General features: G+C 66.9%; 56 protein-coding genes (1 of these 56 cut by a window edge). 23 read left to right on the plus strand and 33 right to left on the minus strand.

Going from position 1 to position 54,910, the window contains the following annotated elements; genetic code table 11:
* The 6 genes from ACWMMN_RS35940 to ACWMMN_RS35965 form a co-directional block, all read right to left on the minus strand.
* Positions 1–645 carry the beginning of an aminotransferase-like domain-containing protein gene (locus ACWMMN_RS35940; protein WP_486424199.1) on the minus strand. 780 nt of this gene lie to the left of the window's left edge, so only the first 645 of its 1,425 coding nucleotides appear in the window; the start codon lies at positions 643–645; its stop codon lies beyond the left edge, outside the window.
* Positions 646–1,034: 389 nt separating this feature from the next.
* On the minus strand, positions 1,035–1,289 hold the full coding sequence (locus tag ACWMMN_RS35945) for a hypothetical protein (protein ID WP_059242499.1): 255 nt from the start codon (positions 1,287–1,289) through the stop codon (positions 1,035–1,037).
* Positions 1,290–1,324: 35 nt separating this feature from the next.
* Positions 1,325–1,780: a DUF1269 domain-containing protein gene (locus ACWMMN_RS35950; protein WP_059241982.1), complete on the minus strand. Its 456-nt coding sequence runs from the start codon at positions 1,778–1,780 to the stop codon at positions 1,325–1,327.
* Positions 1,781–1,849: 69 nt separating this feature from the next.
* Positions 1,850–2,047 carry a hypothetical protein gene (locus ACWMMN_RS35955; protein WP_256087480.1) on the minus strand — a complete coding sequence of 66 codons (198 nt, stop codon included), beginning with the start codon at positions 2,045–2,047 and terminating at the stop codon, positions 1,850–1,852.
* A 54-nt stretch (positions 2,048–2,101) separates the two neighbouring features.
* Positions 2,102–2,551 (minus strand): phosphate-starvation-inducible protein PsiE, encoded by a 450-nt coding sequence (locus ACWMMN_RS35960; RefSeq protein ID WP_486424200.1) that lies wholly within the window; start codon positions 2,549–2,551, stop codon positions 2,102–2,104.
* Positions 2,548–2,907, minus strand: a complete 360-nt coding sequence (locus tag ACWMMN_RS35965; RefSeq protein ID WP_081052126.1) for a helix-turn-helix domain-containing protein — start codon at positions 2,905–2,907, stop codon at positions 2,548–2,550. Before ACWMMN_RS35965 ends, ACWMMN_RS35960 begins: the two co-directional genes overlap by 4 nt.
* A gap of 376 nt (positions 2,908–3,283) precedes the next feature.
* Between ACWMMN_RS35965 and ACWMMN_RS35970 the strand changes: the two genes are divergently transcribed.
* The 5 genes from ACWMMN_RS35970 to ACWMMN_RS35990 all read left to right on the plus strand — a co-directional run bounded on the left by ACWMMN_RS35970 (position 3,284) and on the right by ACWMMN_RS35990 (position 11,396).
* Complete coding sequence (locus ACWMMN_RS35970; protein WP_059241987.1) at positions 3,284–4,351, plus strand: Dyp-type peroxidase; 1,068 nt, start codon at positions 3,284–3,286, stop codon at positions 4,349–4,351.
* On the plus strand, positions 4,344–5,159 hold the full coding sequence (locus tag ACWMMN_RS35975) for a family 1 encapsulin nanocompartment shell protein (RefSeq protein ID WP_059241989.1): 816 nt from the start codon (positions 4,344–4,346) through the stop codon (positions 5,157–5,159). Before ACWMMN_RS35970 ends, ACWMMN_RS35975 begins: the two co-directional genes overlap by 8 nt.
* Before the next feature lie 105 nt (positions 5,160–5,264).
* Complete coding sequence (locus ACWMMN_RS35980) at positions 5,265–5,534, plus strand: hypothetical protein (protein ID WP_486424201.1); 270 nt, start codon at positions 5,265–5,267, stop codon at positions 5,532–5,534.
* Between the two features lie 619 nt (positions 5,535–6,153).
* Positions 6,154–8,991 (plus strand): ATP-dependent Clp protease ATP-binding subunit, encoded by a 2,838-nt coding sequence (locus tag ACWMMN_RS35985; protein WP_486424202.1) that lies wholly within the window; start codon positions 6,154–6,156, stop codon positions 8,989–8,991.
* Between the two features lie 125 nt (positions 8,992–9,116).
* Positions 9,117–11,396, plus strand: a complete 2,280-nt coding sequence (locus tag ACWMMN_RS35990) for an FdhF/YdeP family oxidoreductase (protein ID WP_486424203.1) — start codon at positions 9,117–9,119, stop codon at positions 11,394–11,396.
* 99 nt (positions 11,397–11,495) lie between these two features.
* On the opposite strand, the gene ACWMMN_RS35995 is transcribed toward ACWMMN_RS35990, so the two are convergent.
* Complete coding sequence (locus tag ACWMMN_RS35995; RefSeq protein ID WP_174994559.1) at positions 11,496–12,917, minus strand: purine-cytosine permease family protein; 1,422 nt, start codon at positions 12,915–12,917, stop codon at positions 11,496–11,498.
* A 397-nt stretch (positions 12,918–13,314) separates the two neighbouring features.
* Between ACWMMN_RS35995 and ACWMMN_RS36000 the strand changes: the two genes are divergently transcribed.
* Positions 13,315–14,238 carry a LysR substrate-binding domain-containing protein gene (locus ACWMMN_RS36000; protein WP_059241999.1) on the plus strand — a complete coding sequence of 308 codons (924 nt, stop codon included), beginning with the start codon at positions 13,315–13,317 and terminating at the stop codon, positions 14,236–14,238.
* A gap of 54 nt (positions 14,239–14,292) precedes the next feature.
* Here the strand turns inward: ACWMMN_RS36000 and argE are convergent, their stop codons facing one another.
* The 4 genes from argE to ACWMMN_RS36020 all read right to left on the minus strand — a co-directional run bounded on the left by argE (position 14,293) and on the right by ACWMMN_RS36020 (position 17,970).
* Entirely contained in the window at positions 14,293–15,456 is a 1,164-nt protein-coding gene (gene argE, locus ACWMMN_RS36005) for an acetylornithine deacetylase (RefSeq protein WP_256087486.1), read from the minus strand.
* Entirely contained in the window at positions 15,449–16,126 is a 678-nt protein-coding gene (locus ACWMMN_RS36010) for a DUF1028 domain-containing protein (protein ID WP_486424204.1), read from the minus strand. The genes argE and ACWMMN_RS36010 overlap by 8 nt, the downstream gene beginning before the upstream one ends.
* Positions 16,123–16,572, minus strand: a complete 450-nt coding sequence (locus ACWMMN_RS36015; RefSeq protein ID WP_059242004.1) for a RidA family protein — start codon at positions 16,570–16,572, stop codon at positions 16,123–16,125. The genes ACWMMN_RS36010 and ACWMMN_RS36015 overlap by 4 nt, the downstream gene beginning before the upstream one ends.
* A gap of 75 nt (positions 16,573–16,647) precedes the next feature.
* Positions 16,648–17,970, minus strand: a complete 1,323-nt coding sequence (locus ACWMMN_RS36020; RefSeq protein ID WP_486424205.1) for a flavin-containing monooxygenase — start codon at positions 17,968–17,970, stop codon at positions 16,648–16,650.
* Between the two features lie 318 nt (positions 17,971–18,288).
* Here ACWMMN_RS36020 and ACWMMN_RS36025 point away from each other — a divergent pair, with 318 nt between their 5' ends.
* Together ACWMMN_RS36025 and ACWMMN_RS36030 are read left to right on the plus strand one after the other, a co-directional pair.
* Entirely contained in the window at positions 18,289–19,167 is an 879-nt protein-coding gene (locus ACWMMN_RS36025; protein WP_059242009.1) for an AraC family transcriptional regulator, read from the plus strand.
* 78 nt (positions 19,168–19,245) lie between these two features.
* Positions 19,246–20,988, plus strand: coding sequence for a thiamine pyrophosphate-binding protein (locus ACWMMN_RS36030; protein WP_486424206.1), 1,743 nt, complete (start codon positions 19,246–19,248; stop codon positions 20,986–20,988).
* A 285-nt stretch (positions 20,989–21,273) separates the two neighbouring features.
* Here ACWMMN_RS36030 and ACWMMN_RS36035 read toward each other — a convergent pair whose 3' ends face one another.
* The 4 genes from ACWMMN_RS36035 to ACWMMN_RS36050 form a co-directional block, all read right to left on the minus strand.
* The gene (locus tag ACWMMN_RS36035) at positions 21,274–21,720 is read right to left on the minus strand and encodes a hypothetical protein (protein WP_059242011.1); all 447 of its coding nucleotides are present in this window, start codon (positions 21,718–21,720) and stop codon (positions 21,274–21,276) included.
* Between the two features lie 286 nt (positions 21,721–22,006).
* The gene (locus ACWMMN_RS36040; protein ID WP_486424207.1) at positions 22,007–22,612 is read right to left on the minus strand and encodes a hypothetical protein; all 606 of its coding nucleotides are present in this window, start codon (positions 22,610–22,612) and stop codon (positions 22,007–22,009) included.
* A gap of 35 nt (positions 22,613–22,647) precedes the next feature.
* Positions 22,648–22,941: a RebB family R body protein gene (locus ACWMMN_RS36045; protein ID WP_059242014.1), complete on the minus strand. Its 294-nt coding sequence runs from the start codon at positions 22,939–22,941 to the stop codon at positions 22,648–22,650.
* A gap of 114 nt (positions 22,942–23,055) precedes the next feature.
* Positions 23,056–23,613, minus strand: coding sequence for an RNA polymerase sigma factor (locus ACWMMN_RS36050; protein WP_059242016.1), 558 nt, complete (start codon positions 23,611–23,613; stop codon positions 23,056–23,058).
* Between the two features lie 407 nt (positions 23,614–24,020).
* On the opposite strand from ACWMMN_RS36050, the gene ACWMMN_RS36055 reads away from it, so the two are divergent.
* Entirely contained in the window at positions 24,021–24,695 is a 675-nt protein-coding gene (locus ACWMMN_RS36055) for a Crp/Fnr family transcriptional regulator (RefSeq protein WP_059242017.1), read from the plus strand.
* Between the two features lie 74 nt (positions 24,696–24,769).
* On the opposite strand, the gene ACWMMN_RS36060 is transcribed toward ACWMMN_RS36055, so the two are convergent.
* The 4 genes from ACWMMN_RS36060 to ACWMMN_RS36075 all read right to left on the minus strand — a co-directional run bounded on the left by ACWMMN_RS36060 (position 24,770) and on the right by ACWMMN_RS36075 (position 26,887).
* On the minus strand, positions 24,770–25,093 hold the full coding sequence (locus ACWMMN_RS36060; RefSeq protein WP_059242019.1) for a RebB family R body protein: 324 nt from the start codon (positions 25,091–25,093) through the stop codon (positions 24,770–24,772).
* Positions 25,094–25,282: 189 nt separating this feature from the next.
* On the minus strand, positions 25,283–25,642 hold the full coding sequence (locus ACWMMN_RS36065) for a RebB family R body protein (protein ID WP_486424208.1): 360 nt from the start codon (positions 25,640–25,642) through the stop codon (positions 25,283–25,285).
* A gap of 190 nt (positions 25,643–25,832) precedes the next feature.
* The gene (locus ACWMMN_RS36070; RefSeq protein ID WP_059242024.1) at positions 25,833–26,165 is read right to left on the minus strand and encodes a RebB family R body protein; all 333 of its coding nucleotides are present in this window, start codon (positions 26,163–26,165) and stop codon (positions 25,833–25,835) included.
* Between the two features lie 80 nt (positions 26,166–26,245).
* Positions 26,246–26,887: a hypothetical protein gene (locus ACWMMN_RS36075; protein WP_174994554.1), complete on the minus strand. Its 642-nt coding sequence runs from the start codon at positions 26,885–26,887 to the stop codon at positions 26,246–26,248.
* 585 nt (positions 26,888–27,472) lie between these two features.
* On the opposite strand from ACWMMN_RS36075, the gene ACWMMN_RS36080 reads away from it, so the two are divergent.
* Together ACWMMN_RS36080 and trpS are read left to right on the plus strand one after the other, a co-directional pair.
* A complete protein-coding gene (locus ACWMMN_RS36080; RefSeq protein WP_174994553.1) occupies positions 27,473–27,628 on the plus strand; it encodes a hypothetical protein in 156 nt (51 codons plus the stop codon).
* A 209-nt stretch (positions 27,629–27,837) separates the two neighbouring features.
* Entirely contained in the window at positions 27,838–28,851 is a 1,014-nt protein-coding gene (gene trpS / locus ACWMMN_RS36085) for a tryptophan--tRNA ligase (RefSeq protein ID WP_059242035.1), read from the plus strand.
* Positions 28,852–28,860: 9 nt separating this feature from the next.
* Here trpS and ACWMMN_RS36090 read toward each other — a convergent pair whose 3' ends face one another.
* The 4 genes from ACWMMN_RS36090 to ACWMMN_RS36105 all read right to left on the minus strand — a co-directional run bounded on the left by ACWMMN_RS36090 (position 28,861) and on the right by ACWMMN_RS36105 (position 30,649).
* Positions 28,861–29,274, minus strand: coding sequence for a VOC family protein (locus ACWMMN_RS36090; RefSeq protein ID WP_486424209.1), 414 nt, complete (start codon positions 29,272–29,274; stop codon positions 28,861–28,863).
* Positions 29,275–29,506: 232 nt separating this feature from the next.
* Positions 29,507–29,821, minus strand: coding sequence for an antibiotic biosynthesis monooxygenase family protein (locus tag ACWMMN_RS36095; RefSeq protein WP_059242039.1), 315 nt, complete (start codon positions 29,819–29,821; stop codon positions 29,507–29,509).
* Between the two features lie 161 nt (positions 29,822–29,982).
* A complete protein-coding gene (locus ACWMMN_RS36100) occupies positions 29,983–30,135 on the minus strand; it encodes a hypothetical protein (RefSeq protein WP_486424210.1) in 153 nt (50 codons plus the stop codon).
* A 142-nt stretch (positions 30,136–30,277) separates the two neighbouring features.
* The gene (locus tag ACWMMN_RS36105) at positions 30,278–30,649 is read right to left on the minus strand and encodes a winged helix-turn-helix transcriptional regulator (protein WP_059242041.1); all 372 of its coding nucleotides are present in this window, start codon (positions 30,647–30,649) and stop codon (positions 30,278–30,280) included.
* A gap of 163 nt (positions 30,650–30,812) precedes the next feature.
* Between ACWMMN_RS36105 and ACWMMN_RS36110 the strand changes: the two genes are divergently transcribed.
* The 3 genes from ACWMMN_RS36110 to ACWMMN_RS36120 all read left to right on the plus strand — a co-directional run bounded on the left by ACWMMN_RS36110 (position 30,813) and on the right by ACWMMN_RS36120 (position 33,549).
* Entirely contained in the window at positions 30,813–31,655 is an 843-nt protein-coding gene (locus ACWMMN_RS36110) for an alpha/beta fold hydrolase (RefSeq protein ID WP_486424211.1), read from the plus strand.
* Positions 31,656–31,685: 30 nt separating this feature from the next.
* Positions 31,686–32,798: an oxidoreductase gene (locus ACWMMN_RS36115; RefSeq protein ID WP_486424212.1), complete on the plus strand. Its 1,113-nt coding sequence runs from the start codon at positions 31,686–31,688 to the stop codon at positions 32,796–32,798.
* 214 nt (positions 32,799–33,012) lie between these two features.
* Positions 33,013–33,549 (plus strand): nuclear transport factor 2 family protein, encoded by a 537-nt coding sequence (locus ACWMMN_RS36120; RefSeq protein ID WP_486424213.1) that lies wholly within the window; start codon positions 33,013–33,015, stop codon positions 33,547–33,549.
* A 17-nt stretch (positions 33,550–33,566) separates the two neighbouring features.
* Here ACWMMN_RS36120 and ACWMMN_RS36125 read toward each other — a convergent pair whose 3' ends face one another.
* From ACWMMN_RS36125 to ACWMMN_RS36145, 5 genes are all read right to left on the minus strand, one after another.
* Positions 33,567–33,953, minus strand: a complete 387-nt coding sequence (locus ACWMMN_RS36125) for a VOC family protein (RefSeq protein ID WP_059242045.1) — start codon at positions 33,951–33,953, stop codon at positions 33,567–33,569.
* 36 nt (positions 33,954–33,989) lie between these two features.
* On the minus strand, positions 33,990–34,583 hold the full coding sequence (locus ACWMMN_RS36130) for an SMI1/KNR4 family protein (protein ID WP_256087493.1): 594 nt from the start codon (positions 34,581–34,583) through the stop codon (positions 33,990–33,992).
* Between the two features lie 86 nt (positions 34,584–34,669).
* Positions 34,670–35,590 (minus strand): bestrophin family protein, encoded by a 921-nt coding sequence (locus ACWMMN_RS36135; protein WP_174994550.1) that lies wholly within the window; start codon positions 35,588–35,590, stop codon positions 34,670–34,672.
* Positions 35,591–35,753: 163 nt separating this feature from the next.
* Positions 35,754–36,761 carry a cytochrome d ubiquinol oxidase subunit II gene (gene cydB / locus ACWMMN_RS36140; RefSeq protein ID WP_059242052.1) on the minus strand — a complete coding sequence of 336 codons (1,008 nt, stop codon included), beginning with the start codon at positions 36,759–36,761 and terminating at the stop codon, positions 35,754–35,756.
* A gap of 3 nt (positions 36,762–36,764) precedes the next feature.
* A complete protein-coding gene (locus tag ACWMMN_RS36145; protein WP_059242054.1) occupies positions 36,765–38,165 on the minus strand; it encodes a cytochrome ubiquinol oxidase subunit I in 1,401 nt (466 codons plus the stop codon).
* A gap of 422 nt (positions 38,166–38,587) precedes the next feature.
* On the opposite strand from ACWMMN_RS36145, the gene fdhD reads away from it, so the two are divergent.
* The 5 genes from fdhD to moaD all read left to right on the plus strand — a co-directional run bounded on the left by fdhD (position 38,588) and on the right by moaD (position 42,932).
* A complete protein-coding gene (fdhD, locus tag ACWMMN_RS36150; protein WP_486424214.1) occupies positions 38,588–39,460 on the plus strand; it encodes a formate dehydrogenase accessory sulfurtransferase FdhD in 873 nt (290 codons plus the stop codon).
* Positions 39,457–40,671 carry a molybdopterin molybdotransferase MoeA gene (locus ACWMMN_RS36155; protein ID WP_486424215.1) on the plus strand — a complete coding sequence of 405 codons (1,215 nt, stop codon included), beginning with the start codon at positions 39,457–39,459 and terminating at the stop codon, positions 40,669–40,671. The genes fdhD and ACWMMN_RS36155 overlap by 4 nt, the downstream gene beginning before the upstream one ends.
* 208 nt (positions 40,672–40,879) lie before the next feature.
* Entirely contained in the window at positions 40,880–42,004 is a 1,125-nt protein-coding gene (gene moaA / locus ACWMMN_RS36160) for a GTP 3',8-cyclase MoaA (protein ID WP_059242060.1), read from the plus strand.
* Positions 42,005–42,052: 48 nt separating this feature from the next.
* Positions 42,053–42,622, plus strand: a complete 570-nt coding sequence (locus tag ACWMMN_RS36165; RefSeq protein ID WP_174994547.1) for a molybdenum cofactor biosynthesis protein MoaE — start codon at positions 42,053–42,055, stop codon at positions 42,620–42,622.
* 52 nt (positions 42,623–42,674) lie between these two features.
* On the plus strand, positions 42,675–42,932 hold the full coding sequence (gene moaD, locus ACWMMN_RS36170) for a molybdopterin converting factor subunit 1 (protein ID WP_059242064.1): 258 nt from the start codon (positions 42,675–42,677) through the stop codon (positions 42,930–42,932).
* A 27-nt stretch (positions 42,933–42,959) separates the two neighbouring features.
* Here moaD and ACWMMN_RS36175 read toward each other — a convergent pair whose 3' ends face one another.
* Entirely contained in the window at positions 42,960–43,571 is a 612-nt protein-coding gene (locus ACWMMN_RS36175; protein WP_256087497.1) for a TetR/AcrR family transcriptional regulator C-terminal domain-containing protein, read from the minus strand.
* A 66-nt stretch (positions 43,572–43,637) separates the two neighbouring features.
* On the opposite strand from ACWMMN_RS36175, the gene ACWMMN_RS36180 reads away from it, so the two are divergent.
* Positions 43,638–45,176 (plus strand): FAD-dependent monooxygenase, encoded by a 1,539-nt coding sequence (locus ACWMMN_RS36180; protein WP_486424216.1) that lies wholly within the window; start codon positions 43,638–43,640, stop codon positions 45,174–45,176.
* 94 nt (positions 45,177–45,270) lie between these two features.
* Here ACWMMN_RS36180 and ACWMMN_RS36185 read toward each other — a convergent pair whose 3' ends face one another.
* Positions 45,271–46,695 (minus strand): aminotransferase-like domain-containing protein, encoded by a 1,425-nt coding sequence (locus ACWMMN_RS36185; protein ID WP_059242069.1) that lies wholly within the window; start codon positions 46,693–46,695, stop codon positions 45,271–45,273.
* Positions 46,696–47,270: 575 nt separating this feature from the next.
* Here ACWMMN_RS36185 and ACWMMN_RS36190 point away from each other — a divergent pair.
* Positions 47,271–49,445 (plus strand): DUF4132 domain-containing protein, encoded by a 2,175-nt coding sequence (locus ACWMMN_RS36190; protein ID WP_342706454.1) that lies wholly within the window; start codon positions 47,271–47,273, stop codon positions 49,443–49,445.
* Between the two features lie 10 nt (positions 49,446–49,455).
* Here the strand turns inward: ACWMMN_RS36190 and ACWMMN_RS36195 are convergent, their stop codons facing one another.
* Complete coding sequence (locus ACWMMN_RS36195; protein ID WP_486424217.1) at positions 49,456–50,868, minus strand: aminotransferase-like domain-containing protein; 1,413 nt, start codon at positions 50,866–50,868, stop codon at positions 49,456–49,458.
* A 231-nt stretch (positions 50,869–51,099) separates the two neighbouring features.
* Between ACWMMN_RS36195 and ACWMMN_RS36200 the strand changes: the two genes are divergently transcribed.
* Positions 51,100–52,329 carry an NAD(P)/FAD-dependent oxidoreductase gene (locus tag ACWMMN_RS36200; RefSeq protein WP_059242076.1) on the plus strand — a complete coding sequence of 410 codons (1,230 nt, stop codon included), beginning with the start codon at positions 51,100–51,102 and terminating at the stop codon, positions 52,327–52,329.
* A 38-nt stretch (positions 52,330–52,367) separates the two neighbouring features.
* Positions 52,368–53,519 (plus strand): branched-chain amino acid ABC transporter substrate-binding protein, encoded by a 1,152-nt coding sequence (locus ACWMMN_RS36205; RefSeq protein ID WP_059242078.1) that lies wholly within the window; start codon positions 52,368–52,370, stop codon positions 53,517–53,519.
* 30 nt (positions 53,520–53,549) lie between these two features.
* Here the strand turns inward: ACWMMN_RS36205 and ACWMMN_RS36210 are convergent, their stop codons facing one another.
* Both ACWMMN_RS36210 and ACWMMN_RS36215 read right to left on the minus strand, forming a co-directional pair.
* The gene (locus tag ACWMMN_RS36210) at positions 53,550–54,467 is read right to left on the minus strand and encodes a hypothetical protein (protein ID WP_059242079.1); all 918 of its coding nucleotides are present in this window, start codon (positions 54,465–54,467) and stop codon (positions 53,550–53,552) included.
* Between the two features lie 71 nt (positions 54,468–54,538).
* Positions 54,539–54,862 carry a TfoX/Sxy family protein gene (locus tag ACWMMN_RS36215; RefSeq protein WP_256087503.1) on the minus strand — a complete coding sequence of 108 codons (324 nt, stop codon included), beginning with the start codon at positions 54,860–54,862 and terminating at the stop codon, positions 54,539–54,541.
* Between the last annotated feature and the right edge of the window lie 48 nt (positions 54,863–54,910).

Below are 54,910 nucleotides of genomic sequence, written 5' to 3' on the forward strand. Positions count from 1 at the left end.
CCGTTCGATCGCGTGCAGCATCGCGTAGAACGTCGGCGATTCCACCGCGATCGTGTCCCCCGGCTTCGCCACCGCCTGCAGGCACAGGTTGATCGCCTCCGTCGCGCCGACCGTCACGATGATCTCGTTCGGATCCACCGACATCCCGTTTTCCAGGTAGCGGCGCGCGATCTGCCGGATCAGCCGCGGATGGCCGGGCGGCAAGCCGTCCGTCACGCCCCACAGCGACTTGTCGCGGCCGGCTGCGTACGCATAGCGGTTCAGCTTCTCGAACGGGAACAGGCTCGGGTCCGGGTACGGCGAGCCGAGCGGCACCGCATCGTCGGTGCCGATCGAGCGCAGCGTCGACAGCACGAGCCGGCTCACATCGACCGACGACGAGATCGCGATCGGCTTCGACGGCCGCAGCTCGCGCACCGGCGCGTGGCTGTCGTCGCGCCGCAGGTTCACGAAATAGCCCGACTGCGGCCGGCTTTCGAGCAGCCCGCGGCTTTCCAGCAGCAGATACGCATGCAGCACGGTCGTAATGCTGATCCGGTGCTGCTGGCTCGCCTGCCGCACCGAAGGCACACGGTCACCGTGTCGATAAACGCCTTGCCGGATGAGTCTCTCTATGTCGTTTGCAAATTTCTCGTAGAGCTTCATCCGCCTCGCCCCGCCAGCGGTGAACCGGCCTGCGATGCGTGGGCGGCACGGCCGCGCCGGCGCCCGAAGCCGGATAGCCGTGTCCGGGCGCGGGTGTCCCGGTGCGAACCTCGTCCGTTATCGAAATTGAAGGCGGATAGCAATGCGAATCTCATCAAGACAAGGTTCGGCATCCTACTGCGTCATTTCGACGAATGTAAGTGACAGTTTGGCGAGGAAACGTCAAATCCGGCCGGCATGGTGAACAGATTCGAATGCGACGGCGCGGCCCGGCGCGAGCGCGCGGCAGCCGTTCGCCCAGCGCTGCGCAGGCGCACGTGATCGCGCATTGCCGTCGGCGGTCGGCCTGCGATCGCGCGGGATCCGGTCATGCGCGGGCCGGTGTGCGCTCAAGCGTCGTCGACGTTGTCCGCGTAATGGTCGATCGCGACCTTGCACTCGTCGAATACCACCGTCAGCAGCGCGACGTCGTTCGACTCGACCCATTTGCGGATCTGCAGGAACTGCCCGGTGCCGAGATCGGCGAGGCGGGCCGGATCGTCGGTCGTCACGTCGACCGTCGCGATCGCGCGATTGCCGTTGCCGGGCAGCGGCGACAGCGTCGCCGCGATGTCGAAGCGACGGTACGATTGATCGATGCGCATGCGGTTCTCCCGAATCGGTTCGAAGAATGACGCGCTCAACCGAGCGCCTGGCGGAAGACCTTGCCGCCGAATCCTGTCACGACGTTGTCGACCGAGAACGGCGTATCCTCCTTCGCCTCGACGATGACTGCGACGCTGCCGGGCGCGAGCCGCGCGGCCACGGCTTCGACGAAGGTGCCGTCGAGCAGCGCATTGCCGGCCGCATCCGCGAGTATGCCGGCGCCCGCGCCGGCCGCCATGCCGGTGACCACGCCGAGCGGCCCGGCGAGCAGGCCGAGCAGGCCGCCCGCGATCGCACCGATCACGCCGCCCCTGAACGGCCGCGATTCGGCCGCGAGCACCGCGAGCTTGCCGGCCGCGTCCTTCTCGACGACGACGCCGTTCTCGATGTGGAATCCTTCATTCTTCTCCGACAGCGCCTCGAAATCGTTCACGGCCCGATGGGCCGTGTCGACGCTGCCGAACACGGCGACGATCAGTTGCTTGGTCATTCGATACCTCGCTCGGTTGGATGGTCCAGTTCAGCCGACGCACCGCATGCGGGCGCGTCGGGATTCGATTCAGACGCCGGTGGCCGCGACGCGTGCGCGAGCGGCATCGGCATAGGCGTGTGCAGCCGCCTGCTGCAGCCCGGCCACCGACGGCGCGCGTGCATGCACCGGGTCGGCATCGCGCGCGTCGCGCGCCAGCCGGTAGGCGTCCGACGCCGCCTGCTGCAACGCGATCGCCTGTTTCGTTTCGACGGAATGCGTGTTCATCGGGCACCTTCCTTGCAGCGCCATCGCACATGCATGCGACATGCCGCGCGCCCGTCACCGGCGCGCATGCACATCGTCCTCGACATCGTCGACATCCGCCGGAAAGCGATGCTGGCCGAAACTCAGGATCAGCACGCCAACCGCGAGCAGCACGATCCCGAAGGTGGTCATCAGCATCCGCTCGGGGCTGTCGGTCGCGCCGCGCAGGATCAGGTCGCGCGCGAGCGACGTCATCGCAATGAACAGCGGAAACCGCACGGGCAGCCGGCCGAGCCGCAGGTAGCGCACGTCCATCGCGAGCACTTCCAGATACAGGAACATCAGCAGCAGGTCGGTCAGCGACACCTCGCCCGCGAGCACGACCTTCCACGCTTCCTGCGCCATCGCGAACGCGGTCGCCAGGCCGATCACGATCAGCCCGGCCAGCTCGGCCGCGTGCAGGAAATGACCGAAACGGCGACGGATGCGCTCGGCCGGCGAGCCGGAAACGGTAGACGTATTCAAGGCGACAGTCGGTGTGCAGGTGCGTGAGCGGCGCCGGGCGGCGGGAAATCGGGGCAATGCGCCGGGCGATGCGCGGCGCCGCGCGCCTCCGGCGCGGGCGGGCGAGCGGGACCGGTCGCCTGCTCGACCGCGGACAGCGTGCGGCGGCAGCACACATGGAACGCATCGCCCGCGTCGGTGCAGGCGACGTCGTCGTGCTCGCGGCACAGCAGCAGGCGGCAGCCGAGATACCGTTCGAGCGCGTCGATCCGGTCGCTCACCTGCGCCTCGCCGAGCTTCAGTTCGGCCGCGGCGGCGGACAGGCCTCCCTGCTCGACCACCGCGACAAATACTCGCATCGCTTCCAGCAGGTTCATGGTGACGCTCCTCGTCGGCGGCGCAGCGGGACCTAATCTACTGCACGCGGCACGCACGCTCAAGAGCACAGCACCGCAGCCGCCTGGAGTACAGCTGGGCGGGCGCCGCGCAAAATCCGGCCCTGTTTGACGCAATCGAATGACAGATTGACGATACGTGTTCCAAAGACCCGCCGAAGCTGCTAGATTGCATGCTCGACGACGTTACGCGGTGCGGGCAGGTCACGCGCCGGGCGGCCGGCCGCCGCTGCTGCGGCCCGTTGCGCGATGCCCGCGCAACGTCCTTCATCCGCATGTCACAAAGAGAACAGTCGCATGACACAGTTCAACCGAACGCCCTCGCGCGCTGCGGCAACCGCGGCCCGTCCGTCCCGACATGACTGACCGGCAGGCCGCGATGCAGACTCCTCCCCCGCTCTCCCAGGCCGTTCACAGCACGATCACGCGCAGCGCGATCTTCCTCGTGGCGACGATCAATCCCGGCGCCGATCACGCTGACACGATCCGCTCATGGTGCGGCGACATCGCCGCGCTCGTGCGCTCGGTCGGCAAGCGCGTGCCGGGCGGCAACCTCACGTGCGTGTGCGGCTTCGGCGCCGACGCGTGGGATGCGCTGTTCGGCGATCCGCGCCCCGCGTCGCTGCATCCGTTCCGCGAATTCGGCGCCGGCCAGCGCGTCGCGGTCGCGACGCCCGGCGACATCCTGCTGCACATCCGCGCTGAAGCGATGGACCTGTGCTTCGAACTCGCGACGCAACTGCTCGGCGCGCTCGGCGATGCGGTGACCGTCGTCGACGAAGTGCACGGCTTCCGCAATTTCGACCAGCGCGCGATGATCGGCTTCGTCGACGGCACCGAGAACCCGGAAGGCCGCGAGGCGGTCGACTTCACGGTGATCGGCGACGAGGACGCGGAGTTCACGGGCGGCAGCTACGTGATCGTGCAGAAGTACCTGCACGACATGGCCGGCTGGAACGCGCTCGCGGTCGAGACCCAGGAGCGCATCATCGGCCGCACCAAACTGTCCGACATCGAGCTCGCGCCGGACGTGAAGCCGTCGTGCTCGCACAGCTCGCTGACCACGCTCGACGAAGACGGCCAGGAAGTGAAGATCCTGCGCGACAACATGCCGTTCGGGCGCCCGGGCGCCGGCGAATTCGGCACCTATTTCATCGGCTATGCGCGCTCGCCGGCGCCGATCGAGCAGATGCTCGAGAACATGTTCGTCGGCCGCCCGCCCGGCAACTACGACCGCCTGCTCGACTACAGCCGCGCGGTCACCGGCTCGCTGTTCTTCGTGCCGTCGGCCGACCTGCTCGAAGCGCTCGCCGACCGCGCGGCCCCGGCCGCCGACGCCGCGCCACCGGAATCCACGTCGTCCGCGCCGCGGCGCGACGGCTCGCTGAAAATCGGCTCGCTGAAAGGAACCCCGACTTATGAATAACCTGCACCGCGAACTCGCCCCGATCTCGTCGTCCGCCTGGGAACAAATCGAGGAGGAAGTGGCGCGCACCTTCAAACGCTCGGTGGCCGGCCGCCGCGTCGTCGACGTCGATGGCCCCGAAGGCCCCGAACTGTCGGCCGTCGGCACGGGGCACCTGCTGGAGGTCGCCGCGCCGCGCGAGCACGTGAATGCGCGGCTGCGCGAAGTGCGCACGATCGTCGAGCTGACGGTGCCGTTCGAACTGAGCCGCGCGGCGATCGACAGCGTCGAGCGCGGCGCGCGCGACGCCGACTGGCAACCGGCGAAAGAAGCCGCGCAGCGGCTCGCGTTCGCCGAAGACAACGCGATTTTCGACGGCTACCACGCAGCCGGCATCGTCGGCATCCGCGAAGGCACGTCGAACCGCAAACTCACGCTGCCGGCGGACGTCAGCGCCTATCCGGACGCGATCAGCGATGCGCTCGAGGCGCTGCGCCTCGCCGGCGTCGACGGTCCGTACTCGGTCGTACTCGGTTCGGACGCCTACACCGCGCTCAGCGAAGCGCGCGACCAGGGCTATCCGGTCCTCGGCCATATCAAACGCATCGTCAGCGGCGAGATCATCTGGGCGCCGGCGATCAGCGGCGGCTGCGTGCTGTCCATGCGCGGCGGCGATTACGAGCTGCACCTCGGGGAAGACGTCTCGATCGGCTACACGAGCCATAGCGACAAGGCCGTCCGCCTGTACCTGCGCGAAACGTTCACGTTCCTGATGCTGACGAGCGAAGCATCGGTGGCCGTGGCGCCGCAGGGCAATACGGCGGCCTGAACCCGGTTGCCCGCGCGCGGCGCCCGCCCGGGCTTCGCGCGCAACCGGCCACGCCGCCGACTGCAGGTTCGTCGCCGATCCAACCCATCTTGCATGGAGTGTGTCATGAGCGAATCGAATGAGGCATTGCAGGCGCTGCAGGCGTCGGTCGACACCCTGAAGCGGACGGTCGACGCCCACGCGGGCAGCCAGGCTGGCGACACCGCCGTGTTGTTTACCGTCGTCTCGCTGATGCTGGCCGAGTTGCCGCCCGACACGCGCAACCTGATCGAGGATTCGTTCTCCGTCTGGGCCAATGATCTGCCGAATGCGGCACTCTCGACCGACGTGAAACAGATTGCGCGACAGCGGCTCGCGATGACACTCTCCGACTGATTGCGGTTCTCCACGGTTGCGCCGTTCCGGCTCAACCCGTGCCACCCGTCCTCGCCTTCGGCCACCCCGTACGCCCCGGTTGCGGCGCGCGCGTGGCCAGTCGTGACCCGTTTGCGCACGCGCCTCTCGCGGCATCCGCGCCGCGCCCCGCCTCCCGTATCGCCAACCGTCTGCCGGCTGCCGGCGCCCTGCGCGCCGATGTCGCACCGCGCGCCGTGCGCGCGCCACCCCTCCCCGCGTCCAGCCATCGCATGCTGCACTCGCCGCGCAGGCCCGCGCCGCCGCGCATGCGCCCGTCTGTACTCCTTGCCACCGATACACGCGGCCATGTGAGGGTGCAATTCACGGCCAGCCCGGCAGGGAACTGTGTCTTGGATGGCCTCCGCCGATTCGTTATTTTGAATGCAGTCGAAGCGATGCCGTGGGCTCCTCGCAGCACTCGCGCTTTCCGCCCCGATTGCGACCGTGTGCCACGCCGGCGCGCGCTGCGCCGCTGCACGGGTGCGGCACGCGCGCCACCGCGCCGCGCGTCGTGTGTGCGCGGTCGGGACGCGCGAGCGCCGCACCGCATCGGGACTTCACCCTTCGACCCACCTTCACCGACAGGAGCCAGACCACCATGCCCGCACTTTGCGATATCTGCCACGCCCGGCCGGCCGTCGCGCGCGCAACCGTGATGCAGGACGGCGAGCGCAAGACGATCTCGATCTGCGATTACCACTTCCGTCAGCTGATGCGGCATCAGAGCATGCTGAACCCGTTCGACTCGCTGCTGGGTGGCGGCTCGTCGTCGCTGTTCGGCGAATCCGGCGACGAATCGCCGCTTGCCGCGGAGATTCCGCGCGAATCGGTCGACCCGACCGACGCGTTCAGCGAACAGACGCTCGAACTGCTGCAGCGCGCGGCCGAGAAGGCGCACGAGCTGCGCCGCAGCGAGCTCGATTCCGAACACCTGCTCTACGCGCTCGCGGACACCGACGTGTGTGCCGCGCTGCTGAAGGAACTGAAGCTGTCGCCGCAGGACATCAAGTCGTACATCGACGCGCATGCGCACACCGGCACGGCCGACCCCGATGCGCCGCTCGACAAGCTGTCGATCTCGCCGCGCGTGAAGAAGGCCGTGCAGTACGCGTTCCAGGCGTCGCGCGATCTCGGCCACTCGTACATCGGCCCCGAGCACCTGCTGATCGGGCTCGCGTCGGTGCCGGACAGCATCGCCGGCACGCTGCTCAAGAAATACGGCGTGACGCCCGAGGCGCTGCGCCAGAAAGTCGTGAAAGTGGTCGGCAAGGGCGCCGAGGACGGCCGCGTCGATGCGCCGACCGGCACGCCGAACCTCGACAAGTTCGGCCGCGACCTCACCGCGATCGCACGCCAGGGCAAGCTCGATCCGGTGCTCGGCCGCGCGCAGGAAATCGAGAGCACGATCGAGGTGCTCGCGCGCCGAAAGAAGAACAACCCGGTGCTGATCGGCGAGCCGGGCGTCGGCAAGACGGCGATCGTCGAAGGGCTCGCGCAGCGGATCGTCAACGGCGACGTGCCCGAGGTGCTGCGCGACAAGCGGCTCGTCGAAGTCAACATCAACTCGATGGTGGCCGGCGCGAAATATCGCGGCGAATTCGAGGAGCGCGCGAAGCAGCTGATCGACGAAGTGACTGCGAAGCAGGACGAACTGATCCTGTTCATCGACGAGCTGCATACGATCGTCGGCGCGGGCCAGGGCGGCGGCGAAGGCGGCCTCGACATCGCGAACGTCCTGAAGCCCGCGCTCGCGCGCGGCGAGCTGAGCCTGATCGGCGCGACGACGCTCAACGAATACCAGAAGTACATCGAGAAGGACGCCGCGCTCGAACGGCGCTTCCAGCCCGTGTTCGTGCCGGAGCCGAGCGTCGAGCAGACGATCGTGATCCTGCGCGGGCTGCGCGACAGCCTCGAGGCGCACCACCAGGTGACGTTCGCCGACGACGCATTCGTCGCCGCCGCCGAGTTCGCCGACCGCTACATCACGTCGCGCTTCCTGCCCGACAAGGCGATCGACCTGATCGACCAGGCTGCCGCACGCGTGCGGATCGGCGCGACGTCGCGCCCGGTCGACATCCAGGAAGGCGAGGCGCAGATCGCGCAGTTGAAGCGCGAGCAGGACTACGCCACGTCGCGCAAGCGCTTCGACCAGGCGAAGCAGTTCGAGGAGCAGATCAACGAGAAGCAGAAAGCCGTCGACGAGATGATGGAGGCGTGGCAGCGCAAGACCGGCTCGGAAACGCTGGAAGTCACCGTCGAATCGGTGGCCGAGGTCGTGTCGCGGCTGACCGGCATCCCGGTCTCCGAACTCACGCAGGAAGAACGCCAGAAGCTGCTGCAAATGGAAGAGCAGCTGCGCGAGCGCATGGTCGGCCAGAGCGATGCGGTGGTCGCCGTCAGCGATGCCGTGCGGCTGTCGCGCGCGGGGCTCGGCCAGACGCACCGGCCGATCGCGACGTTCCTGTTCCTCGGGCCGACGGGCGTCGGCAAGACCGAGCTCGCGAAGGCGCTCGCGGAGACCGTGTTCGGCGACGAGCAGGCGATCATCCGCATCGACATGTCCGAGTACATGGAGCGGCACGCGGTCGCGCGGCTGATCGGTGCGCCGCCCGGCTACGTCGGCTACGACGAAGGCGGCCAGCTCACCGAGCGCGTGCGGCGGCGTCCGTACAGCGTGATCCTGCTCGACGAGATCGAGAAGGCCCATCCGGACGTCTACAACGTGCTGCTGCAGGTGTTCGACGACGGCCGGCTGACCGACGGCAAGGGTCGCGTGGTCGACTTCAGCAACACGATCATCATCGCGACGAGCAACCTCGGCGCGGCGATCATCATGGACAACCTCACGCAACCCGAAGCCGCGCGCAAGACCGACAAGGCGGTCCGCGAGGAGTTGATGCAGGTGCTGAAGGGGCATTTCCGCCCCGAGTTCCTGAACCGGATCGACGAGGTGATCGTCTTCCACGCGCTGTCGAAGGACAACATCCGCTCGATCGTGCAGATCCAGCTCGACCGCGTGGTGCGTACGGCCGCCGCGCAGGACATCACGCTCGTGATGGGTAGCGCGCTCGTCGATCACCTGACCGAAGTCGGCTACCAGCCGGAGTTCGGTGCGCGCGAGCTGAAGCGCCAGATCCGCCAGACCATCGAAACGAAGCTCGCGAAGGAAATCCTCGCCGACCGGCTGAAATCGGGCGACCGGTGCGAAGTCGATTTCGACAAGGACAGCGACGAAGTGAAGTTCACCACACTCGCCGCGCCGGAAGCGAAAGACACGAAGGACGCGAAGAAGGACGCTGACGGCAAGGCGAAGCCGAACGGCAAGGCCGCCAAGGCATCCGGCGACGCGAAAGCGGACGACACGCCCGCCGACACGCCGCCGCCCGCGGCGAAGTCCGGCAAGAAGTCGTCCGGCGCGAAGAAGGACGCGCACTGAGAAAAACACGTGCCCTGCAGCCCGGGGGCACGCATGACCGGCTCCGTCCACCGGACGGAGCCGCCCCACGCCGCGACATGGCGCAACCGAGCCGCCCGCACCGGGCCCGGCTCTTGGAGATTCACATGACAAATCGACGCGAAGTGCCAGGCATCAGGAAGTACGATGGGCCCGCCGGCGGTTGGGGCGCGCTTCGCGCGACAGCCGATGCGGTGCGTACGCAGATGGAAACCATCGAGGCGCCGATCGTGCTGATGCGGACCAACCAGCCCGACGGCTTCGACTGCCCCGGCTGCGCATGGCCCGACAAGGAACACAAGTCGACGTTCCAGTTCTGCGAAAACGGCGCGAAGGCCGTCACGTGGGAAGCGACGACCAAGCGCGTGACGCCCGAATTCTTCGCGGCGAACACCGTGTCATCGCTGCTGCGCATGTCGGACTACGAACTGGAGAACATGGGCCGGCTCACGCATCCGCTCGTCTACGACCGCGCGAGCGACACGTTTCGCGCGATCGAATGGGACGACGCGTTCGCGCGCATCGGCGAAGTGCTGCGCGCGCTGCCGCCCGAGCAGGTCGAGTTCTACACGTCGGGCCGCGCGTCGAACGAAGCCGCATACCTGTACCAGCTGTTCGCACGCGAACTCGGCACCAACAACTTCCCCGACTGCTCGAACATGTGCCACGAGCCGACCAGCGTCGGCCTGCCGCAGTCGATCGGTATCGGCAAGGGTACCGTCTCGCTGGAGGATTTCGACCACTGCGAGCTGATCATCTCGATCGGCCACAATCCCGGCACGAACCACCCGCGGATGATGGGCACGCTGCACGAGTGCTCCCGCCGCAACGTGCCGATCATCGTGTTCAATCCGCTGCGCGAGCGTGCGCTCGAGCGCTTCGCCGATCCGCAGGACATGATCGAGATGGCGTCGTTCGGCTCGACGCGAATCGCATCGACGTACTACCAGGTCGACGCGGGCGGCGACGCGGCCGCACTGAAGGGCATCATGAAGGCGCTGCTGCAGCTCGAAGCCGAGCGCGGCGACGTGCTCGACCGTGACTTCATTGCGCAGCACACCAACGGCTTCGATGCGTTCTCGGCCGACCTCGAAGCCACGTCGTGGGACGACATCGAACGCGCGAGCGGCCTCAGCCAGGCGCAGCTCGAACAGGTCGCGCTCGCGTACGCGAAGTCGAACGCGACCATCATCACGTACGGGATGGGCGTCACGCAGCACAACAAGGGCACCGCGACCGTGCGCCTGATCGCCGACCTGCTGCTGATGCGCGGCAACATCGGCAAGCCCGGCGCCGGCGTATGCCCGCTGCGCGGCCATTCGAACGTGCAGGGCAACCGCACGGTCGGCATCACCGAGAAGCCGTCGGCCGAGTTCCTGAAGAAGATCGAGGACGTATGCGGCTTCACGCCGCCCGCGCATCACGGGCACGACGCCGTGCAGGCGATGCAGGCCATGATCGACGGTACCGCGAAGGCACTGCTGTGCCTCGGCGGCAACTTCGCGGTCGCGCTGCCCGATCCGGAACTGTCGTTCCCGGCAATGGCGAAGCTCGACCTGAGCGTGCATCTCGGCACGAAGCTGAACCGTTCGCACCTGCTGGTCGGCAAGGAAACCTTCATCCTGCCGGTGCTCGGCCGCACCGAGCTCGACATGCAGGCAACCGGCCGCCAGTCGATCACGGTCGAGGATTCGATGTCGATGGTCCATGCGTCGGCCGGCAAGCTCAAGCCTGCGTCCGACCAGTTGCGCTCGGAGCCCGCGATCGTCGCGGGGATCGCGCATGCGACGCTGCCGAACAGCAAGGTCGCATGGTTCGACCTGATCGCCGACTACGACCGCATCCGCGACCTGATCGACCGCACGGTGTCCGGCTTCGAGGCGTTCAACGAGCGCATCCGCACGCCGGGCGGCTTCCGGCTGCCGCTGCCGCCTACCGAGCGCGTGTGGCCGACGGCGACCGGCAAGGCGATGTTCTCGGTCTACAAGGGCGTGAAGGAAGACGCGGACGTGCTCGGTGCCGAGCAGGTGCTGCGGCTGATCACGCTGCGCAGCCACGATCAGTACAACACGACGATCTACGGGCTCGATGATCGTTATCGCGGCGTGTTCGGACGGCGTGACGTGCTGTTCATGAACACGGCCGATCTCGCGAAGTACGGGCTCGAACACGGCGACCTCGTCGACATCGAGACAATCACTGCATCGGGCCGCACGCTGCGCCTCGAGAAGATCACCGCGATCGAGTACGACATCGCGCCGGGATCGGTCGGTGCCTACTATCCGGAGGCGAACGTGCTCGTCCCGCTGGACTACATCGACAAGGAAAGCGGCACGCCGTCGTACAAGTCGGTGCCGGTGCGCGTCGCGCGCTCGGCGGTCGTCTGATGGACCGGCAGGCGCGCGGTATCGGGTCCGCCGCGCGCCTGCCCGCGCCTGCCATTGGCCGCCGCTGCGCCACAACCCAAGCGGCGGCCCTCCTTTCCTTCAACGCACTGCCGTCGGCGGCAGATGCGCACCGCCTTGCCGGCGCCGATACGCACTGTCGCGCGTCGCGAGCCAGTAGTACAGCGGTGACGTCAGCAGCAAGCCCACGACCCACGACAGGTCCGCGCCGCCCAGATGCGCGGGAATCGGGCCCGCGTACATCGGCGTGTTCATGAACGGAATCTGCACGAGGATGCCGATCGCATACGCGAGCAGCGCCTGCGGATTGAAGCGGCCGTAGATCCCGCCGTCCGCCATGAAGATCGACTGGATGTCGTACTTGCCCTTGTGGATCACGTAGAAGTCGATCAGGTTGATCGCCGTCCACGGCACCAGCACGACGAGCAGCGCCAGCACGAGATCCACGAGGTTGCCGATGAAGTTGGTCGATGCGCCGATCGCCGCGTAGCAGCACGCGACGAAGATCACGACCGACACCACCGCGCGCGCCTTCGCGGTCGGAATCCACTTGTACGCGAACGTCTGCACCGACGTGATCACCGCGAGCACCGCGCCGTACAGGTTCAGCGCGTTGTGGCTGATCACGCTCAGCAGGAACAGCACGAGCATCAGCGGCCCGAGCGGGCCCGTTGCCTGCTTGACCGCGTCCATCGTGTCCGCGCCGGCCGGCACCGCGAGCACCGCGACCGCGCCGAAGATGAACGCGAGCGTCGAGCCGATCGTGCAGCCGAGATAGGTCGCCCAGAACGTCGACGCGACGCCGACATTCTCCGGCAGATAGCGCGAATAGTCCGACACGTACGGCGCGAACGCGATCTGCCACAACGCCGACAGCGACACCGTCGCGAGCCAGCCCGCGAAGTCGAAGCCGCCGCGCGTCAGGAAATCGTCGGTCGCCACGTGCGTGAGGATCATCCAGAAGCCGATCACGATGCCGATGCCGAGCACCCACGTGCCGATGCGGTTCAGGATGTGGATGAAGCGGTAGCCGACGATGCCGATCAACCCGGAACCCACCGCGCCGATCACGATGCCGACGGGCACCGGCACCGACGAGGCGATGCCGTGCACCGACTTGCCGGCCAGCACGATGTTCGACGCGAAGAAGCCGACGTACATCACGGCCGCGATCACCGTGACGAGCAGCGCCCCCCACGAGCCGAACTGCGCGCGGCTCTGGATCATCTGCGGGATGCCCATCTGCGGCCCCTGCGCCGAATGCAATGCCATCAGCACGCCGCCAACCGCCTGGCCGACGACGATCGCGACGATGCCCCACATCAGGTTCAGGTGGAAGATCTGCACGCCGAGCGCGCCGGTCACGATCGGCAGCGGCGCGATGTTGCCGCCGAACCAGAGCGTGAACAGGTCGCGCACCTTGCCGTGGCGCTCCGCGGGCGGCACGTAGCCGATCGTGTGTTTCTCTATCATCGGGGACGCATTGCGTTCCGCGTTCGTCATGGTGATGTCTCCTGTCCTGCGCGGCGATGCGCGCTTGCCGTTTCCGCCGGCGCGCGTCGGGGTGCGCGCCGGCAATCGGGTCCGGATACGCGAGCGACGACGCGCCGCGTGTGCGCGCGGCGGTGTCGACCGAAGCGGCGCATCTGCGGCATGCGGGGACGGATGACATGCCCCGCCAGCGCGTGCGCGGCCGCGTCGTGATCTTCGTGATCCAGGTTGGAGACGATGGTGCGCCACGTGCGGGGGGGCCGGAAAATACTAAAAATATTTCCGCGACATACGAAAAAGCTCTGCAGCGGAAACTCCGGCACCGCGGCTCTTCAGGTAAGGTGCTACGCAAAACCATGGACAGATTGCGCGCAGCGGCGGCAGGCCGGCGTGCGTATCAGAGGTGCTTGTGGCTCACTACACTTTGCGGCAACTGAAATACTTCATCACGACGGTCGAATCCGGCAGCGTCGCCGAGGCCTCGCGTCAGCTCTTCATCGCGCAGCCATCGATCTCGAGCGCGATCAAGGGACTGGAGGAAAGCTTCGGCGTGAAGCTGTTCATCCGCCATCATGCGCAGGGCGTGTCACTCACGCCGAGCGGCACGCGCTTCTACCGGAAAGCGCAGGAGCTGCTGCGCATCGCGCACGAATTCGAACAGAACGCACTCGCCGACAACGACGTGATCACCGGGCAGATCGACATCGGCTGCTTCGAGACGGTCGCGCCGCTCTATCTGCCGCAACTGATCGCGGGCTTTCGCGAGCGCTACCCGGGCGTGAACATCCGGCTGCGCGACGGCGACCAGCAGGAGCTGGTGCAGGGCCTGACGTCAGGCACGTTCGATCTCGCGCTGATGTACGACCACGATCTCGACGGCACGATCGAGACCGAGCCGCTGATGCCGCCGCAGCAGCCGTACGTGCTGCTGCCGGAAAACCACCGGTTCGCAGGCCAGTCGCACGTTTCGTTGCGCGACCTCTGTGTGGAGCCGATGATCCTGCTGGACGTGCAGCCGAGCCGCACCTACTTCGTCAGCCTGTTTCATGAACTCGGGCTCACGCCGAACATCGTGTTCGGCTCGCCTTCGATCGAGATGGTGCGCGGAATGGTCGGCCAGGGATTCGGCTTTTCGCTGCTCGTCACGCGCCCGCATTCCGAATACACGTACGACGGCCAGCGTGTCGTGACGATCGGCCTCAGTGAAACGGTGAGCCCGTCCGGGCTCGTGAGCGCACGGCTGAAGCGCGGCCAGCTCACGAAGCAGGCGCAGTCGTTCGTCGATTTCTGCCGCGAGCGGCTCGCGCAGATCGTCGCGGAATCGGCGCGATAGGAAGAAGTAACACGCACGCGCCGCAGGAAGCGGTGCGTGCGTGTCGGCAACAGGTCAGGCCGCCGCTGAAAGATGCGCGGCCAGGCGACCCAGCATCGCGTCGCATCCGTGCAGTTGCTCGAGCGTGACGAACTCGTCGGGCTTGTGGCCCTGGTCCATGCTGCCGGGCCCGCACACCACGGCCGGAATGCCGGCCTGCCCGAACAGCCCGCCCTCGGTGCCGAACGCCACCGTGCCGAACGCACTGGAACCGCTCAGCATCGCGAGCAGGCGCGCGGCTTCGCTGTCCGGCGCAGTGGCCAGCCCCGGATACGCGCCCAGCGGCTGCAATCGAATGTCGGTATTGCTCTGCACCGCACGCATTCTCGGCAACAGTTCGGATTCCGCATAGTCCTGCAGCTTCCTCGGCACCTCGTGCGCATCGAAATCCGGCAGCGCACGCACCTCGAAATCGAACTCGCATTCGGCCGGTACGATGTTCAGCGCACGGCCGCCCTTGATCAGCCCCGTCTGCACGGTCGAGAACGGCGGATCGAAACGGCCGTCGTGCCGCTCGGGTCGCGCGAGCGCCGCACCGATCTCGCCGAGCCGGCCGATCAGCTTCGCCGCATAGTCGATCGCGTTGACACCCGACGGCGCGTACGCCGAGTGGCACGCGGCGCCCTTCACGTGGCAACGCATCGCAAGCTTGCCCTTGTGACCGAGCACCGGCTTCAGTTCGGTCGGTTCGCCGATCAGGCACAGCCGCGGCCGATGCTCGCGCGCGGCCAGGTGTTCGAGCATCGGCCGCACGCCGAGGCAACCGACCTCCTCGTCGTACGAGAACGCCAGATGCACGGGCACATTCAGCGGCCGGGCAACGAACGCCGGAACCGCCGCGAGCACCGACGCGATGAAACCCTTCATGTCGGCCGTGCCGCGGCCGTACAGGCGGCCGTCGCGCTCGGTCAGCCGGAACGGCTCGACCGTCCACGCCTGCCCGTCAACCGGCACCACGTCCGTATGGCCCGACAGCGCGATGCCGCCGCGATCGCGCGGCCCGATCGTCGCGTACAGGCTCGCCTTCGTGCGTTCCGCGTTGTAGAACAGTTCGCTTTCCACGCCGAAGCCCGCCAGATAGTCGCGGATGAAGCCGATCATCTCGAGGTTCGACTCGCGGCTGACCGTCGCGAAACCGATCAGCCGCTCGAGCAGCGCGCGGCTCGACATATCACTCATCGCCCGGCACCCCGTAGCTCGGCGCGGCGGTCGGGTTCAGCGCGCGCGTCTGGTAATCCTGCATCTGCGGCCGATACGCACGCCACAGCGCATCGAGCTGCCCGAGCGGATCGGTATCGGCCCAGTCGACGCGCAAATCGACGATCGGCCAGGTCACGTCACCGGCCACCTTGAGCGCGGCCGAATGCACCGGCCCGGCCTCGCCGCCGGCCGCCATCGCCGCGTGCATCGCCGCCAGCAGCCGGTCGGCGAGCAGGCCGGGCGCCTGTTCGAACGCCTGCACCATCGCGTCGATCACGGCCGGCGCGGCCAGCAGGTTGCCGGCCGCCACGCATTGCTCGCCCTGCACCGCCTGATGCGTGCCGAGCGCTTCCTTGCCGGTGAAGCACGCCGTGTGCCCCTGCCCGTCGATCACCGTGACCTGCCGGTACTGGCTCCAGCCGTTCGCGCTCAACGCGCGGTCGAGCGCCGCGGCGGGCGCAAGCTGGTCGTGTTCGATCAGGTCGAGGATCTGCGGGCCGAGCGCCGGCAGCGTGATGTTCTGCGTCGCGACGGCGCCGACGCCCGCGCGCACCCAAGGGCAGCGCGCGCCGACCGCGATGCTCGACGAGCTGATCGCGATCCCGAGCTGGCCGGTCTCCGGGCAACGCCCGACGATGGAGAAAGTCATGTCGCCTCCTGGGCACGGTGCGGCTGCCAGTTGTCCGGGATCACCGCGATCACATCGATCTCCATCAGCCACTGCGGCTGACCGAGCGCGGACACGACGAGCCCCGTCGAGATCGGATACACGCCCTTCAGCCACTTGCCGACTTCCTGGTACACGGGCTCGCGATAACGCGGATCGATCAGGTAGGTCGTCGTCTTCACGATGTGCGTGATGTCGCTGCCGGCTTCCTCGAGCAACTGCCTGACGTTCTTCATCGCCTGCTCGGCCTGCGCGCGCGGATCGCCGAGGCCGATCAGGTTGCCGTCGAAATCGGTGCCGACCTGGCCGCGCACGTAGACGGTGTTACCGGCCCGCACGGCCTGGCACAGGTCGTTGTCGAGCGTCTGGTTCGGGTAGGTATCCTTGGTGTTGAACATGCGGATACGCGTATGGGTAGGCTGGCTCATCGAAGTCCTTCGAGTGTCGGGGTGTTCGCCCGCCACGCCGACAGCGGTCGCGGCGCGGCGGGTCGTATCAGGGGGTCAGTTCGCCGCTTCGGCGAGCGGACGCGCGTCGGCCGGTGCCGGCTGCGCGGCCGCGCGGTGCTGCGACGCGTCGTGGTACGCGAGATATTTGCGCTGCGTGACGATGTGATCGGCGATGTGCTTCGCGTCGTGCCACACGCCCCAGATGAAGCTGGAGCCGCGCCGCGACAGCCACGGCAGCCCGAGGAAATAGATGCCGGGCTCCTTCGACACGCCGCGCTGGTGCTGCGGCTTGCCGGTCGGCGCGAACGCGTCGACGTCCAGCCAGCCGTAGTCGACCGCGTAGCCCGTCGCCCAGACGATCGACGTGACGCCGGCACCGGCGAGGTCGAGCGCGAGGATCGGATGTGCGACGCATTCGGGGTTCGGCAGGATGCGGCGTGCCTCCGGCTCCTCCGGCAGGTCGAGGCCGTTGCGTGCCGCGTAGGCGTCGGCCGCGTCGAGCAGCGACAGGTAGTTCTCGTCGCCGCGGGCGAGATTGACCGCGAGATCGCGTTCGAACACGGCCACGCCGACGTCGAACGACTTCGTCAGCCCGACGAGCGTCACGCCCTGGTTCGCGAGCGCGCGAAAATCGACCGTGTGGCCGCCGCGCGCGCCGCTCACCGCAATCGTCACGTGTTCGCGGCCGGGCGTCGCGATTTCCTTGTCCCATTCGCCGAGCACGCCGAGCCACCAGCAGAAGTCGCGGCCGCGATACGCGCGCGGCGGGCGATCGTGCGGCCCGACCGACAGATAGACCTGGCGGCCCGCGCGCTGCAGCTCGTCGGCGATCTGCACGCCCGACGAACCGGCGCCGACCACCAGCACCGCGCCTTCCGGAAGCTGGCCCGGATTGCGATAGTCGGCGGAATGGAGCTGCACGAGGCGCGCGTCGGCCGGTGCGATCGGCGGAATGACCGGGCGCTGGAACGGCCCTGTCGCGACGACCACGCGATTCGCCTCGATCGTGCCGTCGGAGGTTTCCACGACGAAGCCCGGCTTGCCCGTGTTGCGCACGACGCGCTTCACTTCGACCCCCGTGCGGATCGGCGCGTTGAATTTGCGCGCATACGCTTCGAAGTAGTCCGCGACCTGGTCTTTCGACGCGAACGCATCGGGATCGAGGCCGTCGAATTCGAGCCCCGGGAAACGGTCGTGCCATGCCGGGCCGTTCGCGACCAGCGAATCCCAGCGCCCGGTGCGCCAGCGTTCGGCGATGCGGCTGCGCTCCAGCACGAGATGAGGCACGCCCAGCTTGCCCAGGTGTTCGCTCATGGCCACGCCGGCCTGCCCGGCGCCAACGACGAGCGTATCGATTGAGGTTGTTTCGACTGCCACGGCTGTCTCCTTCTGAAGTGCGGCTCATGCGACGCTTGAGCAGTCGCGTGAGTTGGAATGGAGACATTCTGCTGACAGGCCGCCCGGCGCGAAATGATGTTTTTTGTTGGTGTTGACGAGAAAAAAGCTGGGGCGAGCCGTGGTCGTGCGGGCAGCGCTGCGGCCCCGGTCCCGGGATACCGGGCGCCTCGTCGGCACAATCGTCGGCGCACCCATGCCGACAAGGCCGAGACGGATTGCCGGCGAAACGCGTCGGCGAAGATTTCGTTTTGACGCTATTCTGCGGTTCGAACAGGGATGACCGTGCCCGAGTGACCTATGTCTGCAATCGACTCCGACGATATCGAGCAACACGCGCGTCAGGCGAACGGCCCGGCGACGCGCCGGAATGACGCGCGCGTCTGGCGCTCGACGCTGATCCCAGGCGGAGAGATGGTCACGGCCCGGTTCACCGACCATGTCTATGCGCCTCACTGGCACGATGCGTACACCATCTCGGTCATCGAGCGGGGCGCTGAGCGTTACGACTACCGCGGTACGCGGTTCGTCGCCGACGCCGGGTCCCTGCCGATCATCAATCCCGGCGAAATCCATACGGGCTCGAGCGCGGCCGACGCGGGCTGGCAGTGCCGCACGTTCTATTTGCCGGTCGATTTCGTGCAGGGCGTGGCCGAAGAGGCCGGGTCGTCCCGTCACGATACGCCCTGGTTCGACTCGGACATCATCAAGGATGCCGACCTGGTCGGCCGCGCGCTGCGCGCGCACCGCGTGCTCGAGACCGGCACCGACATGCTTGCCGTGGAGTACGCGCTGCTCGATGCCGTTTCCACGCTGCTGAAGCGCTACGGGCGGATGCGTCCGCCTTCCCGGCCAATGAGCATCGATCGCATGCGTGTCGAGCGCATGAAAGCGCGCATGCTCGACGAGCTGACCGCGTCGCTCGATCTCGCCGAACTGGCCAATGTCGTCGGGTTGTCGAAATTCCATGCGGCGCGCATCTTCTCGCGCGAAGTCGGCATGGCGCCGCATGCGTGGCGCAATCAGGTTCGGCTGGCCCGCGCGTGCGATGCGCTTCGTGCCGGCATGCCCGCAACGGACGTGGCCGCGACGTTCGGCTTCGCGGACCAGAGCCACTTCAACCGTCACTTCAAGAAAGCCAACGGCGTCGCGCCGAGTCGCTGGCGGGCCACCCGGTAAAAAAACGCGCAAACCACAAGAACGTTCAAGCGCGCGCGCCGCACCGCGTCCTATCCTCGCCCTCAATGGGAGGAAGACATGAACGCAGATCAACGACGCAGCCCCGTGACGATCGGGGAAGCAGAAGCCGCTACGGGTTTCGTGGCCCTCGACGACATCCGGCCGCGACGCGGCGCGGAGGTGCTGGTCGAGGTGCTGAGAAGCGAAGGGGTACGCTACGTTTTCGGCAATCCCGGCACGACCGAGCTGTCATTCATCGATGCCCTGGCCGACGCCCCCGACCTGTCGTATGTGCTGGGCTTGCAGGAGGCCGCGGTCGTTGCGATGGCGGACGGCTATGCCCAGGCTTCCGGCCGGCCCGGCTTTACGAACCTGCATACGGTAGGCGGCCTCGGCCACGCGATGGGCGCCCTTCTGAATGCGAAGGCGGCCAGAACGCCGCTGGTCGTCACGGCCGGCCAACAGGATACCCGTCATGCCCACACCGATCCGCTGTTGTACGGCGATTCGCTGGGCGTCGCCCGTCCGGCGGTCAAATGGGCACGGGAAGTCGCGCACCCTGACGAAATCGGCGTGCTCGTGCGGCGGGCCTTCAACGACAGCGCGGCCGCGCCGTCCGGGCCGGTGTTCCTGTCGCTGCCGATGGACGTGATGGAGCGCACCACGTCCGTGCCTGTCGCGCGTCGATCGGCGATCGACCGCACCGCGATTCCGTCGGCGCTGCCCGATCTCGCGAAGGCATTGGCATCGATCCGCCCCGGACGCCTCGCGATGGTGGTCGGCGACGAAGTGTTCGCGGCCGGCGCCAGCGCGGAAGCCGTGGCCATCGCCGAAACGCTGGGCGCGCCGGTATTCGGTCCGTCCTGGCCGGCCCACCTGCCGTTTCCGACGTCGCATGCGTTGTGGTGCGGCAACCTGCCCATGACGGTCGCCGACATGCATGAAACGCTTCGCGCCTTCGACGCTGTCTTCGTGCTGGGCGGCCACTTCAGCATCACGATCCTCTACTCCGTCGGCCCGGCCGTTCCGTCGAGTTGCAGGCTCTATCAGCTCGCAAGCGACCCGCAAGACCTGGGCCGGATTCATGCAACCGCACTGGGCTGCGTCGGCGCCCTTCGCCCCTCCCTTCAGGCACTCCTGCCGATGCTGCGCGACGCGTCGCAGCATCGGCGCGCTGAAATCGACGCGTTGCGCGCTGACGCGCAGCACGATCGCGCACGACAGCGCGCCCGCCTCGACGAACAGGTCGCGTCCGGGTTGAACGCCGCCATGACGACGCCACTCGTCGCCGCGCACGAGGTCGCGCGGGCGCTGGGCCCGACGACGCCGCTCGTCGATGAGTCGCCGGCGACGATGCCGCTGATTCGCCGCGCGCTCCACACCAGCGGTACCCGGCAGTACTACGGTACCCGGGGCGCCATCCTCGGATGGGGCATGGGCGCGGCGGTCGGCATCTCGCTGGGGCTCGGGCGGGAACCCGTCGTCGCAATCGTCGGCGACGGCTCCGCCCTCTACGCGCCGCAAGCGTTGTGGACCGCGGCGCATGAAAGTCTTCCGGTCACGTTTGTCGTGGTGAACAATCAGGAGTACAACATCCTGAAGAAGTACATGAAGTCGCAGCAGCATTTCGTCAGTGCTCACACCGATCGCTTCGCCGGCATGGACCTCAAGGATCCGCCCATCGACTTCCTGGCACTGGCAAAGTCCTGGGGGCTCGCTGCCCGTCGCGTGGCGCGTGCAGCGGACATCGCGGCCGCGGTCGAGTGCGGGATCGCATCGGGACAGCCAAACCTGATCGAGATTCCGGTCGGCGTGACGTAAGCGGCCTCGCGTGGCCAGGGGCCGAATGGCCTCTTCGGGTTCAGGCCGCACCGACGCCGGCAATCGTCCACACGCGGCGATTCCGGGCACCGATACGATCCGCAGCCATTTCGCTCGGCATCGGCGTGGTCAGGTTCGTGCGCGCGCTCGGAACGGTTCAACACATGCGCGTCCGTGTCGACCAATGGATTTTCCGACGCAATCGCGCGGATAAGCGAACCATCGAACGGTATTCCACCGGCACCCGCACGCATGGCAGGCGCCGGTTTCAACGATTCATGCCGGCTACACGTTGGCCCATGCATCGGTGCCCTTCTGATACTGCATCACGCCACCGTGAATCCGCACCCGCAGGTTGCCGTCCGGCACCTTCACCCATTCAGTCATGTCGAGGCTCATCATCAGCCCGGCGAAGAAATCCTGCAGCTCCTGCGACTCGCTGCCCTGCCAGAGATCGATCCGCCCGAGGCACGCACGCATGTCACCACTCTGCTGCATGATCGTCTCGACCTGTCCGGCGACATCCGCCGCCGAATCGTAGACCTTCGTGCCGTCGGCGCTGACGATCGACAGATGGATCGCGCGCACCAGCGTTGGCTGGCCCGGCGTCTGCTCGACGAGCGCGATGCAACTCGTCATCGCGCCGAAATCGATTTCCGTCGCATCTCCCCAGGCGCGCTCGCCAACCAGCAGCGGCGCGGGACCTTTTACGTCGTGAATGATGTAGGACATGGGTTCCTCACAAGATTGGACAGGACTGCCGGTAGCGGGCCGCGACGTGTCCGGGAAAATGGACGTGCGCCGGTCCCGCCGTTCACATCCCGCATCGGGCCTGACGGCCCGGCGGGTCGTGTCGATTGATGCTTCGTCGCTGTACGCACGGCAGGCAATCGCCCGGTGTTCACGCGGCACGATTCCCCGCGACGTTCGTCATCGACGCAACCACCACTGCCGCGCGGACGATTGCGCGCGCATCGATTCAATGCAGATCGCTTCGCACCGCGCCGCCGACGCTGCCCTACGCGCCCTTCTTGTCCAGCAGCGCCTGATACTTCTGCAGGCTCTCGTCGATCTTCTCGAGCGCGACGCTCGCGGCCTCGCCTTCGATCGCCTCCGCAGCCCCCGCGACGATCGCCGCGGTCGCGACGAACAGGTCCGTCAGCAGCAGGCCCACCGCATCCATCGCCATCCCGGGCACGTTCTCGTCGACGGTCTTCTGCGCCAGATCCTTCATCAGCACGCTCTTGCCCGCGATCGCCAGCGACGTCGTCGCCTCGAAGTAGTTGGCCGCCGCCTGCGCGACCATGCCGCCCGCCTGCGTGATCATCATGTTCGGGCCGACGGCGATCTGCGTCGTCGCGTAGGACGCGGCCTCCGCGTTGATCGCCTGCACCGTCTGCAGCGCCGGGGCGCCGGGCCCGGTCGCAACCGCGATCTGGTTCGGCGCCTTCAGCGTATCGGTCAGCCTGCGCAGCCGGTTGACCGGCCACGCGCGCGCGCCGCCCGCCGATGCCGCGGGGGGCGGCACGGCATCGGCCGGCGTCGCTGCTTCGGCGGCGACATCGGCTTGCTCGTCCGGCGTCCGCGTTGCGCCGTCGCCGCGCCCGCCCAAAAGACCTTTCATGTTCATGATTCAGGTATCCCGAAAGTCATCGCGTCCTAATGCGTGGAGCCCGTCTTCGGCCCGCCCGTCACGGGCTGCGATGCGCCGCCCGATGCCCCCTTCGGCGACGCCTCGACGGACAGGATCATGGCCACCGCCTTCGACACGACGGCGTTCGAAATCTGGTTCAGCGCTGCCTGCTGCTGCGTCATGTTCTGCGCCGAGATGCCGACGGCCTGGCTGAACATCTGGTAAAGCGTGCCCAGCGCCTGGGCCGGCGATCCCGCGACGACGCTGACGTTGGTCTGCGTCAGCGCGTCGGTAATCTGCTCATTGACTTTGTCTGCCACGAGGCCTCCTCGGATCTCGGCTCCGGCATGCGATTGAAGGAACGGGCGGGCCGGCAGGCCAGCGACGCCGCGCATGCCATTAGGAACGCTGCGTGAGTGCGTTCGTGAACCCGCTCACGCGAGTTCCTCGCGCAACTTCTTGCGCAGCAGTTCGACACGCTTCCTGGCAAGCGGCTCGTTGATACCGAGCGTCGCCGCGATGTGCAGATAGGGACGGTCTTCCTCGAATTTCAGCGTGAACAGCATCTGCTGTTGCGCAGGGAGCGTGGACAGCGCCTGCTCGAGACGCAGCAGTTGCTGCCGGAGCAGTAGTTGCTGCTCCACCGACGGCGCGTGGCCGGCCAGCTCGACGGTGTGATCATCGTCCCAGCCCGGGTCGAATTCGAGCATGCCGCTTTCGCGGAGACGGCGGCGCGCGCCATCGAGGAACGCGTGATTCAACGCCAGGAAGAGAAAGCCGGACAGGTTCCTGACGCGCTCGGGCGAGCGCTGCAGGTAGATGTGGACCTTGAGTGCGGTATCGGAAAGCAGTTCGTCGGCACGGTGAATATCACCCTTGCACAACAGGCGCGCGCGGCGCCGCAACTTCCCCTGCATTTCCCGCCACGTGCGATCGAGCTGCTGCGCCGGAGACTCGGGCGTCGAGGCAGCGTGCTGGTTCGAGGTTGTCATCCCGTGCCTTCCTTTTTTATGGAAAACACAGAATCGATTCGATGCCGAGAGCGGCGCTGTTACCCGCGTAACACCGTTATAACGATAATCGGTTTCGGTAAATTTTCTTGATTATTATGAACGAAAACTTTAATCACCCGGCTTAGCCCGATCCGTCGTTTCACGTGCGTTGCCGGGCCTGAATAACGGCATTGCGATGAAAAACAACGACTGCCGCCGCGATACATCCGTGCGCCGGCATGCTGCTACCCATGTCGATGAGCCAGGCGCCCTTGCCGCCAGCATGGCAACCTGCCGGGCCTGCTTGCCGATTATCACGATATTTCCATTATTCAATTTTCACGTAATGCCAAAGGCAGCGTTTTTCGCTAGGTGGCTGCATCGTCAAACAACCTCGCGCGGAAAACATGCCTGCCCTTGCTAATGCTCCAACGCTGCGCAATATACCGATACTGACCGATCTCCCGGAAAGCCTGCTCGCGCACATCGAACGCCATGCCACACCCTGGCCCGAACACGGCAATCGCCTGCTGTTCTTCAAGGGCGATCCGGGCGATTTCGTTGCGTTCGTGCACCGTGGCCGCGTCTACAGGACGCTGCACGAACCCGGCGGACGCGAGATCATCCTCGGCCACTCGATGCCGGGCGACCTCATCGGCGAAAACACGCTGATTCGCGCACACCGGCGCAGCTTCACCGCCCAGTTGAGCCCCGACTGCCGCATTTCGCTGCTGCATCGCCAGTACTTCGCACCACTGCTGGCCGATGCCGAATTCATGGGACGCATCCACGAGCAGCTGTGCCGGCACATCCACCAGCTGAGCGATTTCGTCGAGTCGGCGTGCCTTTACCGGCTCGACGCAAGGCTCGCGCGCCATCTGCTGAACCGCATGCAAGGAAACGATCTCGAGGTGCCGCTGCCGGAGAACCAGAGCATCCTCGCCGCGATGCTCAACGTCAGCCGGCCGCGACTGAACAGCAGCCTGCAGAAGATGCAGCGCGAGGGCCTGATCCGGCTACACGAGCACGGTGTGACGATCGAGAAACCGGAGCAGCTCCGGTACATCGTCGACGCCAATTGACGCGCCGGCAAACACGGCGTCGTGCCGCGGCGCGCGGAGGTGACGCGCGCCGGGTGCGCGGCGCGCGATGAAGGTCAACCGCGCCAGTGGCCGATGGCGTTCATCAACTGCGCAACGGCGGCCAGCTGGGACGCAAAGCTGTCGTTCGACGACCGCGCCGCGCTGGCCAGCGCCACCGGCGAGCCCGCATAGAGCTGCATGATGCCGACGGTCGTGGCGGCGAGGTTGGACGCCGCCTGGTTCGCCTGCATCTGCACCGCGTTGTGAAGCAGGATCGCGGACGCATGGCTGTTCGACTGCATGAGCGTGCCCAAGGCCACGGCGGGCGCCTCGCCCACCACCTTGACGTTGGCTTGCGTGACTGCATCGGTCATCGCAGGGGAAACCTGTTCCGGCATGTCGTTGCTCCTGGTTTGCTCGCCGCCGCGGCGCAGTCACGGCGAAAGCATGGGTGAGTGGGTCGGTCGGCGATGCGTGCCGTACGGCGCAGTCGATGCGCGCCGTCGCGGACGTCGACACGACATCAGGCGCCGGGCGGCGGCCACCGCGATCGGGGCCGCCGCCCGGCGTCGACGCCGGGTTACGCGTCAGGCGGCGAGCGCCTTGCCGAGCGCGAGCACGTCGGCCAGCACGGACAACACGCCGTTCGAGCCGATTTCCGTGGCGGCCGCGCCGGCGCTCGCCGGCCCGAGCGTGTACAACTGCATCGTGCCGACGTTCGTCGAGGTCGGCAGCTGCACCGCGGACTGCGATTGCTGCTGCACGGCATTCTCGAACAGCACGCTGAGCGAATGGCTCTGGGCCTGGTACAGCGAACCCGTTGCCATCGCGGGCGCTTCGCCGACCACCTTGACGTTGGTCTGCGTGACCGCGTCGGTGATCGCGGCGTTGACCGTGCAGGTCTTGCAGTTGCAGGGGTCTTTCGGGTCGTTTGCGTCGTTTGCCATCGTATTTCTCCTGGTTCGCGAACGGGTGCCGCATCGAATCGGCTTCGCCCGCTCTGTCGGTTGCTCCGGAACACCGCGCGGCACCGCGGGTCGGGCGCCGGCGGCCATGCTGCGGATCCGTGGCACGGCGGCGGCATTGGCGGCTCGTGCCGCTAGCGCCGCCGCTCAACCACGGCGTCGCGACGACGCCTTACGGCCGCACTGCCTTCCCGATCGCGATCACGTCGGCCAGAATGGAAATGATCCCGTTCGCACCGATTTCCGTGGCGGCCGCGCCCGCGCTTTCCGGCCCGATCGTGTAGAGCTGCATCGTCCCCACGTTCGTCGACGTTTGCGACTGGATCGCGGCCTGCGACTGCTGCTGCACCGCGTTTTCGAACAGGATGCTGAGCGAATGGCTCTGGGCCTGGTACAGCGAGCCCATCGCCATTGCCGGCGCTTCCGCGACCACCTTGACGTTGACCTGTGTGACCGCATCGGTAATCGCGGGATTGACCTGGCACACTTGACACGTATCAGCCATTTGTTGCTCCTTGGTTCACGTAGTTGAGAGGTCGCACATCGGGGCCGGCCGGTTTCGCGTTCGGCCGCATGACCCGCGTGCTACTCCATGGACGCTTGGCCGGGGATATCGTGAACGCCGGCGGTAGCGGCAGCGGTCGATTCGGACAGCTCGACCGGACCGGCGCCGATGCTTTGCAACCGTTCCTCCATTGCGTCGAGCCGGATCGCGAGCCGTTCGGCGAGCGAGTCGACGTATTGCCGGAAGCATGCTTCGATTTCCTGGCGGATGAGGCCCGTCAGCTGTTCGCCGATCATCGCCAGCGCCTCGCGGGTGCTGTCCTGGAGCTCGGCCGCGCCGGATGCCTGCGCGTCGCCCTGCGGCTCGTGCGCGTCGAGTACGCCCGACACCTTCCGCTGTTCCGACGCCAGCATGCCGAGGGTCGTCTCGTTCTGCGCGTCGATCGTCTGCAGGATGCCGCGCATCTTCTCGTACGCCTTCTGCTGGTTGAGCTGCAGAAAATGCTTGATCTGTTCGCGCGCCTCATGCCGGGTCTTCAACTGCGGCAACGACGGGTTCGCGGCGTGCGCGTGCGTGGCCGGGCCGGTGGCCGACGCCTGCGGATTCCCGTGTCTGCCCGGCAGCCGCTCCACCAGCGCCTGTTCTTCGCCCGGCTCGAGGGGCCGTCCCAATCGCTTCTCCGCGAACTGCCGCAGCAGGGGGTCGAGTGCTTCGTGGCTCATCGCTCAGCCCTCCTCGATATCGGCTCGCGGCGCCAATGCGTGCGGTTCGGATTCGGATGGACGCCGCGCCTCGGCGCCCTGATCGACGTGCTGCAATGGATATCGCATGGTGTTCTCCGGGAATGGGATGCGTGACGGCCTGGCCGAAAATTTCGGCAGAACCGCTGCAAGGACGAACCGTGCGACGTGCCTGTGAAGTCAGCCGTTGCTGCGGGCGGGCGGAGTGTGCAAGGTGTCCGATGTCGCCGACGTCCGGGCCGCGCGTGAAAGCGTGCATCGGCCGGACGATGCGCTGTTCGAGCGGACGGGAAGCAACGAGTGGTCGCGCCCGTTCCCGACAATTCTTGACTGTGCCCAAACCGCCGAACTGGTAGGATGCCGGTCGCCTCGATGCGGGCGGCAAGCGGCAGGACACTCAACCGCCCCCTTTTTCAAGGCCCCGCGACTGCTAAACTTTCGGTCGTGCCCTGACGATCCCGTGCACCGAACAGCCCCCCGGCCCCCGTAAAACCCGTCACACCTCGGCGTCGCCAAGCCCGACCCGTTGCAGCAACCGTTGGAGTGGCGCGCCCCGCGCCTGCAAGCATGAAGAAATCGAAGCAGCCCCCCCGTCCCTCGCACGACAAGGACCGCACGCCGCTCGCACGCGCCGGCGCGTTGCTGCTGATGGCCGGCCTGCTGTACCTGTTGTGGCCGTCGGCCGAAACCGCCTACCTCGCGATGGAGTCGGTGATCCGTTGACGCGCACGGCCTGCCGCACACTGCGCTATACTGGCGCGATGGAAACCCAACCCGCCTCGCCGATCGTGCATTGCTGGTGGCGCGCCTGACCCAGGCGGCCCGTTTCCTTTTGCATGTCCCAAACGTGATGCCGCCAGCCATGGCGGTATTTGCGTTTCTGCGCTGACATCATGGCTGGCGGCTTCGATAACCCGGAGCCAACGTCCACCATGACTCACCCGTCCCGCCCGATCATCCTCACCGGCGACCGCACGACCGGCCCGCTGCATCTCGGCCACTACATCGGCTCGCTGCGTGCACGCGTACAGATGCAGCACGAAGCAACGCAATTCCTGCTGCTCGCCGATACGCAGGCGCTGACCGACAACATGGGCCGCCGCCAGCGCGTCACCGAGAACGTGATCGAGGTCGCGCTCGACTATCTCGCGGTCGGCATCGACCCGGCGATCTCGACGATCGTCGTGCAGTCGCAGGTGCCCGAACTCGCCGAGCTGTCGCAATACCTGCTCAACCTCGTCACGGTCGCGCGCCTCGAACGCAATCCGACCATCAAGGAAGAGATCCGCCTGCGCGGGTTCGAACGCGATATCCCTGCCGGCTTCCTGACCTACCCGGTGAGCCAGGCAGCCGACATCACCGCGTTCAAGGCGACGCACGTGCCCGTCGGCGACGATCAGCTCCCGATGATCGAACAGACCAACGAACTCGTGCGCCGCTTCAACGCGACCGTCGAACAGCCCGTGCTGGTCGAATGCGAGGCGGTGCTGTCGTCGGTCACGCGGCTGCCGGGAATCGACGGCAAGGCGAAGATGAGCAAGTCGCTCGGCAACGCGATCACGCTCGGCTCGACGCCGGACGAGATCACGCAGGCCGTGAAGGACATGTACACCGATCCGAGCCACCTGCGCGTGAGCGATCCCGGCCAGGTCGAGGGCAATGTCGTGTTCACGTTCCTCGACGCATTCGAGCCGGACGTCGCAAAAGTCGACGAACTGAAGGCCCACTATCGCCGCGGCGGGCTCGGTGACAGCGTCGTCAAGCGCGTGCTGAACGAGCGGCTGCAGGCGCTGATCGAGCCGATCCGCACGCGCCGCCGCGAATTCGAAGCCGACAAGGCCGAGGTGATGGCGATCCTGAAACGCGGCACGCTGCACGCGCGGGACGTGGCGGGTGCGACGATCGCGGAGGTGAAGGGCGCAATGGGGCTCACGTACTTCGATTGAGCGGCGCCGTCATGGCCGCTCACGCTCCGGCGGAGCGGCATGACACACGGCCTCGATCCGGTTGCCGGCCGGATCGACAAGAAACGCCGCGTAGTAGTCGCCGTGGTAGTGCGGCCGCAATCCGGGATCGCCGTCGGACTGGCCGCCCGTGGACAGGCCGGCCTCGAAAAATGCGTGCACCTGCTCGCGCGTGGACGCCTTGAAACACCAGTGTCGCTTGTTCGTCCCGATTTCGGCGGGATCCAGATACACCGCCAGGAACGTCGATGCGATGTCGTTCGCGTTGCAACGTTCGCCATAACCGAGCGCGGTAGCCCGATCATAGACCTTGGTCGCGCCCAGCGCGGCCATGACGGCATCGTAGAAGGGGCGAGCCAGATCGATATCCGGGACACCGATCGACACGTGATCAAGCAGTTGCATGGGTTGGTCAACCGAGAATTGCACACCTGTGGGAACGTGCACGCGCCCGTCATACGAGGCTGCGCGGCTATCGCGCATTCCTCGGAAACAGGCGACGAGGACTCGATCGGCGAACTTCCTGCCCCCATGACGTCACCGCTCCGTATGAGAGCACGTGCTTTCAGCCGTCATTCTAAGCCGACCAACCCGGCCGGGAAAATCATCGATGTTTCCCGGCGATGGCTCAACGCACCTACTTGATGGATTGAACGACCTCGAAGCCCTCGAATTCCGGATGCCCGAGAAAGAGCGAGCGGCTGTCGTTCGACTCCCCTCGATGCGTGGCGTCGAAGGCTTTCGAATTTCTCCATGCCTCGAACGCCAGGTAATCCGTCCAGATCGTCTGGCTGGAATACAGAATGTGATCTTCCCTGCTCACCCCCTTCAGCAGATTGAACTCGATCGCGCCCGGAAGCTCTCTCAGATAAGTCTCGCGAGATGACCAGACATTTTCGAATGCCGCTTCGGATCCGAGTTTCACCTTGAAACGATTGACTGCGATGTACATGTCCAATGTTCCTCTTCCGTGGTGATGCAGGGATTATTTGCAACGGGTTGCACGTTGCGTGCGGATCGGAGTAATGCTTGCGCCGCGAATGATCGACTTGCCCGTCCATCAAGCTCCGATCGTTTCGATGCCTGAGACAGGCCAAGCCCCTCCCGGAGCCCTCATGAACCAGTCTCGCGGAATGTATATGTTGCGCGGAATGCGCGTGGCGGCACGGTGCTCATCACGAAGAACCGGCTTGATTTGCGAAGCGATCGACAAGGCGCTTCTTTGGCTTGATCAACTTGTTTCTCCAGAGTGATGAAATCATCCATTAATATGGTTTCCTTATCAAATCAGATTCTCATTCTCTCGGCGCACACTAGCCGGATCACAAGGCGAGGCGATGACGGAGGGTCGCGCCGAGTAACGAAGCCACCATCTGACGACCGACTTGATCGATCAAACCACCGATCGTCACGCGCCTTCCCGCTCGTCATAGGCTTGCCGGGCCTGTTCGATCTCGTCCAGATGGTTGATCGACCAATCGTAGACGGCGCCGAACGGCACCTGCAGCGTGCGCCCCAATTCGGTAATCGAGTATTCGACCGCAACCGGCGAAGCGTTGATCACTTCGCGCGCAATCAGGCCATTACGTTCGAGACGCCGCAGCGCCTGCGTGAGCGCCTTGTGCGTGACGCCCTCCAGACGCCGCTTGATCTCGTTGAAGCGTGTGGGCTTCTCCGAAAGCAGCGTGAGAATCATCACCGACCATTTATTGGCCACCTGATCGAAAAACGAGCGCGCGGCGCAGTCCGCAAAGAACACTGCGTCAACCTCACATGCCATCCCGGTATCCTCCTGTATATCTACGCACTTCGTGGTGCGTAATTGACCGTAGATATCCGACGTATACCATAGGTGTCACCTCAATCGCGCCGAGCCTTGAATCGCAAATGCGCTGCCGGCATACACGTCAGATTGCGTGGCTCGACACCTCGGAGAATGCGGAATGGAAGCAAGCCTGGGCAATGCATTGTCAGTCGATGGAGCCGGTTTCGCCGGCACTGCAATTGAATCCGCGGCACATCTTTATTCAACGGATGCCGGCAGCGGCAAGAACGTGATGCTCCTGCACGGCTGGACCTGCGACGCCGGCGACTGGAGTGGGCAAGCCCCCTGCTTCGAGCACAAATATCGCACCGTGACCATCGAGCTACGCGGACATGGCAGGTCCGAGGTGATGCCGTCCGGCGCGTACTCTCCGGAGGATTACGTCGCCGACATCGAGTCGTTGATTGCGACGCGCTACGCGGGCGAACCGTTCATTCTGGTGGCGCATTCGATGGGCGGCCAGATTGCGGCCCGCCTCGCGGCGCGCCGGCCCGAGTTGGTCCGCGCCATCGTCTCCATTGACGGCGCACTCGGATTCTCCAACGAAGCCGCCGAAATCTTTGCGAAAGCCGCAAACGACATGAACGGAGAAGATGCTCGCGGCGTGGTCGCGGCGTTTTTCCAACGTGTCTACGGCCCCGGGACCGATCCAGCTCACAAGCGCTTGCACACCGACCGGCTTCAGTCGATGCCGCTGCACGTCATTCGCGAATCCTTCGCACCATTGTTCTTCGGCGCGGGTCAGGTGGGGATTGGCGAAGCGAGCGCACGGTTTTGCGCGGGCCTGACGGTGCCCGTCTACCACCTGTGCATCGATCCCGCGCAGGCCGATCGCATGCGTCCATGGTTCTCGCACCCGAAGTCGAAAGTGCAGGTGTGGTCTGACACAGGTCACTGGATCATGCAAGATCGCAAGGACGACGTGAACGCGGCCGTGACCTCGTGGATCGATTCGCTGTAGACCACGCCCCCTCCAAGCCCGGGAATGCCCATGCCGAATCTTGACGTCCTGTTCAGCCCCTATCGCCTGCATACGCTCGACGTGCCGAATCGCGTGGTGATGGCACCGATGACGCGATCGTTGTCGCCCGCCGGCGTGCCTACCGCCGACATGGCCGCTTACTACCGTCGCCGTGCCGAGCACGGCGTGGGTCTCATCATTACGGAAGCCGCCGGAATCGATCGTCCGGCCGCGCTGAACGAGCCGGATATGCCTCGCTTTCATGGCGAAACGGCGCTCGCCCACTGGAAAACGATCGTGGATGAGGTCCACGCAGCAGGCGGGCGTATCGCATCGCAACTCATGCATGTGGGCCAGAAACGCTCGAACGCGGCTTCCGGCTGGATACCGCCCGCGCCCTACGAAAGTCCTTCGGGTCTTGCCTTGACGGGGCAGCCAGCCGGCAAGCCGATGACCGATGCCGACGTCGCGCAAACCATCGACGCCTTCGCACGCGCGGCGGCCGACGCCGAAAGAACCGGATTCGACGCTGTTGAGTTGCACGGTGCGCACAACTACCTCATCAATCAGTTCTTCTCCGAGGATCTGAATCTGCGCAGCGATCCGTATGGCGGCTCGACACTTCTCGCGCGCTCGCGCTTTGCCATTGAAATCCTGAAGTCGATCCGCGCCGTCGTGAGCCGCGACTTCCCGGTCATTCTCCGCCTGTCGCAATGGAAGCCGAAGGATTTCAACGCACGTCTCGCGGCAACGCCCCAGATACTGGAACAGTGGCTGGGCGCGCTCGTCGACGCAGGCGCCGACGCCTTCCATCTCTCTCAACAGCAGTTCTGGCAGGCGGCTTTCCCGGAAGTCCATGCAGGGCTGAATCTGGCGGCCTGGGCAAAGAAGCTCACGGGCGTGACCGCCATTACCGTGGGCTCGGTTGGATTGACGCGTGACGTCTACGCATCGTTCGCCGGCCAGCGCGCGCAAACGGCATCGCTCGATGGCCTGCTGGAACGGCTGGCGCGTGACGAATTCGATCTTGTCGCAGTCGGACGCCCATTGCTTCAGGACGCAGCGTGGCTCGACAAGATCCGCGAGAACCGTCTCGAGGCCATTGCCGACTTCACGCCCGCGGCCTTCGCCACGCTGAGCTAGCGTATTCCGTCACGCGAAGCGGCCTGCTGCTTCGCACGGGTGGAACATCGCCGCACGCGTGTGCCTGCCAACGGCCCGAGGCTGTCGCCGTCATCCGGCGGCAGCCTTGCATCGCCGCTATTCCAGCCCACTCACGACACGCTCGTTCACGTCGTGCGGCACGCGTCCCGCGCGTTTCTTTCATGTGTCGATATCGAGCATCACGACGACTTTCGTGCACGAACGCACCGGCTTCTTAGTCCACTCCGCCGATGTCGCGCCCTGGCACACCCGCTATCGTTTCCCCGTCATCCACACAGTTCATGACACCATGACATCACAGGAAACGATCGACCGACTGGACATCCAGGATCTGCTGACGCGTTACTGTCACGCAGTCGACCGCCGCGACTGGCCGGAATTCGAGCGCCTCTTCACCGCCAACGCGCGGCTGGACTACGCGGCGTTCGGCGGCCCGGTCGACAGCCGCGCGGAGATCGCGTCCTACCTGGAACACATGACTTCGACGATGCGCGGCACGCAGCACACGATTTCGACGTCGCTGGTGATCGTCGACGGCGACGCCGCGACCGCGCGAACGGCCGGCCAGGTGATGATGGTGTCGGCCGACGAAGCCGGCGACGATCGCGTGTGCTTCGTCGGGCTGTGGTATCGCGACCTGCTGGTGCGGACCGAATGCGGGTGGCGCATCCAGAGCCGCATGCAGGAGCGCAGCTGGATGCACAACGCGCCGCCGGTTGCAGCGCGCTGAACGGCCCGCGCGGCGCGTTACTTCATCTGCATCAGCTGAATCAGGTTCCCGCACGTATCGTCGACGATCGCCACACGCACGGGCCCCGCATCCATCGGCGCCAGCGTGAACCGCACGCCGAGCGCCGTGAGCCGCGCGAATTCGCCGTCGAGATCGTCGACCTGGAACGACGCGGCAGCAATGCCGTCCTCGTACAACGCCTGCTTGTACGGCCCCACCGCGCGATGGTTGCTCGGCTCGAGCAGCAGTTCGGTGCCGTCCGGCTGATCCTTCGACACCACGGTCAGCCAGCGGAACTCGCCCACCGGCACGTTGTTCTTCAGCCTGAACCCGAGCTTGTCGGTATAGAACGTCAACGCCTTGTCCTGGTCGTCGACAAAGATACTCGTCACATAGATTCGCATTTCACGCTCTCCTGAAGCGGCGGCCAGCGCCCGCCTCTATTCTTCGTCGAAATCGATGACAAACGTGTAACCCTCGTCGATCAGCTTGCTCAGGTAGCCGTCGAAGTCGTCGGCGATCACCGCGTAGCTGTCGGGGTCGTGCAGAAAGCGCACGACCTGCCCGACCTTGCCGCCGGGCGCCGGCTCGAAATCGATGTAGAGCTGCGACGTGCCGCCGTTGTTCATGCAATGCGAGAAGCACAGCCGCCGGCTCATCGGCAAGGCGATGTCGATGCGCGGATCGACGAGTTCGCCGTCGTCGTTCGCGTCGTCGCCGTAAATCCCGGCGATGCTGTCGCGGTACTTCGCGCTTTCGTCGAGCATCTGCGCGGCCGATAGCAGGTAGTAAGGATATTCGTAGACGTCCGAGCCCAGCGCGTACACGTTGATCGTCGTGCCGCCGTAGTCGCGCCAGTAGGTGCCGTCGAGCTTGCCGAGCAGTTCGAGCAGGCTGGCCGGGCACTGCGGATAGACGGCGCGCAGCGCATCGAGCTGCTCGGGCGTCGCGCCCGTGGCGGCGGCGAGCGCCGTGTTGTCGGCATCGGGCAGCGCGGCGCGCAGGCCGGCGAGGTAGGTATCGACGAGGGTCATCGCGAAGGGTCCTGAATCCGGGAAACGGGCAAGCGCCATTCTAGCGCCCGCCGCCGCGCATGACCGCCCGGCTTCGCGTCGATTGCTTACGTGATCTGGTACGTCGACGCCGGCACGAATTCCTCCGGCATCGGCCGGTCGCCGAGTTCGAGCACCGACCGCTCGATCGTGCGCGTCATCGCATCGAGCGCGAGGGCATTCGGCGCAAGACCGAACGGCTCGGCCACTTCGTTCGCAATCGCTTCGAGCGCGATCAGCGTGTACGAGATGAACACGCAGATCAGCGGCGTGAAGAACTCCGTCGAATCGACGAGCCCGAACGGCAGCAGCACGCAATACGCGTACACGGTGCGGTGCAGCAGTACGCTGTACGAGAACGGGATCGGCGTCGACAGGATGCGCTCGCAACCACCCACCGACTTGCCGAGCTCGTCGAGCTGGGTCTCGAACATCCAGCAGGTCGTGTCGCTGCCGGGCGCGCGGCCCAGCGCACGGACGATGCCGCCGCGCAGCTCGTCGAGGATCGCAACGGGCTTGAAGCATTTGCCGCCAAGCTCGACCGTGCGCGCCGCGCCGAGAATGCGCCGCAGGTCTTCGGTCGGATCGGTATGGCGCAGCTGATGCTTCAGCGCATACGTGAATGCGATCAGCAGATCGGCGAGCCGGTTGCGCTCCGCATCGCTGACGCCGTCGGGCAGGTAGCGATTCAGTTGCGACGTCACGGTGCGCGCGGCGATCAGCAGGTTGCCCCACAAATGCCGCGCTTCCTTGAAGCGCTCGAAGCTCGCGTTGTTGCGAAACGCGAGGAAGATCGCGAGCGCGAGCCCGAACAGCGTGAACGGCGCGGTGTTGAGCGGAATCTTCTCGCCGAAGATGCGCCCGTTCGTGAAGACCGCCAGCGTGCTGACGATCGCCATGAACACGAGCTGCGGAATGATCGATTGCAGCACGGAGCCGTTCCATACGAACAGCATCCTGAGCCAGTTTTGTCGTGGTCTGACGATCATGATGTTTTCTCGACTGCCAAATGAATGCGCTGCGCGGCACGCCTGCGCCCGATGCGCAACGGCCCGCGCGTGGCGGGCCGCTGTCGGTCGGGTGCCGTGCCGGAGGCGCGCTGCGCGTGATGATACGCCCGCGCATGCCGCGCCCCGTCACATCGCTTGCCGCTCAGTGATAGCCGATGTCGCCCTCCCGCACCTTGCCGCGGAACACGCGGTACTGCATCGCGTTGTACACGAGGATGATCGGCAGCACGATCACGGTGCCGACGAGCGCGAACAGCTGGCTCGAATGGCTCGACGACGCATCCCAGATCGTCAGCGAAGGCGGCACGATGTTCGGCCAGATGCTGATCACGAGCCCCGTGTAGCCGAGGAACACGAGGGCGAGCGTCAGCAGGAACGGCGTGGCTTCATGTGCGCGCTTCACCGTGTGGAAGATGCCCCACACGCAGGCGACGACGAGGATCGGCACCGGCAGGAACCAGCCGAGGTTGCCGCTGCCGAACCAGCGGTGCGCGACGGCCGGCAGCCCGATCACGGTCCACAGGCTCACCACGCCCATCACGGCAAGCAGCACGCCCGCGAGCGGCTTCATCAGCAGCCGCATCTTGCGCTGCAGTTCGCCGTCGACCTTCAGGATCAGCCAGCCGCAGCCGAGCGTCGCATACGTGACGAGCACGCCGATCCCGCAGAGCAGGCTGAACGGCGACAGCCAGTCGAACGGCCCGCCCGCGAACTGGTTGTTCTCGATCTTGATGCCCTGCAGCAGCGAACCGAGCACGATCCCCTGGCAGAACGCGGCGAGCGCCGAGCCGCCGATGAACGCGAGATCCCACATGTGCTGCGTGCGGGTGGCCTTCGCGCGCAATTCGAACGCTGCACCGCGGAAGATCAGGCCGACCAGCATCAGCACCAGCGGCAGGTAGTTCGCGGGCAGCAGCGTCGAATACACGACCGGGAACGCGCCGTAGAGGCCCGCGCCGCCGAGCACGAGGAACGTTTCGTTGCCGTCCCATACCGGCGCGACGGTGTCGAGCATCACCTGGCGCTCGGCCTTCGCATCGAAGAACGGAAACAGCAGGCCGATGCCGAGATCGAAGCCGTCCAGCATCACGTAGATGAATACGCCGAGGCCGATGATCGCGGCCCATACGACAGGAAGATCGATGTGCATGGCTTACTCCGCTTCGGTGACGTTCAGCGGCGTGGACAGCGCGCTCTTGCGCAGCCCCGGATGCCGGTGCAGCTCGATGTACCCGGCCTGGGCAGCCGGCCCGCGCCTCATCAGTTTCATCATGTAGTAGATACCCGTCCCGAATACCAGGAAATAGACGACCACGAAGATCAGCAGCGACACGCCGACCTGCTGCGCGCTGAGCGGCGCGACCGAATCGATGGTGCGCAGCACGCCATAGACGGTCCACGGCTGACGCCCGACCTCGGTCGTGATCCAGCCGGCCAGCAGCGCGACGATGCCCGACGGCCCCATCGCCACCACGAACCACTGGAACCAGCGCGTTTCATAGAGGCGTCCGCCCTTTCTCAGCAGCAGCCCGAGCAGCGCGGTGAGCAGCATCAGCATCCCGAGGCCGGCCATGATCCGGAACGTCCAGAAGATGATCGGCGAATACGGGCGGTCCTGCGGCGGGAATTCCTTCAGCCCGCGGATCTCGCCGTCCCAGCTGTGCGTAAGGATCAGGCTGCCGAGGTGCGGCACCTGGATCGCATAGCGCGTGGTTTCGGCCTGCATGTCGGGCAGCCCGAAGAGGTTCAGTGCGGTGCCGCCCTTCTCGGTTTCCCACAGCCCCTCGATCGCCGCGATCTTCGCCGGCTGGTATTCGCGCGTGTTCAGGCCGTGCGCATCGCCGACGACGATCTGGATCGGCGCGAGCACCAGCAGCATCCACAGCGCCATCGAGAAGCTGCGTTTCACCGGCTCGTCGCGGCGCCCCTTCAGCAGGTGCCATGCGCCGCATGCGGCGACGATGAAGCCCGCGACGATGAACGCCGCGATCGTCATGTGCACGAGACGGTACGGGAACGACGGGTTGAAGACGATCTTGAACCAGTCGACCGGCACGACGAGGCCGTTCTCGATCTTGTAGCCCTGCGGGGTCTGCATGAAGCTGTTCGACGCGAGAATCCAGAACGTCGAGATCAGCGTGCCGACCGCGACCATCAGCGTTGCGAAGAAATGCGCGCGCGGGCTGACGCGTTGCCAGCCGAACAGCATCACGCCGAGGAAGCCGGCCTCGAGGAAGAACGCCGTCAGTACTTCATACGTAAGCAGCGGCCCCGTGATGTTGCCCGCGACGCGCGAGAAGCCGGCCCAGTTGGTGCCGAACTCGTACGCCATCACGACGCCGGAGACCACCCCCATCCCGAAGCCGATCGCGAAGATCTTCGACCAGAACTGAAACATGGATTTGTAGGCGGCGTCGCCGGTGACGAGATACCGCCACTCCAGCACCGCCAGGAAGCTCGCCATGCCGATGCTGATCGCGGGAAACACGATGTGGAACGACACCGTGAATGCGAATTGCAATCGGGCGAGATGGAACGCATCGAAGATTTCCATGACCGTAATTTGCTCGTGATTGTGAGGACGTACGCCCGAAGCAGGAAATCGCGCGACGGCTTGGCGACAACACATGCGAACACAAACGGTCACTCGCATGGCATCGAAGCGTGAATGACGATATCGCGTTTGCAACGATACTCGCAATCACTCGAACGTGCGCCGAAACTGTGCTGCTTCCGCCGCCGAAGATGTGTGTACGGAAAACACATTTCGTGCCCGCGGGATGGTCAGCTGTACTGCTTTCCGCGTTGCGGTGCTGTGCCTCCGGCGCGCTGTTCACTCCACTTAACATGTTATGCAACGCCTGCCCGGGGCGGTAGTGCGCCCTGCGGCACTCGTCCGGCAGCTTCGATTCCCGTGGTTCGGCCAATGCGCCGAGCCCGGCCGGTCCGCCGGCCGCCCCGCCTGGAGAAAAACGCATGGAGTCCTGCACCCGACTCGACGATCCGACCGGCAGCACCGCGTGTCATGTGACGCGTCATCGTGCCGGCGACGTGCGCGACACCATCGATTGCGTCGTCGAAGAAACGCCGGTCGCACTCGTATTCAACGGCATCTCGCACACGGTCATGATGGCCACGCCGATCGACCTCGATACGTTCGGTCTCGGCTTCGCGCTGAGCGAAGGCATCGTCGAGCGCGCGTCCGACGTGTTCGACATCGAAAGCGAATGCCGGCCCGGCAGCGCCGAAGTGCGGCTCACCGTGTCGCAGCAGGCATTCATGGCGCTGAAGGCGCACCGCCGCGCGCTGGCCGGCCGCACGGGCTGCGGCGTCTGCGGGATCGAAAGCATCGCGCAGCTCGACCTGCACCCGCCGCGCATCGCGGCCGCCGGCGCGGCGGCCGGCATCGGCGCCGACGCGATCGCCCGCGCCGCGCGCGCACTGCCGGCCCGCCAGACGCTGATGCGCGAGACGGGCGGCATCCACGCGGCCGCGTGGTGCGACCGCGACGGCGCGGTGCTCGACGTGTTCGAGGACGTCGGCCGCCACAACGCGCTCGACAAGCTGATCGGGCATCTCGCGCGGCGGCGCGCCGACCCGGGCGCGGGCTTCGCGTTCCTGTCGAGCCGCGCGAGCTACGAGCTGGTGCGCAAGGCCGCGCGGGTCGGCATCCCGATGATCGCGACGATCTCGGCGCCGACGTCGCTCGCGATCGACGTCGCCCGCGAAGCCGGCGTGCGGCTGCTCGGCTTCTGCCGCAACGACGGCTTCGTCGAATACGTGTCGCCCGTCGCCGTTCACCCCGACCAACCGGCGCTTGCGCCCGAGCAAGCGGCCCTCTCGTCATGAAACACCTGTTCGATTTCGATACCGCGCAGCAGCAATTCGCCGGCGCGTTCGCCCCGCTTGGAGCCCGCGCCACCCTGCTGGTCGCCGAAGCGGCCGGCCACGTGCTGGCCGCACCGCTGACCGCCGTGCTCGACCAGCCGCCGGCCGACCAGAGCGCGATGGACGGCTATGCGGTGCGTTACGCGGATCTCGCGCAGGGCGAGCCGCTGCACGTCGCGCAACGCTGCTATGCAGGCGATACGCCGGCGCCGCTGGCCCCGCGCACGGCCGCGCGCAACTTTACCGGCAGCCTGATTCCGCCCGGCGCGGACACCGTCGTGATGCAGGAGCATGCACGCGAACGGGACGGTTGGGTCGCGTTCGACGCACCGCAGCGCTGCGGGTCGCATATCCGCCGGCGCGGCGAGGAAGTGCGCGCGGGCGACCTGCTGGTGCCGGCCGGCGTGCGGATCGGCGCGATGCACGTCGGCGTAGCCGCCGCGCAAGGGTTCGCACGCGTCGACGTAAGTCCGTCGCTGCGGGTCGGCATCCTGACGACCGGCGACGAACTCGTCGCGTGCGGCCAGCCGCGTGCGCCGCAGCAGATCTACAACAGCAATGCGCCAATGCTCGCCGCACTGGTTGAAGGAACCGGCGCCGGCGTCGCGATGCGCCTGCACGCGGCCGATACGGCGCCGGCCGTCGATCGTGCGCTGCGCGACCTGCATGCGCACTGCGACCTGGTGATCTGCGTCGGCGGCGCTTCGGTCGGCGACAAGGATCTGCTGCGCCCCGCGCTGACCGCGCTCGGCGCGTCGTTCATCGTCACCGGCGTGCGGATGAAACCCGGCAAGCCGGTCGCGCTCGCGCGGCTCGACACGCGCCCCGTGGTGCTGCTGCCCGGCAATCCGGGGGCCGCGATGACGGCGTTCGCGCTGTTCGTCGCGCCGCTGATCCGACGCTTGCAGGGGCGCGACGCATGCCGGCCGGCCGTGCCGTCGCTGCCGATCGACACCGGCTTCGAACCCGATGCGCAACGCGAACGCTTCGTGCGCGTGCGTTGCACGGTCGGCGCCGGTGGTGCGCCCGTGCTCGACACGCTGCGCCAGCAAGGCGCCTGCACGCTGCAGTCGCTGGTGCAGGCCAGCGGGCTTGCGCGGCTGCCCGCCGGGCGCGCGATCGCGCGCGGCGACGCAGTTCCGTATTACGAATTCGCGCACTGGCTCGCATGAGCACGACGCCTGACACCCGCCCGATGCAGCGCAATCGCCGCACGTGTCGCGCCTTCCGCCCGGCGAACTGTATTCCTGCAATTCGGGCGCGATTGTGTCTCTGCCGGAAAAAACCGGCGGACTATGCTCACGATGAGGCTCGTCACGACCTGTGCGCCGACACGTCGGCACATGCACGGCCGGCCGGCGATGCCCCTCCGCTTACTTCATGCAGGCCGACGACCCGATCGTGAATGCCATCGTTTCCGCCGCGCCGGCCGCCGCCGTTTCATCCGGCGGCGCATCGCCCGGCGCCTTCCCCCGCACGTCCGACACGCTCGGCCGCCCGCTGCGCGACCTGCGCCTGTCCGTCATCGATCAGTGCAATTTCCGCTGCGGCTACTGCATGCCGCGCGAAAGCTTCGGCGCCGACTACGCGTTCATGCCGTCGTCCGAACGATTGTCGTTCGCGCAACTGGAAAAGATCGCACGCGCCTTTACGTCGCTCGGCGTCGAAAAAATCCGCATCACGGGCGGCGAGCCGCTGCTGCGCCGCCACCTCGAAGCGCTGATCGAGCGGCTGGCCGCGCTGACGACCGTCGACGGCAAACCCGTCGAAATCGCGCTGACGACCAACGGTTCGCTGCTCGCCGCGAAGGCACGCACGTTGCGCGATGCAGGGCTGTCGCGCGTGACCGTGAGCCTCGATGCGCTCGACGATGCGGTATTCCGCCGGATGAGCGACGCCGACGTGCCCGTGTCGCGCGTGCTGGCCGGCATCGAGGCCGCGCACGCGGCCGGGCTCGCACCCGTCAAGGTCAACGCAGTGATCGAGCGCGGCGTGAACGACGACCAGATCCTGCCGCTCGTGCGTCACTTCCGGCAGTCCGGCGTGGCCGTGCGCTTCATCGAATACATGGACGTCGGCGGCGCGAGCTTCTGGTCCGGCGACAAGGTCGTGCCGGCCGCGCGAATGCGTGAGCTGATCGACGAGCACTACCCGCTCGTACTCGTCGGCGAACCGGGGCACGACGCCACCGCGATCCGTTGCGCGCACATCGACGGCGCCGGCGAAGTCGGCTTCATCGCGAGCGTGTCGCATCCGTTCTGCGGCACCTGCTCGCGGGCGCGCGTGTCGGCCGACGGGCAGCTCTACACGTGCCTGTTCGCGACGCAAGGCACCGACCTGCGGCCGTGGCTCGACGACGCCGCTTCGACCGGCGACCTCGCAGCGGCCGTCCGCGCGCGCTGGACGCAACGCGACGACCGCTATTCCGAGCGCCGGGCCGCACGGCCGGCCCGCGCGCCGGGCAAGACCTATCCGACCGTGCGCATGTCGCTCGTCGGCGGCTGACGGGCCGCCGCGCGACACCGGATGCGCCGCCCCCATGGAGAACCTGTCATGACGACCTTCACCGAATCCCGCGCCGGGCTGCCGGACGATCCGCTGCGTGCCGGCAGCCCGCCTTCCGTCGACGCGACCGACCCGCACACCGAACCGGCGCCCTCGATTGCGGCCGGCTTCGAAGTGCGCGTCCAGTACGCGCCGATCGATGCCGGTGCCGAGCTCGCGCCGATCGTTCGCAATCCGAATGTCGGTGCGGTCGTGAATTTCCTCGGCGTCGTGCGCAAGGAAGGCGACGTCGACGACGTCGTCGCGCTGGAAGTCGAGCACTACCCGACGATGACCGAGCAGGCGCTCTGGAGCATCGTCGAGGAAGCCAGCGCGCGCTGGCGGCTCGAATCGGCCAAGATCGTGCACCGCGTGGGCCGCATCCCGCTCGGTCAGGCCGTCGTGCTGGTCGTGGTGGCCGCTGCGCATCGCGCCTCTGCATTCGATGCCTGCGAGTTCCTGATGGATTTCCTGAAGACCCATGCGCCGTTCTGGAAGAAGGAAATCCGGCACGACGGCGAATCCGGCTGGGTCGAGGCGAAAGCGCACGACGACCAGGCAATGCGGCGCTGGGGCTGACCGCGTCCGCTTCGCGCTTTCCGATTCCGCCGCTTCCGTTCAAGACATCGCGATGAAACTGACCATCAAATACTTTGCAAGCATCCGCGAGCAACTCGACACCGACGAAGAAACCGTCGAGGTCGATGCGCGCGAACTCACCGTCGATGCGCTGCGCAGCACGCTGGCCGCGCGCGACGCACGCAGCGCGGAAGCGCTGCGGATGGACCGCCCCGTGCGGGCGGCCGTGAACCTCGAGATGGTGACCGGGGAGTTCGTCGTGCGGGAGGACAGCGAGGTCGCGTTCTTTCCGCCGGTAACGGGCGGGTAACGCACCCCGACGCAAGGGAACGCGCGGCTACGCGCGGCCCACCCGCCGGCGCAAGCCGTCCACGATCAGGCCGAGCCCGAATTCGAACGCCACACCGGGGTCGATCGGCGCCAGCGTCGCCCCGTTCGTCCGCGGCCGGTCGTCGGCCGCCTCACGCCGCGCCGGCTCCTCCGCCCCGCCCCCCTGCGCGGCCTGCTGCTCCAGCACGCAGCCGATCGTGAACTGGCCTGCAGCCAGCATCGCCATCCCGGCCTCCTGCTCCGTCAGGCCGGCGCGTACCAGGTACGCGATTTTCGGCCTGATCCGCTCGACGGCACCGGGGCCCGGCGTCGAGCCCGCATGCAGCCGCGCACCGTCCCGATACGCGAGCAATGCGCGGCGAAAGCTGCGCGCGTTGTCCGCGAACCACGCGTCCCACTGCGCGATGCCGGCCGGCACGTCGAGCGTGTGATGCCGCGCCAGCGCGACGGCAGCCATTTCCGCCAGCAGCACCGACTTGTCGCGGTAATGCCAGTAAAGCGCCGCCGACTCGACCCCGAGCCGCTGCGCAAGGCGCCGGGTCGTCAGCGCATCGAGCCCCTGTTCGTCGAGCAGCGCGAGCGCCGCATCCACGATTTCGTCACGTCGTATCTTCGCCATGCTTGATTTTCTCTATCGATGATAGATAAACTTATCACCGATAAATTTTACGCGAAGGTGTGCCCGATGCCTACCTCTGTCACTACGACGCCGGTGCTGATCGCCGGCGGCGGGCTGGTCGGACTGTCCGCAGCCCTGTTCCTGCAGCACCTCGATGTTCCGTTCATCCTGGTCGAGAAAAACACGGGCGTGTCACCGCTGCCCCGCGCACGCGGCATTCATCTGCGGACGATGGAACTGTTCCGTCAGGCCGGCGTGGAAGACGCCGTCACGGACGCAGCGGCCGGTGCGTGGCGTCAGGGTGCGTTCGGCGGGGCGCGTCGCGGGCGCACGCTGGTCGATGCGCAACCGGTCATCGACATCGCGGCCATGCAATCGAAGCTGGCCGCGATCGCGCCGTCGCCGTCGCGCTTCACCGCGTGCCCGCAGACGCTGATCGAGCCCGTACTGCGCCGGCATGTCGAAGCGCGCGGCGGCGATGTCCGCTTCGGCCACACGCTCGTGTCGTTCAGCATGACCGGCGACACCGTCCTTGCCACCGTGCGCGGCCCGGACGGCGTGGAAGCCGGGATCGAGGCCGCCTGGCTCGTCGGCGCCGACGGCGGTGGCAGCTTCGTGCGCCGGCATCTCGGCATCGATACGGCCGACACGCCGGCGCCGCAGCATTTCGTCAACATCTTCTTCCATGCGGATCTTGGCCGGACCGTGCAGGGCCGCACGTTCAGCCAGTGCGAGGTCGCGAACGCGACCGTGCGCGGCCTGTTCCTTGCCATGGACAACGCCGACAAGTGGTCATTCCATCTCGAGTACGACCCCGTGCAAGGGCCGCCGCCCGACCACGCACTACCCGGTCTCGTGTGCGCCGCGATCGGTCTGGACGACCTCGGCATCGACATCCGGAGCCACGGCACGTGGAACACCGGCGTGCGCGTCGCGACGCGCTACCGGTCGGGCCGCGCGTTTCTGTGCGGCGACGCTGCGCACGTGATGCCGCCGTGGGGAGGATTCAACGCGACGACCGGCATCGCGGACGCGCACAATCTCGCGTGGAAGCTCGCCGCGACGCTGCGCGGCGACGCGGATGCGGCGCTGCTCGACAGCTACGATTCCGAGCGGCGGCCGCTGGCCGTGCGCAACGGGCATCAAGCGCTGCTGCGCAGCGACTTCGACGCGCGCTTCGGGATCAAGACCGACGCGAACCGGCACGTCTTCGCCGGATTGCTCGACACCGGCGACGTGCTGCTACGTCATCGCTACCGGGAAGCCGGCGACGCACCGCCCGATTCCGTCGTGCAACTGCAGGCGCAAACCGGCACGCGCTTCCCGCATGCGTGGATCCGGCGCGATGGCCGGCAGATGTCGACACTCGACCTGTTCGGCAGCGGCTACGTGCTGCTCGCCGGCCCGGCCGCGCCGGTCGCCTCGTCGGGCCGCGCGAGCCTGAGCCGTGCGAACCCGGCCGTCCTGGTGGCCGGCAGGGATTTCGACTTCGTCGACGCCGCGACCGGCTGGCACGCGTCGACCGCGCTTCCCGACGACGGCCACGTGCTGGTCCGCCCCGACGGGTTCGTGCTGTACCGCTCGGACGAGCCGCCGCGCGACTGATGGCGGTTGATGCGCAGCCAGCGATCACTCAAAAAGACAAAGCCGGCACCCGGCCGGCTTCGTCGTCCAAGCGCATGACACCGCACGCGCCCGCTCACCGCATGCACGCCGCGGCCAGCTTCCCGACCGTGATCACCGCCTGTTCGATCTCCGGCGACCACGGGCTGCTGTAGTTCAACCGGATGAAGTTCCGGTAGTTGTCGGTGATCGAGAACATGTAGCCGGGACCGATCGTGATGCCCTGCTCCAGCGCGAGCTGGTACAGCCGCATCGCATCGACCTGCGCGGGCAGCTCGACCCACAGCACGTACCCGCCCGCCGGGCTCGAGATGCGCGTGCCTTCCGGGAAGAACCGCGACACCATCGCACGCATCAGGTTCGCCTGCTGCGCATACGCCTTGCGCAAACGCCGCAGGTGATGCTCATAGCCGTCGCGCTCGAGAAACTCCGCGATCGCGAGTTGCGGCAGCGACGGCGTCGCCAGCGTGTTCAGGAACTTCAGCTTCTCGACCTGATCGCGATAGCGGCCCGGCAACGCCCAGCCGATCCGGTATGCGGCCGTCAGGCTCTTCGAGAACGACGAGCAATGCAGCACGATCCCGGTCCGGTCATAGGATTTCAGCGAACTCGGATGCGTATCGCCGAAATACAGTTCGTTGTACACGCCGTTCTCGATCAGCGGCATGCCCGTTTTCGTTGCGTACTCAACCAGCTCGCGCTTGCGCTCGTCGGGCATCTGGAAGCCGAGCGGGTTCTGGAAGTTCGGCATCACCATGCACGCGGCGATCGGCTGCGACTTCGCGATCGCGGCCAGCGCCGCGATGTCGATCCCGTACTCCGGATGCGTCGCGACCTCGATCGCCTTCATCCCCATCCGCTCGATCGCGTGCAGCATCGCGTAGAACGTCGGCGATTCCACCGCGATCGTGTCCCCCGGCTTCGCCACCGCCTGCAGGCACAGGTTGATCGCCTCCGTCGCGCCGACCGTCACGATGATCTCGTTCGGGTCCACCGACATCCCGTTTTCCAGGTAGCGGCGCGCGATCTGCCGGATCAGCCGCGGATGGCCGGGCGGCAAGCCGTCCGTCACGCCCCACAGCGACTTGTCGCGGCCGGCTGCGTACGCATAGCGGTTCAGCTTCTCGAACGGAAACAGGCTCGGGTCCGGGTACGGCGAGCCGAGCGGCACCGCATCGTCGGTGCCGATCGAGCGCAGCGTCGACAGCACGAGCCGGCTCACATCGACCGACGACGAGATCGCGATCGGCTTCGACGGCCGCAGCTCGCGCACCGGCGCGTGGCTGTCGTCGCGCCGCAGGTTCACGAAATAGCCCGACTGCGGCCGGCTTTCGAGCAGCCCGCGGCTTTCCAGCAGCAGATACGCATGCAGCACGGTCGTGATGCTGATCCGGTGCTGCTGGCTCGCCTGCCGCACCGACGGAATCCGGTCGCCGTGCCGGTACACGCCCTGGCGGATCAGACGCTCGATGTCGTCCGCGAGTTTTTCATAGAGTTTCATCGTGCGCCTCCCGCCGGCAGGCGCAGAAGCGCCGCCCTGCCGTGTGCGTCCGACACGCACGTGTTTCGCCCGCCGACCGGGCCGTCGTGATTCCTGATCTTTCCCTCCGGTTTTGCCTTTTCCATCGCACTGGCTCTCTTGAAGATGCGCCAACAGGGTTCCGGTAAGACTGGATCTGCGGCACTGTGCACTTGATGATGGAATCTTAAGAGCAGAACAGTTGGCGGCGAGTACACACATCGACCACGCGAACAAGAGTACAGTTCGGCGCGAATCGCGCATGGCGGGATAACTGTACGTCTTATGAAATGGCCGGCTGGCCGGGAAACCGGCGCGGCGCGGCCGGATCGGCCCGGAACGCCCGCCGGACGGGCATTCGCCCGATTGCCTCAATCGGGGTGCAATACTGTGCGGCCGCACGGCGTTCAGTGCCGGAGTCAGTCCCATGCCGCACGCGATCGAACGAGCAGCCGGCCTCGGTGGCGCGATCCGAAACGCCCGACAAGTACAGATGAAATGGTGTCAAAACGAAACGGCCGACCGTGCACCGCACGCCGCCGGGAAGGAAACCGCACATGACCGATCGCAACCTCGCCGCGCTGCTCGTCGCGCGCCTGACCGGCACGGCCGACCATCCGCGCTTCACCGGCGCGCCGATCGACCTGTCGACGCTCGACGCGCACACGCTCGGTGCGGCCTGGCCGGCACTGCGTCGCGCCGAGTACGAGATCATGCTGCGCGACCACGCGTACGACGACCCGCGCGCCGAATTCGCGCGCTGGCTGCGCGGGCAGATCGACGCGCTCGGCCTGGAGCCGCTCGTCGACGCCGATACCGCACTCGAACTGTTCCGCGACATGCCGCCCGGCGGATGGAAACGCGCGCTGGAAGACCTGCCCTGCCTCGACGCGCTGCCGTCGCCCGCGCTGCAGGCCGAACTCGCGCGCATCGCGGGCGAACCGGAAGACGGCGAGATCCGCGCGAAGTCCGCATATGGCGCGTATGCGCTCGACTGGTTTGCCGGCCGCCGGGACTTCTCGGCGCGGCGCGAGGCCTACGCACAGGCGCTGGCCGACTCGCCGTTTCGCGTGCGCGAACTCGACGTGCTGCCCGAGCTGGGGCCGGCCGCGCTACTCGCGCTGGCCGCGTCGAGCAACGGCTACTTTGCGCCGAAGCGGCTGTGGCTCGACGCCAGCGATCCGGCCGTCACACTCGCGGAAGACGCCGCGTATGTCGCATTCGCGCACGACGCGCTGACCGACGCAGCAAGACAGATCGCGGCCCTTCATGCCGGCACCGTGCCGTACGAAGCCGACCGCGCGTTCACGATCGATGATGCACAGGTCGTTGCGCGCGCCGTGCGCGTGGCCGCCTATCGCGACGAAGCGTGGCTGCGCCCGCTGATCGGGCCGTTGCTGACGGGCGTGTGCGTCGCGCCGACGGCCGCGAAGACGGTGCCGTCGCAGTCGCTCGCGATCGCGCTTGGCCATGCAGTCGAAACGATCCCGACGCCCGAGAGCGTGCGCGCGCTGCGCGACGCGCTGGCCACGGTGCGTCATGCGGGCGTGCAGAAGAAGCTTGCACGCAACCTGAAACCGGCCGAACGCATGCTCGGCGAGCGGCCGCACACCGCGCTGCGGATGACGCTCGATGCAAAGCCCGACAAGAAGCAGCTTGCGATGCTCGCCACGTGCATGGAAGCCGGCTTCTGGCAGCCGATGACGCTCGGCCACGCCGAATGGCGCGAACGGCTCGTCGATGCGCCGGCCGGCGCCGCGTTCTCCGCGCGGATGATCTGGCAGGCGCGCGGCAGCGATGGCGCGACGCAATCGTTCATGCCCGACATCGCGAAAGGCAAGGTGGTGCTGCGCGACGCGGCCGGGCACGCGTGCGAGATCGCCGAGGACAGCGACATCCGGCTCTGGCACCCGCTGCTGGCCGACGCGGACGAACGGCTCGCGTGGCAGCGCGCTATCGTCGGCCGTTCGCTGCGGCAACCGGTCAGGCAGGCGTTTCGCGAGTACTACGTCCCGGCGGATGACGACGCGTCGGCCAGCGATTCCGCGATGTTCGAAGGTCATGTGCTGTCGAGCCGGCCGCTGCTCGGCGTCGCGCGCCGCGAAGGCTGGTCGATCCGCGCGTACGACGACGGACTCGTCCGCGAATTCGGCGACGTGCGCGCGACCTTTCTCGTCGATGCGCGGCTCTATCCCGGTTCGGAAAGCCACGGCACGTCGCGCCGGCTGCACGTCGAACGCCGGCATGAGCGTCGCTGGGCGCCGCTGCCGATCGGCGAGATCGACCCTGTCGTGTTCTCGGAAGTCGCGCGCGCGGTCGACCTGCTCGTCAGCGTGGCCGCGTTCGCGCTCGACGACGATGCAACGCGTGCGGCCACCGCCACGCGCACGACGGACCCGGTCCGCCAGCGCGATCTCGAAACGGAACGCTGGCAGCGCCTGAACCGCTTGTCGGATCTGCCGCTCGGCGTAATGGCGCGGCATCGCAAACACGTGCTGTCGCTCGTGTTCGCCGAACCGGTCGCACAAGGGAAGATCACGATCGACGAACGCCACGTGCGGGTCGGCGCGTGGTCGGTGCATTGCGCGACCGGCCGCGTGACGCGCGATGGCGCGCCTGTCGATGCCACGATCGAGCCGCCGCCGTCGCCGCTGCGCGCGGTGCCGTGGCTGCCTTACGACGAAGCGCTGCTGCAGCGGATCGTCGACGTCGTCGCGGATCTGCTCGACTGAGCGGGCGCCGTCAGATCGAACCGAACAGCGCGCGCGGCCGGTCCTTCAGCGTACCGGACAGGATCCGCAGCCCGTTGACGAGCTCGTCGCGCGTGGCCGGGCACGCGAGGTTGATGCGCACGCCATGCTCGATTTCCGCGCGATCGACCGCGAACGTCGACGACGGCATCACGATCACGCCGCGCGCCTTCGCATTCGCGGCGAAGTCGTCGGCACGCCACGGCGGCGGCAGCCGCAGCCACACGAACATGCACGCCGGATCGGACTTCAGCTGCCCGGCCGGCAGCAACTCCCGCGCGAGATCGACACGCGCGCGGATTTCCGTGAGTTGCGCGGCCATGATCCGCTCGGCGGTGCCGTCCTCGATCCATACCGTCGCGATCAGCATCGATGTCGGCGCGGGCATCCATGCGGTCGTACGCACGGCTTCCGCGCACAGCGCGACGCTGTCGCGCGGGCAGCTCAGGTAGCCGAGGCGCAGCCCCGGCGCGAGGATCTTCGACGTCGCGCCGATATGGAACGTCAGCTCGGGACACAGCCCCGCGATCGCCGGCAGCCGGTCGCGCACGAGCGGGCCGTATACGTCGTCTTCGATGATCGTCACGTGATGGCGCCGCGCGACGTCGACGAGCGCCATCCGGCGCGCGAGGCTCATCGTCGTCACGGTCGGGTTCTGCAGGTTCGGCACGACGAAGATCGCCTTGACCGGCATGCGCTGGCAGATCCGCTCGATCTCGTCGGGCAGCAGGCCGTCGTCGTCGGCCGGCGCGCTGACGATCTCGAACTGGAATACCGGCGCGAGCGCCTTGAGGCCGTAGTACGTGAGGCGATCGGCAATGATCACGCCGTCGGTACCGATCAGGCTGTTCAGCACCGCATACAGCCCGTGCTGCGCGCCGCTCGTGACGACCACCTGGTCGCGCGGCGGCGTGAAGCCGGGCGCGGCGAGCCACTGCGCGCCGGCCGCGCGCGCCCAGTCGGGCCCCTGCGGCGGCTGGTATTCCTGCAGCGCGGCGAACCGCGGGTCGTTCGGCAGCGTGCCGAACGTCTGCGCGAGGCTCGCGAGAAACTCGCCGGTCGCCGGGCGGTTCACGGTCAGGTCGATCACGCCGTTGCCCGCCGCAAGCGACGCGCGGGCCGGCTCGATGCTCGGCATTGCGCCGCCGGTGACGAGCGAACCGCGCCGCTTGCTGCCGATCACGAGGCCGCGCAGCTGCAGTTCCTTGTACGCACGCGACACGGTCGACACGTTGATGCCAAGCTCGGTCGCGAGCTGACGCTGCGGCGGCAGCCGGCTGCCCGGCGGATACGTGCCGTTGCGGATTTCCGCCTCGATCGAGCTCGATACCTCGACATAAGTCGGCCGCTTCGCCTGCGCCAGCAGGCCGCTGTCGCGCTCGCCGGAAAGTTTGTCTGATGCCATTTGTCGCCTGTGACCACACAAAAAGCGTTTGTCTGCCGTTTTGGCTTGCCCAGCGATTGTATATGACATCCCCGCCCCGTCAAACGCCCAGGGAAAAGTCTGCTGAATCAATGCATTGGAATCGGGTAAACACTGGCACCACACAATCGATTTTTGATTGCACACAAAAAATTACTGTGTGATTCTTGATCGCAACTTTGTGTGAATCACGTGGACCGGAGGGGAAGCGTCATGGCGAATGTCGCCATCGTGGGTGCAGGCTTCATCGGGCTCGGCGCAGCGGCATGGCTGCAGCGCGACGGGCATCGCGTGACGCTGTTCGATCCGGCCGGCATCGGCCAGGGCGCGTCGTTCGGCAATGCCGCGACGTTCGCGCCGTACGGCTGCGTGCCGGTGAACGGCCCGTCCGTGTTCCGCAACATCCCTCACTTCCTGTTCGCCGCCGACAGCCCGCTGCGCATCCGCTGGCCTTACCTGCTGCGCGGCGCACCGTGGCTTGCGCGGTTCCTGCTCGCGTCGACGCCCGCGCGCCATGCGCGCAGCGCGAGCGCGCTGGCCGCGCTGCTGTCGCGCGCCGCCGACGGCTATGCGCCGCTGCTCGCGCCGCCGCGGCTCGCCGCGTTCGTGCGGCCGCGCGAATGCCTGTACCTGTATGCGCGGCAGGCATCGTTCGATGCCGCGCAACCGTCGCTCGCGCTGCGGCGCCGGCTCGGCGTGCCGTTCGAGACGCTCGACGCGAGCGCGATCCGCCAGCTCGAGCCCGCACTCGCGCCGATCTTCACGCGCGGCGTGCTGTTCGTCGGCAGCTGGCATTTCTCCGACCCGCACGGCTTCCTCGGCGAGCTGTTCGCGCAACTCGCCGCCTCCGGCGCAACGCTCGAACGGGTGCGCGTCGAGCGGATCGCGCCCGCCGGCGACAGCGTGAACGTGCAGGCGGGCGGCACGGTGCGCGCGTTCGATCATGTCGTCATTGCCGCAGGCGCACGCTCGCGCGAATTCGCGGCCGCGTGCGGCGACGCGGTGCCGCTCGATACCGAGCGCGGCTATCACGTGCAGTTCGCCACGCACGAGCCGATCGTCACGCGGCCGGTCGGCTGGGCCGAACGCGGCTTCTACATGACGCCGCTCGACGAAGGGTTGCGCGCGGCCGGCACCGTCGAACTCGGCGGCTTCGACGCGCCGATGAACCCGTCGCTCGTCGCGCTGCTCACGCGCTCCGCACGCGAAGCCGTGCCGTCGCTCGGCGCGCCGACGCGCAGCTGGCTCGGCTTCCGGCCGACGCTACCCGACGGCGTACCCGTCATCGGCCACGCGCGGCACAGCGCGCGCGTGATCCACGCATTCGGTCATCAGCATCTCGGCGTCACGCTCGCCGGCATCACCGGGCAGATCGTCGCCGACCTCGTCGCCCGGCGCACACCGCCGCTGGACCTCACGCCGTACCGGGCCGCGCGATTCTGACGCGCGCCACGACTTCCACCCACACAAGGAGAGGCATCATGAATCGTCGTCACTGGCTGGTATGGCTGGCCGTCTGCTCGATCGGCACGGTCGCGGGGGCCGCGCAGGCCGCGGACCCGGAAACCGTCAAGATCGGCTTCGCCGGCCCGCTGACGGGGCCGGTCGCGCGCGTCGGCAAGGATCTGCAATACGGCGCGCAGCTCGCACTCGACGAGGAGAACGCGAAGCATCCGACCGTCGGCGGCAAGCCGGTGCGCTTCGTGCTCGACGTGCAGGACGACCAGGCCGATCCGCGCATCGCGATCCAGGTCGCGCAGAAGCTGGTCGACGACGGCGTGGTCGGCGTGATCGGCCACTACAACTCCGGCTGCAGCATTCCGGCGTCGGCCGTCTACAAGCAGGCGAACGTCGCGATGATCACGCCCGGTTCGACCAATCCGCAACTGACGATGCAGGGCTTCAAGAACGTGTTCCGCACGATGGGGCACGACGGCGTCGGCGGCGTGGTGGCCGGCCGCTTCGCGGTCGAACAGCTGAAGGCGAAGCGGATCGGCATCATCGACGATCGCACCGCGTTCGGCCAGGGTCTCGCCGACGCGTTCGAGAAAGGCGTGAAGGACGCGCACGGCAGCATCGTCGGCCGCGAATACACGAACGACAAGGCCGTCGATTTCCGCGGCATCCTGACGACGATGAAGAGCAACAACGTCGACCTGCTGTTCTTCGGCGGGCTCGACGAGCAAGGCGCGATGCTCGTCAAGCAGATGCGCTCGCTCGGCATCCGCGCGCAGCTGTTCGGCGCCGGCGCGTTGAAAAGCAACGCATTCCTGAAGATCGCCGGCAACGCGGGCGAAGGTACGCAGGATCTCGAGCCCGGCCCCGCGCTCGACAAGCTGCCGTCAGCCGTCGCGTTCGCGCAGCGCTACAAGGCGCGCTTCAACCAGGACGTCGAGCTGTATGCGCCGTTCGCGTACGACGCGGCGCTCGCGATGATCGCGGCGGTCCGCAAGGCTGATTCGCTCGATCGCGGCAAGATCGTCGCGAGCCTGCCGGGCGTATCGGTGACCGGCGTGACCGGCAAGATCTCGTTCGACGAGCGCGGCGACCTGATCAAGCCGCCGTACACGCTGTTCCGCGTCGAACAGGGGCAGTGGCACAGCATCCGCACGGTCGGCGGCGCGTCGAACTGATGCCGGGCCGCGCGCCGGCGGGCCACACCGTCAGCGCGCCGCCTGCTGCCGCTGCACCTCCTGCGCTTTCATCTGCAGATACGCGTTCCTTTCCACTTCGTGCAGTTGCTGCGGATACTGTTCGGTCGCGTCGAACCAGCGCGCGAGGCGCTGGTCGAGCGGCTTGTCGAGCGTCGCGAGATACGTGTCGATCGCGAGGTAGTAGCGCATCGTGTTGCGCTCCAGCAGCCCGCGCACGCCGCCGATGTACTGCGGCTGCGCGGCCGATGCGCCGACGTTCGTGAACCCGACCTTGTCGCTGCCGACCGTTGCCAGGTAGGTCTTCATCGCCATCCGGCCGACCGTGCCGAAGCCATACGAATACGTGAGGTGCAGGAACGTGCGCGACCCGCCGGCCGGCACGGCCTCCAGCGCGATCCGGTAGTCCTTCGTGCCCATCGGGCCGCTGTCGGCGGTCAGGTCGACCTGGAAATAGTCGGGCGTCGCGGCCGCCACGCGATAGCGGAATTGCACGCGATAGGTGTCCGACAGCTTCTGCTGGATCTTGCGGCCGAGGTTCACGTCGAGCACCGGGCCGTTGCTGCCGCTCGACGCGTGACAGTACTTCGTGTTCAGGTGCAGGATCAGCACCGCGCACCAGTTCGCCGGGCCCTGCGCAGGATCGTCGAGCTGATCGCTCACGACCGCGAACGGATAATCGACCACCGCGTAGATGTCGCCCTTCAGCGATGACGACGATTCCGCCGATTCGAGGACCACCGGCCGGTGAAACGCGTTGTCCTTCAGTTGCGCGCCGAGGCTGCGATAGCGATCGAGCAACGCGGCCGCGCCGCCCGCACCGTCCGCGCCGAACGACAACGCGCTCCAGCCAAGACACGCAACCGCGACGAGCGCGTGCCACGCGCGGCGGGCACGCCACGTGCCGCGCGGATGTCCGGATGTCTCCATTCTTGTACTCCCTGGCGCGCGATGGCCGCACGCATGTGTCACAGAATACGCCTGCGTGTCGCGCACTGTCGCTATCGGCTCCGCTTCACCGGCATCGGCAACTGCGCGGTGGTGATCCGGATCAATGCCGACAGCCATTCGCGGTCGTCCCAGCGATCGCCGGCGATGACGAGGTGCGGCTTCGCGGCCGGATACGGCGGGGCTTCTTCGCAGGCGCCGAGATACGCGCGCCCTTCCGGGGTCGGCTTGACGAACAGCCGGTCGTCGCAGACGAGCGCGACCATCTTGCCATCGCAATAGATGCCATACTCGCCGAACATCTTGCGGGACGAGACCGTACCGGCCGCCGCGATCTGCTCGACGATGAAATCGACCGTGCTCTGGCTGGATGCCATTCACTGCTCCTTGCGAAAAAAATTATGACCGCCGCGTGCACCGACCGT

The organism is Burkholderia cepacia complex sp. TUM26381 (genome assembly GCF_057439935.1).

Excerpts from the sequence above, each read along its gene's own strand:
- ACWMMN_RS35945 (WP_059242499.1), bottom strand. The coding sequence starts at position 1,289 with ATGCGCATCGATCAATCGTACCGTCGCTTCGACATCGCGGCGACGCTG.
- ACWMMN_RS36155 (WP_486424215.1), top strand. The coding sequence starts at position 39,457 with ATGAAACACCTGTTCGATTTCGATACCGCGCAGCAGCAATTCGCCGGC.
- moaD (WP_059242064.1), top strand. The coding sequence starts at position 42,675 with ATGAAACTGACCATCAAATACTTTGCAAGCATCCGCGAGCAACTCGAC.
- ACWMMN_RS36165 (WP_174994547.1), top strand. The coding sequence starts at position 42,053 with ATGACGACCTTCACCGAATCCCGCGCCGGGCTGCCGGACGATCCGCTG.
- ACWMMN_RS36065 (WP_486424208.1), bottom strand. The coding sequence starts at position 25,642 with ATGGCAAACGACGCAAACGACCCGAAAGACCCCTGCAACTGCAAGACC.
- ACWMMN_RS36015 (WP_059242004.1), bottom strand. The coding sequence starts at position 16,572 with ATGAGCCAGCCTACCCATACGCGTATCCGCATGTTCAACACCAAGGAT.
- ACWMMN_RS35965 (WP_081052126.1), bottom strand. The coding sequence starts at position 2,907 with ATGAACCTGCTGGAAGCGATGCGAGTATTTGTCGCGGTGGTCGAGCAG.
- ACWMMN_RS35955 (WP_256087480.1), bottom strand. The coding sequence starts at position 2,047 with ATGAACACGCATTCCGTCGAAACGAAACAGGCGATCGCGTTGCAGCAG.
- cydB (WP_059242052.1), bottom strand. The coding sequence starts at position 36,761 with ATGCACATCGATCTTCCTGTCGTATGGGCCGCGATCATCGGCCTCGGC.
- ACWMMN_RS36115 (WP_486424212.1), top strand. The coding sequence starts at position 31,686 with ATGCCGAATCTTGACGTCCTGTTCAGCCCCTATCGCCTGCATACGCTC.
- ACWMMN_RS35990 (WP_486424203.1), top strand. The coding sequence starts at position 9,117 with ATGACAAATCGACGCGAAGTGCCAGGCATCAGGAAGTACGATGGGCCC.
- ACWMMN_RS36175 (WP_256087497.1), bottom strand. The coding sequence starts at position 43,571 with ATGGCGAAGATACGACGTGACGAAATCGTGGATGCGGCGCTCGCGCTG.
- ACWMMN_RS35995 (WP_174994559.1), bottom strand. The coding sequence starts at position 12,917 with ATGACGAACGCGGAACGCAATGCGTCCCCGATGATAGAGAAACACACG.
- ACWMMN_RS36185 (WP_059242069.1), bottom strand. The coding sequence starts at position 46,695 with ATGAAACTCTATGAAAAACTCGCGGACGACATCGAGCGTCTGATCCGC.
- ACWMMN_RS36070 (WP_059242024.1), bottom strand. The coding sequence starts at position 26,165 with ATGGCTGATACGTGTCAAGTGTGCCAGGTCAATCCCGCGATTACCGAT.
- ACWMMN_RS36210 (WP_059242079.1), bottom strand. The coding sequence starts at position 54,467 with ATGGAGACATCCGGACATCCGCGCGGCACGTGGCGTGCCCGCCGCGCG.
- ACWMMN_RS36050 (WP_059242016.1), bottom strand. The coding sequence starts at position 23,613 with ATGACAACCTCGAACCAGCACGCTGCCTCGACGCCCGAGTCTCCGGCG.
- ACWMMN_RS35975 (WP_059241989.1), top strand. The coding sequence starts at position 4,344 with ATGAATAACCTGCACCGCGAACTCGCCCCGATCTCGTCGTCCGCCTGG.
- ACWMMN_RS35980 (WP_486424201.1), top strand. The coding sequence starts at position 5,265 with ATGAGCGAATCGAATGAGGCATTGCAGGCGCTGCAGGCGTCGGTCGAC.
- ACWMMN_RS35970 (WP_059241987.1), top strand. The coding sequence starts at position 3,284 with ATGACTGACCGGCAGGCCGCGATGCAGACTCCTCCCCCGCTCTCCCAG.
- ACWMMN_RS36215 (WP_256087503.1), bottom strand. The coding sequence starts at position 54,862 with ATGGCATCCAGCCAGAGCACGGTCGATTTCATCGTCGAGCAGATCGCG.
- ACWMMN_RS36135 (WP_174994550.1), bottom strand. The coding sequence starts at position 35,590 with ATGATCGTCAGACCACGACAAAACTGGCTCAGGATGCTGTTCGTATGG.
- ACWMMN_RS36025 (WP_059242009.1), top strand. The coding sequence starts at position 18,289 with ATGTCTGCAATCGACTCCGACGATATCGAGCAACACGCGCGTCAGGCG.
- ACWMMN_RS36080 (WP_174994553.1), top strand. The coding sequence starts at position 27,473 with ATGAAGAAATCGAAGCAGCCCCCCCGTCCCTCGCACGACAAGGACCGC.
- ACWMMN_RS36055 (WP_059242017.1), top strand. The coding sequence starts at position 24,021 with ATGCCTGCCCTTGCTAATGCTCCAACGCTGCGCAATATACCGATACTG.
- ACWMMN_RS36195 (WP_486424217.1), bottom strand. The coding sequence starts at position 50,868 with ATGGCATCAGACAAACTTTCCGGCGAGCGCGACAGCGGCCTGCTGGCG.
- ACWMMN_RS36030 (WP_486424206.1), top strand. The coding sequence starts at position 19,246 with ATGAACGCAGATCAACGACGCAGCCCCGTGACGATCGGGGAAGCAGAA.
- ACWMMN_RS36125 (WP_059242045.1), bottom strand. The coding sequence starts at position 33,953 with ATGCGAATCTATGTGACGAGTATCTTTGTCGACGACCAGGACAAGGCG.
- ACWMMN_RS36105 (WP_059242041.1), bottom strand. The coding sequence starts at position 30,649 with ATGGCATGTGAGGTTGACGCAGTGTTCTTTGCGGACTGCGCCGCGCGC.
- ACWMMN_RS36040 (WP_486424207.1), bottom strand. The coding sequence starts at position 22,612 with ATGAAAGGTCTTTTGGGCGGGCGCGGCGACGGCGCAACGCGGACGCCG.
- trpS (WP_059242035.1), top strand. The coding sequence starts at position 27,838 with ATGACTCACCCGTCCCGCCCGATCATCCTCACCGGCGACCGCACGACC.
- ACWMMN_RS36145 (WP_059242054.1), bottom strand. The coding sequence starts at position 38,165 with ATGGAAATCTTCGATGCGTTCCATCTCGCCCGATTGCAATTCGCATTC.
- ACWMMN_RS36095 (WP_059242039.1), bottom strand. The coding sequence starts at position 29,821 with ATGTACATCGCAGTCAATCGTTTCAAGGTGAAACTCGGATCCGAAGCG.
- fdhD (WP_486424214.1), top strand. The coding sequence starts at position 38,588 with ATGGAGTCCTGCACCCGACTCGACGATCCGACCGGCAGCACCGCGTGT.
- ACWMMN_RS36130 (WP_256087493.1), bottom strand. The coding sequence starts at position 34,583 with ATGACCCTCGTCGATACCTACCTCGCCGGCCTGCGCGCCGCGCTGCCC.
- ACWMMN_RS36035 (WP_059242011.1), bottom strand. The coding sequence starts at position 21,720 with ATGTCCTACATCATTCACGACGTAAAAGGTCCCGCGCCGCTGCTGGTT.
- ACWMMN_RS36190 (WP_342706454.1), top strand. The coding sequence starts at position 47,271 with ATGACCGATCGCAACCTCGCCGCGCTGCTCGTCGCGCGCCTGACCGGC.
- ACWMMN_RS36100 (WP_486424210.1), bottom strand. The coding sequence starts at position 30,135 with ATGGATGATTTCATCACTCTGGAGAAACAAGTTGATCAAGCCAAAGAA.
- moaA (WP_059242060.1), top strand. The coding sequence starts at position 40,880 with ATGCAGGCCGACGACCCGATCGTGAATGCCATCGTTTCCGCCGCGCCG.
- ACWMMN_RS36090 (WP_486424209.1), bottom strand. The coding sequence starts at position 29,274 with ATGCAACTGCTTGATCACGTGTCGATCGGTGTCCCGGATATCGATCTG.
- ACWMMN_RS36180 (WP_486424216.1), top strand. The coding sequence starts at position 43,638 with ATGCCTACCTCTGTCACTACGACGCCGGTGCTGATCGCCGGCGGCGGG.
- ACWMMN_RS36200 (WP_059242076.1), top strand. The coding sequence starts at position 51,100 with ATGGCGAATGTCGCCATCGTGGGTGCAGGCTTCATCGGGCTCGGCGCA.
- argE (WP_256087486.1), bottom strand. The coding sequence starts at position 15,456 with ATGAGTGATATGTCGAGCCGCGCGCTGCTCGAGCGGCTGATCGGTTTC.
- ACWMMN_RS36060 (WP_059242019.1), bottom strand. The coding sequence starts at position 25,093 with ATGCCGGAACAGGTTTCCCCTGCGATGACCGATGCAGTCACGCAAGCC.
- ACWMMN_RS36075 (WP_174994554.1), bottom strand. The coding sequence starts at position 26,887 with ATGAGCCACGAAGCACTCGACCCCCTGCTGCGGCAGTTCGCGGAGAAG.
- ACWMMN_RS35985 (WP_486424202.1), top strand. The coding sequence starts at position 6,154 with ATGCCCGCACTTTGCGATATCTGCCACGCCCGGCCGGCCGTCGCGCGC.
- ACWMMN_RS36110 (WP_486424211.1), top strand. The coding sequence starts at position 30,813 with ATGGAAGCAAGCCTGGGCAATGCATTGTCAGTCGATGGAGCCGGTTTC.
- ACWMMN_RS35950 (WP_059241982.1), bottom strand. The coding sequence starts at position 1,780 with ATGACCAAGCAACTGATCGTCGCCGTGTTCGGCAGCGTCGACACGGCC.
- ACWMMN_RS36010 (WP_486424204.1), bottom strand. The coding sequence starts at position 16,126 with ATGACTTTCTCCATCGTCGGGCGTTGCCCGGAGACCGGCCAGCTCGGG.
- ACWMMN_RS36205 (WP_059242078.1), top strand. The coding sequence starts at position 52,368 with ATGAATCGTCGTCACTGGCTGGTATGGCTGGCCGTCTGCTCGATCGGC.